This window comes from Alitabrizicola rongguiensis (assembly GCF_021491355.1).
Taxonomy (GTDB): Bacteria; Pseudomonadota; Alphaproteobacteria; order Rhodobacterales; family Rhodobacteraceae; genus Aliitabrizicola; species Aliitabrizicola rongguiensis.
In genome coordinates, this window is the sequence record NZ_JAKENF010000004.1 from 276095 (window position 1) to 331586 (window position 55492).

The window sequence follows — 55492 nt, forward strand, 5'->3', positions numbered from 1 at the left end:
CGGCCATGTCGGCCAGCCCGAGGATCGAGCAAAGGCGGCGATACTGGGCGTCGTTTCCAGTAGCGAGGATGATCCAGCCGTCGGCGCAGTCGAACACCGCATAGGGCGCGAGGTTCGGATGGGCGTTTCCCATCTTGCGCGGGGCCTTGCCGGTCGCGAGGTAGTTCAGCGCCTGGTTCGCCATCGTAGCCGTAGCCACATCCATCAGCGCCATGTCGATCTGCTGGCCTTCGCCCGTCCGTCCACGCTGGATCAGGGCGGCCAGGATCGCCGTTGCCGCATAGATCCCGGTGAACACGTCAGTCACGGCGACGCCCACCTTCTGCGGCTGGCCGTCCTTCTCTCCGGTCACGCTCATCAGCCCGGCCATGCCCTGGATGATGAAGTCGTAGCCTGCCCTGTGGGCGTAGGGCCCAGTCTGGCCGAATCCGGTGATCGAGCAATAGACCAGCCGGGGGTTCACCTTGCGCAGGCTGTCCCAGTCGAGCCCGTATTTCTTCAGGCCCCCAAGCTTGAAGTTCTCGATGACGACATCGGCATCGGCGATCAGCCGGCGAACCGTTTCCTGCCCTTCAGGCGTCCGGAAATCGACCGTGATCGAGCGCTTGCCCCGATTTGTCGCATGGAAATAGGCCGCGGACCGGTCGCCCTCGCGGTCAATGAAGGGCGGGCCCCAGCGGCGGGTATCGTCGCCTTCAGGGGCCTCAACCTTGATGACATCCGCTCCAAGATCGGCAAGCGTCTGTCCGGCCCATGGGCCAGCGAGAATCCGCGCCAGTTCGATGACGCGGATGCCCTCGAGAGGTGCCGTCATCTCAGCCGCCGAGCTTTTCGTCGAGGATGGCTTTCAGGTCTGCATAGCTCATGTTCGAGTATTGCTGGCCGTTGATCATGAAGGTGGGCGTGCCCTGGATATTGTCGGCCTTCATCTGTTCTTGCGACCAGGTGACGAGCGCCTCCGCCGTCGCGGCATCTTCCATGCAAGCCTGGATCGAGGCATCGTCCATGCCAGCGGTACGGCCGATCTTCTTGATGTTCTCAACGACCACCGTCGGGTCGTCCGACGCTGCCCATTCCCGCTGCTGGTCGTAGAGCATCGAGTTGATACCGAAGTAGCGCGTCTCGCCACCACAGCGTGCCATCATCGAGGCCCACAGCCCGTAGCGGTCGAAATAGACTTCGCGGAAGATGAACTTCACCTTGCCGGTGTCGATGTAATCGGCCTTGAGCGGCTTGAAGGATTCATCGTGGAAATCCTTGCAGTGCGGGCAGGTGAAGGAACCGTACTCCACGATGGTGACCGGCGCGTTGGCGTCACCAAGAACCATGTCCTTGATCGCAGGCGCATCCTCGGCATAGGCGGCAGAGGGCGCCAACAGGGCGGTGCCGCCCGATTGCAGAATGGCAGCGCCAGCGCCGGTCAGCGCGATCATCGTCAGGAAGGTTCTGCGGTCCATCTTGGGCCCCTTGTTCAGCTTTTCTGTCTTGAAAGGACGTTCTGCGCGAGCCTGTCAAGGGCGGCACGCAACCCATCGTCATGGATGTCGGCAGTCTCGGCCGCTGCCCGGGCGACCACGGCGGGATCGTGAGGGCGTTCGGGCTTGGGCGCCGGTGTGAACTGCGCCTGACCTTCGGCAAAGCCGGTGGCTGCGGTCTGGGTCAGGCTGATCCGGGCAATCGCGTTGTAGCCATAGCAGGCATTCACCCGCTCCTTCAGCCGCGGCAACTGCATCTGGACGATGGGCGCCTGCGCCGAGGTGGTCAGCAGGGTCAGTGTCGCGCCCATACCCTCACGTCCGTAGCCGATCTTTACGGGGCGGGTAACGGCGGCAAGTTCCGGGCCGGCGATCTCTGGCCATGCGGTCAGCAAGCGGGCGACAGCAAAGCCGCGTTTCTCGCCGGCCGCTCGGATGCGGTCAGCGACCAGCCCGGATGCCGGTTCGAACCCGCGCATCCGGCGGGTCGGCTGTTTCGGCTCGGCAGGCGGCTGGCTCATCTGGTCTTCGCGGCTCCTCAGGCTATTCTAGGCAGGCGGGCGGCACATGCCAGCGGAATGGACCGGACGGGGACATAAAGATTGCGTGACGTGGGTTTGGCCGGGCTGCTGCTCGACTGGTATGACAGCCACGCACGGGTAATGCCCTGGCGGGTGGGACCAGCCGAGCGCAAGTCAGGCGCGCTCCCCGATACCTATCATGTCTGGCTGTCCGAAGTCATGCTGCAGCAGACGACAGTCGCGGCAGTTCGCGACTATTTCCGCCGCTTCATCTCGCGCTGGCCAACGGTCACGGATCTGGCAGCCGCCGCTGACGCCGATGTAATGGCCGAGTGGGCGGGGCTCGGCTACTATGCCCGCGCCCGAAACCTTCTGGCTTGCGCGCGCGAGCTGGCACGGCAGGGTGGTAGGTTCCCCGAAACTCGCGAAGGCTTGCTCGCCCTGCCTGGCATCGGCCCCTACACGGCGGCAGCCATCGCCGCCATCGCCTTCGACCGAGCGGAGACGGTCGTCGACGGCAATGTCGAGCGGGTCATGGCACGTCTTTTCCGGGTCGAGACTCCGATGCCTGCTGCCAAGCCCGACCTGGTACGGCTTGCGGCGTCGCTCACTCCGGAAGCGCGCCCCGGGGACTATGCGCAGGCGGTCATGGACCTGGGAGCGACGATCTGCACGCCCCGCAGCCCGGCCTGTGGCATTTGTCCATGGATGCAGCATTGCGACGCTCGTGCCGCAGGAGTGCAGGCGGACCTGCCGCGCAAGGCACCCAAGGCGGCCAAACCGATCCGCAAAGGGGTTGTCTGGATCGCACGGCGCATCGACGGCGCCATGCTGCTTGAGACGCGGCCCGAGCGCGGCCTTCTGGGCGGGATGCTCGGCTGGCCCGGGAATGGATGGGATGGCGCCGGCGGCGATGCGCCGGTTCAGGCCGAATGGCGCGAGGCAGGCGCAGTGGTTCGCCACACCTTCACCCACTTTCATCTGGAACTGGACCTGATGGTCGCCGACGTCCCTCTTGGGCAGCGGACAGATCGCGGGGCCTTTATTCCGCGCGAACAGTTCCGGCCCGCCGACCTGCCAACGGTCATGAGGAAGGCTTATGACGCTGCGTCCGGTGCATTCGACCGCGTTGAGTGACGCGCGCCGCGCCCCTATCGTGGAGCCGGGAGGATCGTCGATGACCACTATCCCCAGTTCGGACGTGATGAAGCTCAAGCGGGCGCTGCCCTTCTGGCTCTCGCTCGGCCTTATGCCGATCGCGGTTGCCGCGACCCTTCTGGGCGGTTGGGTGATCGCACTTCTGCCGCTTTATTCCTGGGGGATGTTCTCGGTCCTGGATACTGTCGAAGGACGCACGGAGGACAATGCCGATCTCGATACGCCCGAGGCCGGGCTGTTCTGGTATCGGCTCATCACCATCGTCTGGGTTCCGTTACAGTTCGTCCTTCTGTTCTGGGTGATCTGGTATGTGACCCATACCGGACACCTGTCGCTAGGAGAAAAGATCGGTCTGTTCTTCGGGCTGGGAATCGTTTCCGGCACAATCGGCATCACCTACTCGCATGAGTTAATGCACCAGAAGCCCGCCTTCGAACGCTGGCTGGGCGATATCCTTCTGTCGATGGTGCTCTACAGCCATTTCCGCTCGGAACATCTGCGGGTCCATCATCCCTGGGTCGGCACCCCGCGCGATGCGGTGACGGCGCGCTACAATGAAGGCTTTCATCGCTTCTTTCCACGAGTTCTGTGGGAGTGTCCGCAAAGCGCCTGGCGCGCCGAGGTGGCGATGCTGGCGCGGCGAAACCTGCCCTGGTGGCACCGCTCGAATCCATTCTGGCGTTATGCGGCGCTCCAGTTTTTGATGCTGGCATTGGCGTTCGGGCTGGGCGGGTGGATCGGCCTCGCGCTGTTCATCTGGCAAGCCTATATCGCAGTTTGGCAGCTGGAACTGGTCGATTACATCGAACATTACGGCCTTACCCGGCGATACAAGGGCGAGGGCAGATACGAACATGTCCTGCCACGCCACAGCTGGAACTCCGATTACCGGGCATCGAACTGGCTGCTCATCAACCTGCAGCGCCATTCTGACCACCACTACAAGCCTGACCGTCGCTTCCCGCTTTTGCAGACCTATGACGAAGAGCAGGCACCGCAATTGCCTTATGGCTATCCCATCATGACGACGCTCGCGATGGTTCCACCAGCCTGGAAGCGGGTGATGAACCCACGCGTCAAGGCGTGGCGGAAGCAATTCTATCCCGACATCGCCGACTGGAAGCCATATAACAAGGCGTTGAATCCCATGCCCAAAGGCGCTGCCTGACCCCGAAATCGAGAGGTCCGCGACTCTCTGCGGCATTTTGCTTTGACAGGCCGGGCGTGCTTCATCCTAGATGCGGCGCATATTGCCACAGACCGGTGTTGTGATGACCAGAAGCTTACCCTCCTTCCGCTATCGTCTGGAACAGAAAGAGCCGCGCCTTGGGCCGGGAGGGATCACGCGGGGCGCTTCGGTCCATGACTTTCCGACCAGCATCGGGATCGCCGGCGTTTCGATGCGCCTTCAGCCCGGCGCGATGCGCGAGATGCACTGGCACGCGAACGCGGCGGAATGGGCCTTTGTCATTTCCGGCTCCTGTCGGACGACGGTGCTGCACCCCGACGGCGGATCGGCGACGAACGACTTCTACCCCGGCGACGTCTGGTATTTTCCCCGCGGCTGGGGGCACGCGATCCAGGCAACGGGCACGGGCGAGTGCCATTTTATCCTGATCTTCGACAACGGCGACTTTTCCGAGGATCACACCTTTTCCGTCACCGATTGGATGTCACGGACCCCGCCGGCAATCCTTGCCCAAAGTCTGGGCCTGTCGCTGGACGAAATCAGCCGCCTGCCGAAGGGCGAGGTCTATTTCGCCCAGGGCACCCCGGCGACCGACCGTTCGCTCCTCAGCACCTTACGAGGGGAACCGGCACTTGCCGCCATGCACCGCTATCCGCTTGCCGCGCAGGAGCCACGCCGGGTTCCGGGCGGTGGATTGCAGCGGACGGTTACTGCAAAGGAATTCCCGATCTCGCAGACCATGGCCGGATCACTGTTGGAGATCGAACCAGGCGGCTTGCGGGAACTGCATTGGCATCCGTCGGCTGACGAATGGCAGTACTATATCGAAGGCAGCGCCGAGATGTCAGTCTTCCTTGCCGAGGGCACCGTGGTGACCGAACAGTTCGAAGCGGGCGATGTCGGTTATGCGCCGATGGGTTCGGGGCATTACATCAAGAATACCGGCGCAGGCGTCCTGAAGGTGCTCATCGGTTTCAACCATCCGCACTACCAGTCGAACGAACTTTCGGCGTGGCTTGCCTCGAACCCCGATGACATCCTGCGCGCCAATCTCGGCCTGCCTGAAGAGACGGTCGCGAAGCTTCCCAAGGAATCGCATTTCTTCTTGCCTGGTTAGGCAGGGGCGCTAGTCCTTGCGAGGCGGATCGCCGGCGTCGGCCATGCTCCTGCGGATTTCGCGGATCACGATCTCGGCCAATGTCGATACGGTCAGGACAAACATGCCGATCCCGACCAGCAGGAAGCCGATGGTGAAGATCCGGCCGGCGGGGGTCTTGGGGGCGAGGTCGCCGTAGCCGACGGTCGCCATGGAGACGACGCTGAAATAGAAGGAGTCGATCAGCGACCAGCCTTCGAGCAGGCGGAAGGCAAATGCGCCGGCCGAGGCGATCAGCGTCGTGAAGAACAGCAGTGCAAGAAACCTCGGCGTGCGAAAGGCGACGCCGATCGCATGGGCAAGGTCAGCGTAGGCGGCAAAGATCTTCGTCATCGGTCTGCTCCTGCCGGAAGGGCTGCCACCATAAAAAAAGCCCGCCGTGATGTCACGGCGGGCAAGGTTGCAGTCCGGTCAAGGGGACCGAGCTGCAGGCGGTTCGGAATGTCGGATCAGGTCAATGCGCGGCGTCGCCCATTTCGGCGCGGATCTGTTGCCGCAGGATGTCGATCGGGATCATCTGGCCGTCACGCTTGAAGTGCCAGTAGGTCCAGCCGTTGCAGGACGGTGCACCTTCCAGCGCCGCGCCGACCTGATGGATCGACCCCTTGGTTTCGTCGGAAATCAGCGTGCCGTCGGCACGAACGCGGGCGGTCTTGCCGCGCGGGCTTACCAGAACCTCGCCGGGGCGCAGCATGCCGCGCTCCACCACGGTGCCAAAGGGCACACGCGGTTCGGCGCGCTTCGAGCCGGTGACATCCAGCGCCGACCGGTCGAAGGGGCGGATGCGGTCGAGGCGGGCGGTCGCTGCCTGACGGTAGGCTTCCTCGCGCTCGATGCCGATGTAGGAGCGGCCCAGCATCTTGGCGACCGCGCCAGTCGTGCCGGTGCCGAAGAACGGGTCAAGCACCACATCGCCGGGGTTTGTCGTGGCGAGCAATACCCGGTGGAGCAGCGCTTCGGGCTTTTGCGTCGGATGGGCCTTGTCGCCGTTGGCGTCCTTGAGCCGCTCGCCGCCGGTGCAGAGGGGGATCACCCAGTCAGACCGCATCTGCACGCCGTCGTTGAGTTCCTTCAGCGCCTCGTAGTTGAAGGTGTATTTGCTGGCCTCGTCGCGGCTGGCCCAGATCAGCGTCTCATGTGCATTGGTCAGGCGCTTGCCGCGGAAGTTGGGCATCGGGTTCGACTTGCGCCACACGACATCGTTCAGGAGCCAGTAGCCCGCATCCTGCATCGCCGCACCGACACGGAAGATGTTGTGGTAGCTGCCGATGACCCAGATCGCACCGTTCGGCTTCAAGAGCCGTCGGGCGGCCTTCAGCCAGTCATGGGTGAACCGGTCGTAGGCGGCGAAGCTCGAGAACTGGTCCCAGTGGTCGTCGACGGCATCGACGCGTGAATTGTCGGGGCGGTGAAGTTCGCCCTTGAGCTGCAGGTTATAGGGCGGATCGGCGAAGATCAGGTCAACAGAACCTGCCGGGAGGGAGTTCATCACCTCCACGCAATCGCCTGCAAGGATCTGGTTCAGCGGAAGCACCTGGGCTTCGGCCGGGGTCTTGGTCTTCGTCATCACTGCCTCTGTCTCGCGGCCTCTGGTGTGCCGCTTGTTGGATTGCAGGATGAGTCAGGGATGATTCGCCGTCAAATTCTTTTTTGAATCAAGTACTTACAGAAACATCTTGATACAAGATGTTGTGGACGGGCCTGAACGAACGCCTATGCGCTGCGGTGACCCCCAGTTTTTTCAGCGCGGCGCGATGATCAGCGGTTGGGTAGCCGGCATTGGATTCCCAGCCGTAGCCGGGGTGCTGTTGCGCCAAATCCACCATGATCCGGTCACGTTCGACCTTGGCGATGATCGAGGCAGCCGCAATCGACAGGCAGCGCGCATCGCCCCCAACAATCGCTTCTGCCGAGCAAGGCAGGTCGGGCGGCAGGCGGTTGCCGTCGATCAGCAGGTGTTGGGCGGCAAGCGGCAGGGCGGCGACGGCACGCTTCATGGCAAGGAGGCTGGCATTGAGGATATTCAGTGCGTCGATCTCTTCAACACTGGCCTGCCCCAAGGCGAAGATCGCCGTCTGGCGCAGGATAAGGTTCAGTTCCTCGCGCCGCTTCGCCGTAAGGCGCTTGGAATCGTTCAGTCCCGGCGGAATACCGTCGGGCGAAAGGATCACCGCGGCAGCCACCACAGGACCGGCAAGCGGGCCGCGACCGACCTCATCTACCCCGGCAATCCGGTTGGGGCCGCGGGCAAGAACACGGGCTTCGAAACTGAAATCGGGCAAAGACGGCATGACGGCACCCTGCCGCGCCGCGTTTGGAAAGAAAAGGGGGTGGAGGCTGCTCGACCCTCCACCCCAGATTGGCATCCTGGGGGCAGGACGCCGGATGCGCGCACAGCCTGGGGGCAGTTACATGCGCGCTTGTGGCTCAGCGCCAGGGCGTCCAGCCGGGCTGCGTGTAGTAGACCGGAGGTTCGGCGCGGCGATGATTGTGGCGATGGCGACGGTCGTGCTCGCGCCAGTCGTCGTCACGCCAATTGCCTTCCTCCCACCCGTCATCCTGCCAGGCAGGTTGGCCGTAGCCGGGACGTCCGGGATAGACGTAGACCGGGGTCGGCCCGGCGTATCGCGGCGGGTCGACATAGACAGGTGCCGGTGCATAGCGCGTGACCGGCGCCGCCAAAGATCCACGGGGAGCCAGCGCTCCGACGGCAAGGGCGCCAGCCGCGATACCAAGGATGACCTTCCAGCCATCGTCATTGTCGCGGGCGGAAACCGGTCCGCTGCTTGCGGTCACGGCAGCGCCGGCGACGGCGATCGCGGTAACGGAGTTCAGGATGATGAGGCGAATGCGGGACATGTGCCGATCCTTTCCGGGGGGCCCCGAGACTGCCGCGGGGCCGATGCGGATCAGGTGGGGCACCTCCCGGCGGACAGGCAATATCGACGGCTTGTTATCGGATAACAGCCGCGGGTCCCCCTTCTGCCATTGAATGACAGATCGCTTCACCCCACTCTGCCGGCAATCAGGGAGAAGGTGATGAACATGCGGACAACGCTTGCGGCAATATCGCTAGGCCTCGCGCTGGCCGGTGCGGCCAAGGCGGATTGCTACGCCGATTACAAGGCGAAGCGGGAACCGCCTCTTCAACTTGCTTATGGTGTGGCGCAGATTCCCGACGGAGCTTGCGGAAGCACGGCGGACGCCGCCTCGGCCCTGGCGCCGCGGCTGGCGGCAGCGGGCTGGACATTGCTCAAGGTCGTCAGCCTGTTCGGGCCGGACGGATTGGAAGAAAGGAAAGCGAGTGCCGGAGACCAGTTCCTCCGCTACTGATGCGGCGCGCCGGGGCAACCGGGTTGTTGCTGGCGGTATCGCGGCGATCGTGCTGATCCTGCTCGGCGCGGCCGTGTTCCTTTTCCTGAACCTTCCGGACGCCAATGCCTTCAACGCCCGGGTGGAGCGCATCTTCGTCGAGAACGACCTGCGCACTCCATCCGAGCTTCGGTTGCTGGAGATCCTCGCACAGTCGGGAACGTCGTTCCAGGAAGTGCTTCAAAGCTACCGGCAGGTCATCTTCGTGCTTCTGGTCTTTGCGACGGCACTTCTGATCGCGGCGCTGGTCTTTCTGGTCACGATTGTCGCGCTAAACCGGCGCATCTCGGCGATCCAGCGGTCTGGCATCCAGGTCTCGTCCCTGCTCATCGCGCGAGAAAGCCGGTCGGTCTACATCAACGACATGGAGTTTCAGCTGACCGAGGCCGCGATCGAGACACTGGCGGTGCTGGCTGAGGCGCGAATGGACGACGAGGTTCTGACCGGCGCGCAGATCGAGGCCGTGATTTCGGGGCGGTCCGAGACCGATTGCGAAGAGGCCGCAGGGGCGACCCGGATCAAGCGGCTGCGCGATGCGCTTGGCAACCAGATGGTCAGCGAGCTTCTGGTACGAACCATCGCCAAGCGTGGCTATGTGCTGGCGGTCGGAAAAGATGTCATCCGGGTGGTCTGAGGCGCTGACCTGAAAGACAGGTGGCGGCCCCGACAGGATTCGAACCTGTGACCTACCGCTTAGGAGGCGGTCGCTCTATCCCCTGAGCTACGGGGCCGTTCACCTGCGCCCTACATGCTGTCAAACGCGGATTTGCGCAACCTGTCTTGGCGTCTGATCGGAAAATGGAAAGGGGGAGTGCTTTTGGCCCACCACTCCCCCTTCAGGTCCCTTGCGTCGGAGTTGAGAGCTTGCAGGACGCGCAGGACATCGCCAGTCCCGGATTCGCCAGAACTGTTAGCGGTAACATAGCCATTTCCGACGGCTTGGACAAGCGGGAAGTTTGGCGCTAACAAGGGTTCACCCCGCAGGCTTGAGGAGAACCTATCCAAGTGGCTCGCATTCCCGATCCCAAGCGCACCCTTACCCTTCGCGATGTCTCGGAAGCCTCTGGCGTCAGCGAAATGACCGTAAGTCGGGTGTTGCGAAGCAGGGGGGATGTTTCAGATACGACGCGGGAGCGGGTTCTGGATGCCGCGCGCAAGCTTGGCTATGTGCCGAACAAGATCGCTGGTGCCCTGGCCAGCCAAAGGGTCAACCTTGTCGGGGTCATCATCCCGTCTCTGTCGAACATGGTCTTCCCCGAAGTGCTGACCGGCATATCCGAAACACTCGAGGATACTGGACTGCAACCTGTCGTGGGTGTGACGAACTACTCGCCCGAGCGCGAGGAGGCCGTGCTTTACGAGATGCTTTCCTGGCGACCGTCAGGTGTAATCATCGCCGGGCTCGAGCACAGCGATGCATCGCAAGCGATGCTGGCCAATGCCGGCATTCCGATTGTCGAGATTATGGACATCGACGGAACGCCAGTGGACAGCGCCGTCGGCATTTCCCACCGGCGGGCCGGTCTCGAAATGGCAGCGGCGATCATCGCCGCCGGCTATCGCCGCATCGGATTTCTGGGCACGATGATGCCGCATGACCATCGGGCACGGAAACGGCTTGACGGATTCGAGGAGGGGTTGGCCAAGGCCGGGCTGACCCTTGCGGATCGCGAGTTCTATTCGGGCGGGTCGGCCCTTCTTAAGGGGCGAGAAATGACGGCAGCCATCCTGTCGCGTACGCCGGATCTGGATTTCCTGTATTACTCAAACGACATGATTGGCGCGGGCGGACTGCTCTACTGCCTCGACAAGGGGATCGACATCCCCAACAAGCTGGGACTCGCCGGATTCAATGGGGTGGAGTTGCTCGATGGCCTGCCGCGGCGCCTGGCCACGATGGACGCGTGCCGCTACGAGATCGGGCGCATCGCCGCCGAGATCGTTGCGGGCAAGCACCGGGAGGGCGTGATTGGCGGCGAGGTCGTCGAACTCACACCGACGCTGGAGCCGGGCGATACAATCCGGCGGGCCTGAGCCCGCCGGATTGCGCCGCACTATTCAGTCTGCAGCGATTCCAGATACACGGCGAGCGAAAGCACACGGCCACGGGCCATGATCTCGCCGTTGTAGACAAGCGATGGGTCCGTCGTACCCAATGAGAACACATCCCCCCATAGCGGCATAGGTCCGCCGTGGGCACGCATTCCCGTCCTGCCGTCGATGATGTGGATCACCTTGAGCATCGGGAATTCACCGCCGTTCTGTTTTGCGATCAACGTCAGGTTAGGCGCGGGAACAGTCAGGACATCGGCCATGTCGCCATCGCCCATCCCTTTTGCCCCGTGACATGCAGCACAGTAACCTTCGTAAAGTGCCTTTCCCACGGCGTTGTCGTCTGCCGCAAAGGCTGGAAATCCAAGACACGTGACCGCAGTAGCACTGAGTAATAGACTACGCATCGGCTTACTCCTCCCTAAATCTGCGCGTTCCGTATCGGGAATACTGCGCGCAAATCTCCGGGAGCGCCTTGATGGGGATCAACTGCAAGCTTGATGGCGCCTCAGGCCGTGAGACGCCCGTTCTGGTAGCCGGTGATGCGCGTTTCGATGATCGTGCCTTCGGGCTGGTCGCTGTCGAACGCAACCTCGGCAAACTGTTCGGTCCTGCCAAGACGAGGGCCCTCGGTCAGGACATGCAGCTTTCGCCCGACCTGCGCGGACAGGTGGGACCGCAGTGCAGTGTCGCCCGCCGATCTCAGCCGGGCGGCGCGTGCCTTGATGGCCGGGCCGGGCACCTGCGGCATCCGCGCAGCCGGCGTTCCCTTGCGAGGGCTGAAGGGGAAGACGTGCAGGAAGGTCAGGCCACAATCGTCGACGAGCTTCAGCGTGTTTTCGAACATCTCGTCGGTTTCAGTCGGGAATCCTGCAATGACATCGGCGCCGAAGACGATATCGGGACGCAGCTTGCGGGCGTCCTCGCAAAAACGGATCGCATCATCGCGCAGGTGCCGCCGTTTCATCCGCTTGAGGATCATGTCGTCCCCCGCCTGAAGGCTCAGGTGAAGATGCGGCATCAAACGCGGCTCGGTTGCGATGGCGATCATCAGGTTCTCGTCGGCCTCGATCGAGTCGATCGAACTGATCCGCAGGCGAGGCAAGTCGGGCACAAGCCGCAGGATCCGCATGACAAGATCGCCAAGGCGCGGCTGACCAGGCAGGTCGGCGCCCCAGCTTGTCAGGTCCACACCAGTCAGCACGACCTCGTTGAAGCCCTTGCCCACCAGCCGCTTGATCTGCTCGACGACGACGCCGGCCGGAACCGAGCGCGAGTTACCGCGGCCATAAGGGATGATGCAGAAGGTGCAGCGATGGTCGCAGCCGTTCTGGACCTGCACATAGGCGCGATGGCGGCCGAAGCCGTCGATCAGATGGCCGGCTGTTTCCCTGACGGCCATGATGTCATCGACCTTGACCCGTTCAGTCTCGCCGATCAGATCAGGCGCCGACATCGCGGCCCATGTCGCCGCCTGCATCTTTTCGGTATTGCCGATGACCCGGTCGACTTCGGCCATGGCCGCGAAGGTCCCGGGTTCGGTCTGGGCCGCGCAGCCGGTGACGATCAGCATGGCGTCCGGGTTTTCGCGGCGCAGGCGGCGGATTTCCTGCTTGGCCTTCCGGACGGCTTCGGCGGTCACGGCGCAGGTGTTCACCACGACCGCACCATCAAGCCCGGCAGAGGCCGCCAGCTCTTTCATCGCTTCGGTTTCGTAGGCGTTCAGCCGGCACCCGAGCGTCGCAAAGACCGGAGGCGCGCTCATGCCGTGGCGGAGAGATAGGCTGGGGTCAGCACCGCATCGAAGACATGTGCTGTCGGCCCGGTCATCCAGACGCCGTCATCGCGCCAGTCGATTTCGAGCGTGCCCCCATCGAGATCAAGCAGCACATGCCGCCCAGTCAGCCCGCGCCGGTGCGCGGCAACCGCGGTTGCGCAGGCCCCCGATCCGCAAGCCAGCGTTATGCCGGTCCCGCGTTCCCAGACCCGCATCCGCAGCCGGTCCGGGGCAGTCATGCTGGCAAACTCCACGTTCGTGGACTGCGGGAAAAGCGGATCGTGTTCCACCCGGCTGCCCAGACCCGCGACATCGACCGCTTCGGCATCTGGAACGAAGAAGACACAGTGCGGGTTCCCCATGCCTACCGCGACCGGATCGCCTGAGATCGGCAGATGCAAGGTGTCCAACGCATCCGATAGGGGCACTTCGGCCCAGTCGAGCTGCGGCTGGCCCATGTTGACGCTGACCAGCCCATCCGCTCGGCGCAGCGCCACCAGCTCACCCCGGGCCGTCCGGATAGCGATCCGGTCCTGCCCCGTATCCCGCATCACGAAATCCGCAACGCAGCGCGTGGCGTTTCCGCACGCCCCGGCACGGCTGCCGTCGCTGTTCCAGAAGTCGAGCGATATTCCGCCCTCGTCGCCAGCGCGAATCTCGGCCAGCTGATCAAATCCGACCCCGCGATTGCGATCGCCAAGCGCCCGCGCCAAGGCAGGCGTCGTCACCGCCGCCCCACGACCCCGCGAGTCGATGACGACGAAGTCGTTGCCCAGCCCATGCATCTTCATGAAGGGCAGGCCCGTATCTGGAATGCGCGCGTTCATGGGCAGGCATATACGCCTCTGCCCCTGCATTTGCCAGTATGTGCCCGGAAAGTTGTGGAAAGGGTATTGACCCTCCGGGCTGAACTCCATAGGAAACCCGCGTTGTGGGCCCATAGCTCAGTTGGTAGAGCAACTGACTTTTAATCAGTGGGTCACAGGTTCGAATCCTGTTGGGCTCACCACTTCTCCCCCGAGTTGACAGAATCGCGCAAGCGGTCGCATCCGGCTATCGGGGGCGCTCGGTGCCGGTATGATTTCGCATAGGCGAATCAGACAGATCGGCGAAATGCGAGTTTCCCTTGAAAGCCTTGCTGCCGATCTGGAGATCCACGAGATGCGCTCGCCGCTCGCGCCTGGTCTTCATGTTGCCTTCGGCCGCTGGAAGGGAGCGCTCGATCCGATATCGCGCCTTGCAACCGGCAAGGGCACGGACGCCGCCGCAGCCAGGCTGGGATGCCTTGGCGAAGCGGTCGAGAACCTTTCGATTGGCACCGTGGCGCATCCACTTCCTGTCTGGGCCGCGACAGCGGCCGGGCCCGTTGACGCGCGGGCCCGCAACCTGACCGATCCGGCGGATCTGGGGAGTGAAGGCTGCGCGGCGCATTCGGACGATACCCTCGCGCGCAAGAGTGCCGTGCTTGAACGGGTCGAGAGGGCCGCTTTAGCCCTATGGTGGCTTGGCAAGGCAGAAGCCTTTGAAATCGATATCGATCTCGAGACCATGACCCGCTATCGACAGGGCGAAACGCTTCGCTGGAGCCGATGCTGGCTGATCGAGGCGATACCAGGCATCGCCACTTGCCTCGTCATAACCGGCGATGCGGGAGGTGGGCCGATGGTTCTTGGGAGCGCTGCCGCCGACGGTGCCGTCGAGGCCAGCCAGGCCGCACTTGCCGAAGCGCTTCTGTCCGAGGTGGCCCTGCTCGCGCCGCCCGGCCATCCGGATCACCAGCGAGCGCTGGCAATGGACAGGGCGCTGGCCCGGCGCGTCGCAAGACCTGTCACGCTGACTGAGACGCACCCTGGCCAATCCCTTTCGGCGGATGACCTGATCCTGCTTTGCCACGAGGCCGGGCAGGATATGAGCCTTGTCGAGCTGACTCATCCCGCACTTGGCCTCCCGGTCTGGCGTGCGGTTTCCTCCACCCTGCCCCGCTGGCGCCCGATCCTTCAAAGTCCTTTGACGTTTGAATGACGGACGCCAATTTACGACCATCTAAAGGCAACAGGAACGGATTGCATGGCCCGCGACGATCAATCCACTGACCCGCTTGAGCCACGCGGCCACGCGCGGGCGGTCCTTGAAGCGCGGGCCATTCGGGCAGCCACCCTGCCCCCGGACCGGCGCAACTATCTGTGCGACGCGGCGCAACCTGATCCATCACGGCTCTATGCCGGTGCAGGCTCGGTCGCCGAGACGTTGCGGCATTTGGAACCGGTGGCCGAGCACCTTGTCGACGATGCCTGGAAAGTCGATGCCCTGCCGGGCAGCATGCCCGCCGGCTACACCTTCCTGGCCCAGCTGGTCGCTCATGATGTGGCCGCACATACGTTCGGACCCGACGAGACCTACCGGCCGGACGATGCGCGCGGTCATGGGCTGACGCTTGATTCGATCTTCGGCCCGCTGTCAAGCGCGCGCGCCATGCCGAAGCTCTATCGCTTCCGACTTTCGGCCTCGGATCCTGGAAGGCCCGTCGCGGTCGACCTGACCTGGACCGGCAACACCGTAGACGCACATGATGCGCGAAACGGCGATACGCCGTTCCTGTCGCAGTTGTCTGCGCTGTTTGTCCGCTATTTCGATCTGGCGGCTTCCGCGCTGTCCGAGGAGTTTCCGGAGCAGCGGGCGCGGCTTCTCGCGCGCTGCCTGACAGCCGAGGTCTATCTCGACATCATCGAGCACGATCTTCTGGCGCGTCTGCTTCATCCGGCAGTGCTGGCGATGGTTCGGGCGAACGGCTGGCGCCTGGTCGATCTGGCAGCTGAACGCGAAGGATTCGCAATCCCCGTCGAGTTCACCAATGCCGCATTCCGCTTCGGCCATGCGATGGTACGATCGACCTACTGGCTGAACGACCGCAGCCCGGTGATGCCGCTTGGTGACCTGATCGGCCCGGTTCCCCCCGGCCTGGAAGGTATCCGGGCCGGAAACTCGAACTTCTGGCGGGTGGATTGGCGACTGTTCTTCGGTGACGGGCCACAGTTGCAGATGGCCCGCCGCATCGGTCCGGACCTGCCGCCGGATCTGGAAAGGGTCGGCAAGAACCGCGCCATCCCAGGCGGGCGCAAGAGCGATCTCGCGCTACGCGACCTGGCCAGCAGCGCGACAGGCCGGTTGCAGAGCGTCGCGGCCCTGGCCGAGCTGCTGGCGCCGCATCTTGCAAACCGGGCCGGATGCGCAGGATGGGTTCTGTGGTCTCAGGCAGGACGCCGAGCGGTGATGGCAGATTGGCTGTCGGCCCAGCCGGGCCAGGCGCCCGATCACCTGAAGCTCGATCCGCCGCTTAGTCTTTATCTGATGGTCGAGTCTGGCGCGAATGGTGTCGATCAGGGTCTTGGCGGCGGCCGTACGCTTGGCGCGCTTGGCTCGACTCTGGTGGCCGAAGTGCTGATGCCTCGCCTGCGCATGGCTCGCAACTTCATTGCGGCGCAGCCAGAGCTGAACAGGGCGCGGTCGATCTTCCCGCCTCCCGCGGGCAGGGCGCCAGAGATGTGGACGTTGATCGAATTCCTGACGGGTTTGGAGTGAGGAGATAGCGAAGAATGACAGAAGTTATCATGACCGTCGCGCATCAGCGCCCAGTCGGCGCCTTCCTGACGGCGGTTGCGCATTTGCCGGAGGCGGATCGGCCCAAGACGGTCGAGGGCCTGATGACTGCCTTTGCCGGATATCTGAACGCCTATTTCCTTGATCCGAACAAGCGGATCGACCCGAAGATGCCGGCGCCCATGCTGACACCGAAGGTCGCAGCGACCAAGGGTGAGGCGGCAGCTGCGTTCGTGCCGGCGACGCAAGGGGATACCAGTGCAGCGGCGATCGGAACCTGGATGGTCCATCCCTATATCGAGGTCGGCAACATCCGGCGCGATGCGGCGATCGATCTTGTCCAGCACAAGCCCGAACGCGTCGCCATCCGCCTGCCTACAGCTGGATTGCTGGAGCAGGCCGAAAAGGACGCCCGTCTGCTGTCCATCGCCGGCGATACCGACAAGTTCGTGGGCCCGAACTACTACTACGACTACTTCCGAAACTCGCCGGGGATGTCCACGATGGAGTACCTCTGGTCAAGGATCGCGGACTACACCACGTCGTCTTGCCGCTAGGCGACGGCAGGATTGCTGGCACTTGGCTCTGCCGCCCGGATTCAGGCAATCCGGGCGATTGCGTCGATCACCCGGTTCAGGCCAGCCTCAGGACTAAGCGGCGTGGCAGAGGCAAACCATTGAAGTGCGTCCGGCTCGCTTTTTCCATGCCATCGTCGGCGGAGATCGGACTTGAAACGGTCCCAGCAGCCTTTGGCGATATCAGGCTTTCCGGCAAGTTCCGCAGCAGCGGCCGCATAGCCATATCCGAAGACGATGATGTTGTCTGACTTCTGCGCATAGCTGACGCAGCCATCGTAATCGCCGCTCAGCAGGGCGATGGAGACCCGATACCCCAAGGTCGCCCGGTTGATGCCCGGATCGAGGACATTGACCGCCGCGGAAAGCCGGGCTGCACGCTCGGTCTGGCCCGAAAGCGCCAGAACTTCGGCTGTCGATGCAATCCGGCGCGGGCTGCTCTGACTGCCAAGTGCCGCTTCATCCGCCGCCTCGATCGCGCGCCCAAAGCGACCACTCTGCACGGACGACCAGGCCAGCGCCAGCCAGGCATCGGATCTCAAGATGTCGTCGCGTACGCATCCCTCGGCAATCTCGTAGGCCTCGGCGACGCCTTCTCGTGGGGCATAGAGGCCCGGAAACACGACGCTGCGACTGTTCAGCAATTCGGCGAGCATGACACGCGCGCGCAGGCCAACCTCGCCCTTCGTGGTGACGCTGCGCATCAAAGCTTCGGCGCGGCGGTCGGAATCCGGAGACCAGTCGTTCATCAGCCAGCGGGCCCGAACCAGCTTGTCATAGTCCGGCAGATCGCCATCCCCGAGCGAATCCAGATTGGTGACGTAATGAGATTCGACCTTGCCGATCAGATGCGAGGCAAGGCGCTGCACGGCAAGCTCGCTGTTGCGGATCCAGTCTCCGCGGTTCAGCGGCAGGGCAGTCGTCCAGATGATCCGGCCCGAACTCGTGTCTTTCAGCGTGAGGATCACCCGCATCTCTCCGATACCGGGCGAAAAGACCCCGCGTAGTTCAAAGTTACCGCGCATCGTGGGAAGCGGCGTGTCGTTGTCGGCCTCGATGACGATCCAGTCTCCCACCGTCAGCAGGGACGAGACGATTTCGGCCTGCATACCGTTCACGACGATCCGGTTGTCATCGGACATCATGTCGCCGGCAATCGGGCGAAGATAGACGGTGATCCGATCCTGCGCCGGTGCAAGCGAAAGGAGAGGCTGGGGCGGGGGCGCCTGGACCGTCCCCTGCGACTTGATGCGAACCGCCAGCGCCTGCGTCGCCTCCGAAGGTTCGACGTCGAATTCCTCATCCAGAAGCGCCCAAAGCCGGTTGTAGTGTTCCAGGGCGGCCGCGCTGTTGCCGGCGGCAATATCGAGAAGCATCAAATGCCGGGTTGCCGTTTCATCATGCGGCACAAGCTCGCGAAGCTTTTCGGCGACAACCCGGCTCGACTCGCTCTGGTTGGTTGGCTGAAGACGCGCACGAAGCGCATCGGCCATCGCAGCGATGAATGGGTCGCGCTGGCTCCGCAGGAAAGTCTCGAATTCTGGATCCAGCCCGAACAGGTCTGTAGCGAAACGCAGGTCCGCTTCGGCCAACGAAAGACTACGCAGCGGCCGCTCGTCCCCCTGATCCAGCGCGGACAGGGCGACTGCCACCTCGTTTGGCAAGCGGTCGAGAGTCCAGATCACGGTTTCCCGGTCCGAGACGATCGGGTCCATTCCGGGAACGGGGGGATTGTCGCGCAGGACATAAAGGATGTTGCGCAGTGAGCCGCGGCTGTTTTCCTCGTTCGCTCCAGACCAGAGAAGACTCGCCAGGCGCGACCGCGAAATGCGCGACTGTCCGCTGAGGCAGAACCACGCGACGATCGCCTTCGCCTTCGTCGGTCGCAGCGGAACCACCTCGCCGTTCAGCAACAGCTCAAACGAGTCGAAGACGCGAAAGCTAAGCGAGCTTCGCGGCGGCGAGGCATCAGGAGTGTTGGACCGATCGGTCATGTTCCAAGGATTAGGTCTTGATTGCCGCAACGTCTACCGCGACGCGGGGTGCGGCAAGAGGTTTCCAAGGAAAAGAGCAACTTGCGCTGCAACTTCCGAAAAGATTCGAGGTGAAATCCTAGTCATTTCGCGTGAGGGGCCTTTGCCTCAAGCGAGGCAGGACAAGGCCCGCAACCCCAGATTGTTCGCTTTCGAATCCTCATGGAACGGCCAAGCGGGAACGACCCTGTCGCCGGTATTGGCTGGAGAGGTTCGGGACGAACCGCTAAAGAGGGCGAAGATGCAAGCTCGCGAAGGCCGGACTATGACGGGCACGCAGACAAAGACCCTGGCGACCCGGCCAGGTCATGCCTTCTGGCGATCGTTTCCGATGTTCGAGAACCTCGGAGACGAAACGCTTGCCGCCCTGTCGGAAGTGGCGGTCGCCCGCGAGTGGCCTGCCGGGGCGGTCCTGTTCCTGCGTGGCGAGCCGGGCGACTACCTGCTGGCGATCGCCGAAGGGCGAGTGAAGCTTTCCCTCGTGACGCCGGGCGGGCGAGAACTCGCCCTCGCCATTGCCGAACCGGGCACCATCATCGGCGAGATGGTTCTGTTCGACGAAGACCCGCGATCGGCCGACGGAACCGCCCTGACCGCCACCTGCGGTTATGTGGTAGACCGTGCGGCCTTCCGTTCGGTCGCGGAACGCCATTCGGACCTGATGGAAGGTGTTGCGCGTTTCCTCTGCCGACGTTTGCGCGACACCAACGACAAGCTGGAGTCGATTGCGCTCTACGGCCTGGACGCTCGCCTTGCCCGTTTCCTGCTGTTCACCCTGCGCCAGATTCACGGCGACGACCTGCCAGACAAGGCGCGGCTGCGGCTTGCGATCACCCAATCAGACCTGGCCGCGGTTCTTGGGGCAAGCCGACCGAAGGTGAACCGTGCACTCCAGGCGCTGATCGAAGATCAGGCGATCCAGCGCGAGGGCGAGGTATTGATCTGCGATCCGGCACGGCTGCGTGAGTTGGCCGACCCGGACATCGAGTGACGTCGGTCAGGGATGCCAGGTCCGGTCGAGCACGGCAAACCAGTTTTCGTAGCAGAGCTTGCGCATCAGCGGCTCGTCATAACCGTGGGCGCGCAAGGCGTCCTGCAATGCAGGTAGCCCAGTCACGTCACCGATCCCCTGCGGCACCGTCGCACCATCGAAATCGGACCCGAAGCCGACATGATCCTCGCCGAGATGGGCAATGAGGTGATCGAGATGGCGAAGCACCGGGTCCCAATCCATTTCGGGGGACTGGCGACCATCAGGGCGCAGGAAGACCGTGGCAAAGTTCAGTCCGACCATCCCCTCGCTATCGCGGATCATGCCAAGCTGGCGGTCGGTCAGGTTGCGGGTGGTGGGCGTGATCGCATGGGCATTGGAGTGGGTCGCGACCAGGGGCGCGGTGCTGAGACGCGCGACGTCGTTGAAGCCAGCCTCGTTGAGATGCGACAGGTCGACCATGATGCCCAACTGGTTGCATGCACGAACCAGCGCCTTTCCGGCGTCGGTCAGACCCGGCCCGGTATCGGGTGTTCCGGGATACCGGAACGGCACGCCGTGACCAAAGGCGGTCGGGCGGCTCCAGACCGGTCCGAGCGACCGCAGACCCATCGAATGATAAAGAGGCAGCGTATCCAGCGCCGGATCGATCGCCTCGGCGCCTTCCATATGCATGATCCCCGAGATCACACCATCGCTGAGTGCCGCGCGCAGCTCGGATGTCGTACGGCAAACCTTGAACCGCCCGCCCGAGGCCCGCTCCATCCAGAGTAGATGCCCGGCCTTCGACAGCGCAATGACCTGCGCGCGGTCAAGCGGGATAGGATCGGGCAGCGGGAGATCGTAGGGCGGGTTTTCCATCAGCGCGTCGCTGATGTCATAGTCCGCGCCCGATGGAGACGGGACGTAGATGGCGAAGAAGCCGCCCGCGAAATGGCCCTTGCGCATCCGGGGCAAGTCGAGATGACCCGTCCCATCGCCCTCCAGCCACAAGATCTCGCGCCGTGACGGGTCCGACTGAAGACGTAGCAGGAAGTCGTTGTGACCATCGAAAATGGGCAAGGCCTTGTTCATTTTGGAAACCTGCAGGCTGTGACCGGGCCACTAGCGCCTGCGCCAAGGGCGAAGTCAAGGTGCTCCCCGCGCGCGGCCAACGCCCCAGTGACCGGGTGCACAGTGGCTGTCGCAGACTGTCCGCGCGGCACGATCCGGGGGCTGACGCTCGACCCGTTCCCCGTGCTTTTCCGAGTGGCTTCCCGGAAAGGCCAGACGCAGCAACCTGCCTCCTGGGAGAGGCCCACTCCCAGCTCCTACTGGACAACGAATTCGGCATGCAGCGCGCCGGCGGCGTTGATGCTTTTCAGGATGTCGATCATGTCGTGAGGCGTCACGCCAAGGGCATTCAGCCCCTCGACAACCTGGGCAAGGCTCGTTCCTTCCGACAGCCGGGCTAGCCCGGTTCCCGGGGCCTCGCTGATCGAGGCATCCGTCCGCGGGACGACCACCGTCTCACCGCGCGCAAAGGGGTTGGGCTGAACGGCGAGTGGTTCCTCCTCAACTCGTAACGTCATGCCGCCCTGGGCAACCGCTACCTCGCTGATCCGGACATCCTGGCCCATCACGATCGTGCCGGACCTCTGATCGACGACGACCCGCGCCCTTTGGGACGGCTCGACATCGATGTTCTCGATCCGGCCGAGCAAATGCGCAGGTGATCGCATACCGGCTTCCGCCACGCTGAGCGACACTGTCCCTGAATCGAGCATGGTTGCGACACGTCGGCCAAACTCGCGATTGATCGCGACCTCGATCTTCTCGGCAGTGGTAAAGTCGGGGGTGCGCAGGGCCAGCCGCACATCTGCCAGGCTCGCCAAGTTGAACTCCACCTCGCGCTCGACATGGGCGCCCTCTGGAATCGAGCCAGAGGTCGGAACACCCTGCGTCACACTTGACGCATCGCCTTGCGCCACCACCCCTCCCGAGATGACAGTTCCCTGAGCGACGGCATAGATCTGGCCGTCTGCTCCATTCAAGGGTGTCATGACCAATGTCCCGCCCATCAGGCTCTGGGCATCACCGATGGCAGACACCGTGACATCAATCTGCGAACCTGCCCGCGAAAACGGCGGCAGGCTGGCAGTCACGAAAACGGCAGCGACGTTCTTGGCCCGGAACTGCTCACCGGCGACATTCACGCCAAGTCGCTCCAGCAGGTTCGACATGATCTCTTCGGTAAAGGGTGAATTGCGCAACGTGTCACCGGTGCCGTTCAGACCAACCACGAGGCCATACCCGACGAGATCGTTGCTTCTCACGCCATCGAATTCGACCAAGTCCTTGATGCGGATTTCCCCGGCGTAAAGGGGCATCGGACTGCACAAGAGCAGCAGAAGAAGGACAAAGAACCATCGCATCAGAGATAGTCCGAGAGCTTCAGTCCCAGAACCTTCGCCGTAACCGAATACAGTGTCTCCAGTTGCGACTGGGTTTCCGTCAGCGCCGTCGCGGCCTCGTAGGCATCGGCTGAGACAAGCGACAGGCGACGGGTCGAAAGGGCTGTTTTTTCGGCTTCCGCCGCAGTCTGGGCATCCTCAATCCTGTCCTGTGCGATGCCGATGCGGGCCGAAAGGTCGGCCCGCGACATCGCGGACTGATAAAGTGACTCTCCCGCCGCCTTTACGAGCGCGGCCTGCTGCTTCGTGTCACCAGCCAGAACTCCGCGATCCAGCAGTGCGGCGAGCGCCAGCCCCTTGAGCGTGTCGACAATTGCAGGATCAAGCGCCGTCACGTCAGGCGCGACCGCTTCTCCCTCGGCGACTTCGATCGGTTCAAGGGCATCGCCTCCCAGATATCCGGTGCTGGCATAGCCGACCGAACCATCGAACCAGCTGTTTACGGCCGCCTCGACCGCACCGGCCGAAGTCAGCCCGGCAACCGCTGTTTTCAGTTCGCCAAGGATCGTGTCGGCAGAGGCGATCGCGGCGCCACGCGTTTCGAGACCCGCGAAGATCGAACGATCGCCGATCCGGGCAGACAGGGTGGACAGAGCCGCATCGAACGCGACCCGCCCCTGCTCGGCGACCGTTGCGATTGCTGTCTGGCTCGTTCCGCTACCCACCGAGATCAACGAACCCGCCAGGTCTTCCGTCAGGCTTGCGAGCGAATTGAGGGCCATCTGCGTCGCGGTTGCCCGGATTTCGGCGGTGGATGCGCTGGACAGATATGCCTCGGCCCTGGCGAGCGATGAGTCGATTGCGGCCAGAGGCCCCAGATCGCCACGAAGATGTCGACCGATATCAGCCTGTCGACCGGTCGTCACCTCTAGGCTGCGCCGGTCGAACTCGGCCTTGAGCGCGACAGTCTGCTGCCGCAGTACGAAACCTCTGGCGCTGTCACCTATTGCGGAAGCCGACATTTCACATCTCCAGAAGCGTCTTGAGCAATTCGTCGATGGTCGAGATGACCTTGGCGTTTGCCGCATAAGCCTGTTCGATCACCATCAGGGCCTGGACCTCGGCGTCGGAATCGACACCTTGTTCCAGCTCGTCCTGGCGCAGGGCCGAGTATCGTGCCGAGGCATAGCTTTCGGCATCTTCGGCACGAACGCGCTGCAGCGAGACGTTCGAAACCAGATCGGACAGCAAGCCGTCAAAACTGCGCGATGCCGTTCCCGCGGCCGGATCACTGGGCGCCACGGTCTGTTTCAGGGCTGCATTCAGCCTGGACAGAAGGCTGGACATCCCCGCCGAGCTTTCAGAGGCGGCGCCGCTTCCTTCCCGCAACCGCCAGAGCGCCCCGCCGGCTTCGGGATCAACCGACCTGTTGACTGCCAGCCGGCCAGCGAGGCCGGTTGTGGAACTCACCAAACCGCCGGCATCGGTGAATAGCCTCGCCCCGCCACCAAGGGTCGGGTCGACACCTGGGTCGGACAGTCGTTCGACCAGATCGAGGGCGACCGCATCGAGCCGTACCAAATACGCAGGGGCAAGGGTGTCCCTTATGGCAAAATCGGCGGCGAGCGTCCCGCCGTCCAGGCGGTTGGAGCCGATGCCCGGTGTGATTGCCTTGCCATTGAGCGTCAGTCCCGACAGCGCCCCCGTTGAATGGCTCATGTCAGCGGTAATTGTCCCAGCCGGGACAAAGCCGAAGACAGCTGGGCGACCGTCGAGCAGAACGGCGCCGCCGGTCGAGACAAGAGCAATCTCGCCGTTGTCGCGCTGAATTTCGCGCAGAGGCACGATTTCGGCGACGGAATCGACGAGCCTCTGCCGTTGGTCCATCAGGCCGGATGCGTCCCGGTCCGCCGAAGTCAGGCGGACGATCTGCGCGTTCAGATCATCGATCTGCGAAAGTGTGGTGTTCAACTGGTCGACGGATGCCGCGATGCGGTCATCGGCGCGTTCGCGCTGACCTTGCAACTCCCCGCTGACTGCCCGGAACTTTGCAGCAAGATCCTGCGAAGCACGCAGAACAGAGTCGAGCATTGCAGTCGAATCCGGGCTGGCTGCGGCCTCCATCAAAGCGACCGAAAGCGAACTGGACGCCGCGCCTATCGAACCTTCATCCTCGGGTGTTCCGAGCGCATCCTCGATTGCCTGCTGGAACCCTCCTATTTCGGTTGCCCCGGCGGCGTTTGCTTCGGCGGCGCGACGGTCCGAAATCAGGACGCTGTCGGACACGCGCAAGACACCGGCGACAGTCACGCCCTGCCCGCTGGCAGAGATGCCGCGGGCCGAAAGCTGGATTTCGCGTCGCGCGTAGCCTTCGGTAAGGGCGTTGGCGATGTTTGAAGATACGAGCTCCGTCGCACGGCTGTTGGCGGTCAACCCCGAGAGCGCGTTGGACAGACCCAGAGACAGACTCATTCACTATCCCCCTTAGCGTTTCAGGCTCGAGGCTTCCTGCAGCATCTCGTCGGCCGTCTGGATGACCTTCGCATTCGAGGAATAGGCCCTTTGCGTGCGGATCAGCTGGGTCAGCTCGTTGGCGACGTCAGTGGTGGATTCCTCACGCGAATAGCCCTGGATAGTACCCGTCGGACCATCACCCGCATCCCAGAGGAAGATCGCGCCGCTGTCTGGCGTAACCTCATAGGTCTGGTTGCTGCCCGCCTTCAGACCGTTGACATTCGCGACGTCGACCAGAGGGATCTGGTAGATGCGCCGTGTGAAGCCCTGATCGCAGATCGCGTTGACATATCCCTTCTCATCGATCTCGACAGAAGTGACGCTCGCCACGGTGGAGCCGTTGTGCGTCAGCGTGACCGGCGCGAAGGTGCCGGACAGTTGCGTCATGCCATCGATTGCACCGTAGGTGCCGATATCGAGAGCGATATTGCCGCCAGCCACGGCGACGGAAGCCTTCCCAGTCGTCGGGTTGTAGGTGCCTCCGCTTACCGTGGCGACCGATTGCAGCGTGCCACCAGATCCGGCGGCATCCGAGAAGGTCAACCTGTACTGACCGACGATCGAATCCGAAGAGGCTGAATCGCGGATGGTCATCGTCCACTCGTTTGACGACCCAGAAGCCGGCACTGACGGCTCGAAAGAAATGTCGAGCGTCTGCGATGTGCCGAGCGTGTCAAAATATTCCAGAGCAAGGCTCTCACCCGAACCGGTGGCCCCTGCCTTCGTCGAGGTTGCCGGAAGGTTGACCTTTACCGCCGCTTCTGTAGTGGGATTGGCGACGAACTGGTTCCAGTTGACCCTGACGGGTTGCAGACCCGAGGCGCTGACCCGTGAATAGGTGTCAATCGTTCCATCGGCATTCGCCGGCCAGCCAAGAAGGACCATGCCCGAACTGGTGGTGAGGATGCCCTGTTCGTCGGCCTTGAACGAAGCCGTCGTCATTAGGCGCAAGGGATAGCTCCCGTCTGCCGCAGACGCGGCAGCCGCGGTTGTGACCGGAATCATCCCACGTCCATCGACCGCAAGATCGGTGGCATTGCTGGTGTTGATGAGCGGGCCGTTCTCATCGATCGCGCGAGAGGTCGACGTGCGGACACCACCCGCGGAGTAACGTGACGAATCGGACCCCTGCAGCACCAACGCGGTAAAATCCGTCTCGGCGCGCCTGTATCCGTAGGTCGCGGAGTTCGCGATATTGTCCGAGATCGTGGCCAGCCGGGTCGCGTTGGCATTCAGCCCCGCAACGCCGGCATTCATCGAGGAAGAGATCGTCATCCTGAAGGCGCCCCCTGGCAGATTTGAATTCAGCTCGGGGCAAAACTGCGGGCTTGGCCTTAAGATCGAACTAATGCCCATGGGCACTTCGCGCTAGCGATCGTGGCGCAGCAGGATGATTTCGATACGATTGTTCCTGATTGCCATGGGATTCGCGGTGACCGGCTGGCTGTCGGCCATGCCAGCCACGCGCCGCATGCGTTGCGGTGACAGTCCCTCACCCACCAGACTGCGGCGAACGGCATCCGCCCGATCGATGGAAAGGCGCCAAGCCGGATTGCTTCGCAGCGTGATCGGATAGGCCCTGACATGGCCCTGCACCGCTACCTTGTTTGCGGCCAGATCGAAGACCTCGACCACCACCGAAAGAATCTGCTTCAGCACCGGCTCGGGGGTGACGCTATCCGGCGCGAAAAGGGGTGAACCTTCGACATCAAACAGATCGACAATCAGGCCCTCATCAGAAACCCGGGTCACCACATGGCGCATCGCGCGCTCCATGGTCATGCTTTCACCGCTGCGGGCCAAGAGCACTTTCTCGAGTTCCTTCAGCTGGGCGTCGGTGGTCTCGTTGCTTTGCTCGGGATTTATGGGGGTGTTCTGCCCCCGCGCTCGCCGATCGCGCGTCGCCCGGTCCTGCGACGCCCCGGTTCCGCTTTGCGTGTAGGTTTGTTCGGAAAAAACGCTGTCGCCTCCGAAGGCACCGTCACCACCACCCGAGATCCGGTTGATCGGAATCGTGGGATTGAAGTAATCCGCCAGACCCTTGCGCTGCTTTTCCGTCGTTGCGTTGAGCAGCCACATCAGCATGAAGAAGGCCATCATCGCGGTGACGAAGTCGGCATATGCCACCTTCCAGGCACCGCCATGGTGCCCGTCACCCTTCACGACCTTCCGACGCTTGATGATGACGGCCGCGGCGTTCGATTGCCCGGACATGCCTTCACCCGCTATCACCCCGGCTCAGCATTAGACGCCGGGAATGAAGCGACGCTTAACGGCGATCCCTTTTTCGATCCGGGGAAAGGATGCGCCCCTCGTGGGCTGGACGAGGGGCGCCAGGGGTCAAGCCTTGGGAGCCTTTAGCGTGTTTGACCCCGAATGCGGCAATTGACCGTCAGGCCGATGGCCGCATAGTCCTTGGCGAACTGCCATGCACTCGCAAAACTCAGATCGGATTCGATCCGCAGCATCCCGTCCGCCGCCTTCCTGCTGCGGCTGGCTGGACGGGTTTGAAGGAAATCCATCAGGTCCGATCCTACGAATTCCCGTTCGACATCGGCAAAAAGATCCAGCCGCAGGAAGTCACGGTTGAAGATCCTGTCGCCAGCCTCGGCAAACCGTGCCAGATGGCGGGCCGTGGCCAGATTGAACTCGGTTGCGGATGCTCCCGTGAACGTGCAGGAGGCCAGCCCAAGCCGGCGCGCTTCGGCCCAGGCAGCCGATCGAGGCGAACGGCAGAACAACATGTGCATCGCCTGCGCCGGGTCCGACAGCATTACCCGCAGCGACTTGTGATGGCGCAACCGAAGGCGGATCGCCTGGGCCCGGGCAGGACTGACATCGTGCAACACGACGCCCTCGGCCCCTGCAATTGCCCGTTCGACCTCGCTCGGCGAAAGCTGCAAAAGATCAGCAGTCAGATCAATTTCAGCATCGATCTTTGCATCGCCGACCGGACGCACCGAGAGGTCCGTACCGCCGGCCACGGCCAGAGAAAGAGCGGGATCGAGCCGGACCGTCAGACCAAGGATGGTCAGAAGGCCTGAAAGTCGACGGGCCTCCGGGTCCGGCAAACGAGCCGCAAGCGTCGAGGGGAGCGACGCAAGGCGGGCCACTGCCTGAGACGGCTCGATCCCGAGAAGGCTGGCGATGGACGGGATCACCAGCGACGCGGCCGGGGAAGCCGCGATGAGGTGGATGCAAAAGCTCCGCTCTGACGTCTGTACGGTCATCTGGTCGCTCCGACATTCCGGTTCTGCTGGTTTCACCATGCCACCGGTGTCGTGACGCTGCCGTAACGGCAACGTCAAAGGACCGTCAATGCGGCGGCGCAGCACTGGTCCCAGGCGGAAGGATCGTGGAATTGACCAGTTCGGTCGGGCGTTTGCCCGGAAGTCGGGCAGCTGGAGACGGTTCTTCGCTTCTAGCGGAGCCTCTGGCCACCAGCGTCGAAATGGAAGGCGCGCTGCGAATCGGGGGTCAGGTGAACGCTTTCCTCAACGCTGAAATCGTGCTCGCCGAAAAGCCGGACGGTCAGCAGACCATGGTCGGCGGTGTTCACGTAAACCAGCGTTTCGCCGCCAAGCTTTTCGACATGGCTAACCGTTCCAACGATCTGTCCGGATTCGCGCGATATCGCCATATGTTCCGGCCGGATACCCATCGTGTCCGAGCGCAGTCCAAGCAGCTCAGACTTCAGGAAGTTCATCTGCGGCGAGCCGATGAAGCCGGCGACGAAGGTGTTGGCGGGGTTGTTGTAAAGCTCCATCGGCGCACCGACCTGTTCGATCTGTCCGGCGCGCAGCACGACAATCCTGTCGGCCAGCGTCATCGCCTCGACCTGGTCATGGGTCACATAGATCATCGTGGCACTCAGTTCGCGGTGGAGGCGAGCGATCTCGATCCGGGTGGCCACACGCAAGGCAGCGTCGAGGTTTGACAGCGGTTCGTCGAACAGGAACAGCTTCGGCGTCCGCACGATGGCCCGTCCGATCGCAACACGCTGGCGCTGGCCGCCAGAGAGTTCGGATGGCCGGCGATCGAGCAGTTGTTCGAGCGACAGCATCGCGGCAGCACGATCTACCGCCTGGGCGATATCTCCTTTGCTGTCACCGGCCTGCTTGAGCGCCAGGCCCATGTTGTCACGCACCGTGAGGTGGGGGTAGAGCGCGTAGCTCTGGAACACCATCGCGATTTCGCGGCGGGCCGGCGGCAGCAGGGTCACATCCTTGCCATCGATGGAAATGGTGCCACTGGTAGCGTCCTCCAAACCCGCGATGATCCGCAGGAGAGTGGACTTGCCGCAGCCCGACGGGCCAACGAAGACGCAGAACTCTCCGTCGTTCACGGTCAGGTCCACGCCCTTGATGACTTGGGTTGACCCGAAGCTCTTGGTGACGGCGGAAAGGGTAAGGTCGCCCATGCGCGGCTCCTTCAGAGTTTGACTGGCTGGCCCGAGCGCACGCTTTCATCCGCGGCAAGGCAGATGGCGAGCGACTGGACCGCATCATTCATGTGACGGGCAAGGTCTAGGTCCTCGGTGATCGCGCGTGCGACATAGGCCGCCTCGCGGTCACAAAGCTCCTGATGGCCAGGTTCGTCGGACATGCTCAAGTCTTCGTCTCCAAGTCCGACGCGATGCACGCGCAAGAGCGAAGTCTTGGTGTGGGTGTCGATGTCGTCCGACTTGGCACTCTCTGGCATCCGGATCGACACCGCGCCGTTCGGGCTGACCACGTCCTTCACGAAAAACGCTGTGTCCGACATCATCGGACCCCAGCCGGCCTCGTACCAGCCAAGCGAGCCGTCCTGAAACAGCACCTGGAAATGGCCGTAGTTATACATGTCAGGCGCGATCTCGTGCGACAGGCGCAGGCCCATTCCCCGCACCTCGACCGGCTGCGCATCGGTGATCTGGCACATCACGTCCACATAATGCACGCCGCAATCGACGATCGGCGGGGTGGTCTGCATCAGTGCCTTGTGCACCTCCCACGTCGGACCCGAACTCTGCTGATTCAGGTTCAGCCGGAAGACGTAGGGGCCACCGAGAGAGCGCGCTTCCTCGATCAGGCGAATCCAACTCGGATGGTGGCGCAGGATGTAACCCACGACCACCTTGCGTCCAGTTTCCTTGGCCTTCGCAACAACGCGCTTGGCGTCCGCCACCGAAGTCGCCAGCGGCTTTTCCACGAACACGTGCGCGCCTGCCTCCATCGCCGCCACGGCATAGTCGGCATGGCTGTCGGAATAGGTGGCGATACAGGCGAGGTCAGGCTTCAGACGCGCCAGCGCCTCATGGAAATTGGCGGTGATAGTGTAGCCCTTCAGCTCCTCCGGCAAGTTTGAAGGAACGGAACGATTGACCAGCCCGACGATCTCGAATTCCGGGTTGTGGTGGTAGGCGAGCGCATGGCTGCGCCCCATGTTGCCGAGACCGGCGACAAGCACTCGGATCATTTCACGGCTCCCGCTGTGATGCCGCGGATCAACTGCCGCGAGAAGACAAGGTAAAGGACGAGGACCGGCAGGATGGCGAGCGACAGCGCCGCCAGCACCGCGTTCCAGTTGGTCACGAACTGCCCGATGAAGACCTGGCTGCCGAGCGTGATCGTCTTGGTCGCCTCCGACGGCGCAAGGATCAGCGGGAACCACAGGTCGTTCCAGATCGGGATCATCGAGAACACGGCGACCGTCGCCATGGCTGGTCGAACCAGAGGCAAAACGAGGGTAAAGAAGATGCGGTATTCGCTCAGCCCGTCGATCCGCCCGGCATTCTTCAGGTCATCCGAGACCTGCTTCATGAACTCCGACAGGATGAACACCGCCAGCGGCAGCCCCTGCGCGGTATAGACGAGGATCAGTGCCGTGAGCGTGTTCACCAGACCGGCCGCCACCATCATCTGCAGGATCGCCACAGTGCCAAGCCGGATCGGGATCATGATCCCGAGCGCCAGGTAAAGACCCATCAACGTGTTGCCCTTGAACCGGTATTCCGACAGGGCAAAGGCCGCCATCGCGCCGAAGAGCAGCACGAAGAACAGCGAAGCGACGGTCACGATCAACGAGTTCAGGAAGTACAGAAAGAAGTCGCCTTGCTGCAGCACAGTGGTGAAGCCGATCAGGTCGAACGTATCTGACCTTGGCAGGGCCAGCGGCTCGGCGAAGATCGCCTTGCGGGACTTCATCGAGTTTATGACGATCACGAAAACCGGGAACAGCGCGATCAGCGTGTAGGTGATCAGCACCGCATGTGCTGCGATCGTCCGACCGAGATGGGAACGGGCCTGTGCCATCCTGACCTCCTCAGAACTGGTAGCGGCGCAGCCGCGTCTGGATGGTGAATAGGTAGAAGCACACGCCGACGAGGATGATGAAGAACATCGCCGTCGCGATCGTCGCCCCCATATGCGGGTCGCCCAGCTGCAACTGGAAGCCGAAGAAGGTCCGGTACAGGAACGTGCCCAGGATGTCGGTCGAGAAGTTGGGACCGGCCAGCGCCCCCTGCGCCACGTAGATCAGGTCGAAAGCGTTGAAGTTGCCGACGAAGGTCAGGATCGAGATGATGCCGATCGACGGCAGGATCAGGGGCAGCTTGATCTTCCAGAACTGGCTAGCGCCGGTAATGCCGTCCATCTCGGCGGCTTCCAGCACCTCGTCGGGGATCGACAGGAGGGCGGCATAGATCAGCATCATCGGAATGCCGATGAACTGCCACACCGAAACGAGCGCCAGGGTGGTCAGCGCGTATTGTTCCTTGCCGAGCCAAGGGGCGAACAACGACTTAAGCCCGATGGCATCCAGCATGCCCGGCGCGATGCCCCAGATGGGCGACAGGATCAGCTTCCAGACAAAGCCGACGATCACGAAGGACAGGATCGTCGGGATGAAGATCGCCGTGCGATAGAAGGCGGCCATCCGAAGCCGCGGGCTTGACAGCAGTGCGGCAAGAAGGATGCCGATCGGGTTCTGGACCAGCATGTGAATGATGAAGAACCAGGTGTTGTTCTTCAGCGCATTCCAGAACGAAGCCGACCAGCGCGGATCGGTAAAGAGCGTGCGGAAATTGTCCAGCCCGGCAAAGACCGTCTCCCGGGCGTCGTTCACGCTGAACAGCGACAGGTTCAGCGTGCCGAACAGCGGCACGATCATGATCGCTGTGTAGACCAGCACCGCCGGTGCAAGGAACACCGGGATATGCCAGCGGATCGGCTTGCGTGCGGCCATCGCCCGCGCCCTCCTGTTCATTTTCCGTTGAAAAACATCCTCAGGGGGTGCGGGGGGCAGACAGCCCCCCCCGCTTCCGTCGCATCAGCCGTTCACGGCATCCGTCACTTCTGCTGCGGCGCATACCAGGAGGCGAGGCCCTCCTGCAGCTTGGCGGCAGCGGCCTCGGGCGTCTCGGTGCCCTTGATCACGTTTGCCGAAGCGGTCCAGGTCTCGTTCTCGAGGTTCGGTGTCCCGCGCGACAGGATCTGGTAGGTCGAGCGGATCGTCGACTTGCACTTCTCGCGCCAGCTCACGAACTCTTGCGCCAGCGGGTCTTCCATCTTCACCGGCGTGCTGTTCAGCGAGAAGAAGCCAGGCAGCGCGTTGGCATAGAGCGTTGCGAATTCCGGCGAGCCCACCCACTCCAGGAATGCCTTGGCCTGATCTGAATGCGGTGAGGCCGCATTCATCCCGATCGCGATGTCGGTGTGGTCCGAGATGTAGCAGTCGTCGCCTGCATTCTGCACCGGCGGCGGGAAGGCGCCCATCTTGAACTGGGCCTGGGTATTGAAGCCCGAGATTTCCCAGGACCCGGCCGGATAGATTGCGGCACGGCCGAGCGTGAACAGGTTCTGGCTGTCGGGATAGGTCTGTGCCTCGAAGCCGTCGCCGAGATAGTCCTTCCACTTCGCCAACTCGGTGAACGGTGCAACCCATTGCGGATCGGTCAGCTTTTGCTCACCCTTGATCAGCGCCAGGCGCCCCTCTTCGCCCTTCCAGTAGTTCGGGCCGATGTTCTGATAGCCCATCGTGGCCGCTTCCCACTGGTCGTTGGTGCCCATGGCCATCGGAATGTAGGTGCCGTCGGCCTTGATCTTGTCGAGAGCGGCGTAGAATTCGGCCTGGGTCGTCGGCACGGCGATGCCGAGCGCGTCGAAGGCGTCCTTGTTGTAGATGAAGCCATGGATGACCGAAGCCATCGGCACGCAGAAGGTGGCCTTGCCGTCATCGGTCGACCAGGCCGACTTGGCCACATCCGAGAAGTTGGCCATCGCGGCCAGGCCCGACAGATCGGTCAGCTTGCCCTTGTTGTATAGCTCGAGCGAGGCGTCAAACGGCCGGCAGGTAATGAGGTCACCGGCAGAGCCCGCGTCCAGCTTGGAGTTGAGCGCAGCGTTGTATTCCGTGGGCGCACTCGGAGCGAAGACGACCTTGACCCCCGGATGCGAGGCCTCGAATGCCGGAATCAGCTTGTCCTGCCAGATCGAAAGGTCGTCGTTACGCCAGCTTTCGATGGTCAGCGTCACATCCTCGGCATGGGCGGCAAAGGCGCTGGCCAGCAACGTGCTGGTCAGAAGCGCGATGCGAAGCGGTCTTGATTGCATTGGTCGTTTCTCCCTGTTGCGGGGCGATGTGCCCCTGGTTTTGAATTCTCAGCGTCCAATTTCGCGCAGTGCGGGCCCAAGATGCCCGCCATGGCGGTCGAGAAGTCCGGCAGCCGTCGCCGGATCTGCGCCGGCTGCGATCAGGATTGCGGGCTTAACCGCGCCCAACGTCCGATCCAGCGCCGCGCGCGCCTTGTCCGGGGCGACACCTGACACCGCCGCAACGATGCGGGTCGCCCGATCCACGAGCTTGGCATTGTCGGCCACGACATTGACCATGTAACCCTCGTGAACATGGCCCAGTCCGATCCCGAGCAGGACCGACAGCATGTTCAGCGCCACCTTTTGTGCCGTCGCAGCGCCAAGCCGCGTCGAACCCGCCACGACCTCGGCGCCGGTTTCAATCAGAATGGCGACATCGGCGCCATCCAGCAGTGGGCTCCCCGCCACATTCGCGATTGCGATGACCGTCACCCCCTGCGCCTTCGCCTGGCGGGCGATCTCGACGGTGTAGGGCGTCCTGCCCGAAGCCGAGAGGCAGATGACCGCGTCTCCGGCGTCAAGTCCGGACGCCAGCAGATCGCGGAGGGCAAGCCCGGTATCATCCTCGACCCCGCCCACCATATGGGACAGGGCCTCGGCCCCGCCGGCAAAGAGCATCGGCGTGCGCTCGGGCGCGATTCCGAAGGTTCCCGCGAGTTCCAGCCTGTCTGACAACGCCATGAGACCGGAACTGCCGGCCCCCGCATAGCCTAGCCGCCGCCCGTCGCGCAGCACGTCTGTGGCGATTTGCGCCGCCCTCGCGAGCGCCGGCATAGCAGGTCGGATTGCGCCGATCGCAGCCTGCTGTGCGTCAAGCAAACGCGACAAGGCCACTTCAGCCGACACCGCCTGCAAGCCGTGCGACGAAGGATGCCTTTCTTCCGTGCTGTATCCGGCCATTCGAATCCCCCTGCCAGAGATAATGCCAAATTAATACCAATTGTAAAGTACCTGATGAAATCGGAGGTAAATCCGCCCGAATTCACCCAACAGCGCCTTTTTCCTTTCCTTCTGGTATTGTTTTGGTATTGTTTCGCTCGGGAGGTACTGATGGGGCTGTTTCTGGGAATCGATGGTGGCGGCACTGGCTGTCGTGCGCGGATCGTCGACGGGGTCGGTCGCGTCCTGGGCGAGGGCGCGGCTGGTCCTGCCAATGTGACGACGGATACGCACGGAACCTGCGCAAACATTCTGGCCGCCACTCGCCAAGCCCTCCCTCCGGGAGTGGAAATGTCAGATTTGCACGCCGTTCTGGGCCTGGCCGGGGCAAATGTACGCGACAGTGTCGCGCGACTTTTGCCTGGCCTGCCCTTCGCTCGGATTCGCGTGGTATCCGATGCCCTGACAGCGACGCGCGGCGCGGTTGGGACGGGGGATGGGATCGTCGCCGCCATCGGCACCGGCTCGGTTTTTTCGCGCCAGTGGCGGGGAGAGTACCGGCAGGTCGGCGGCTGGGGGTTGGTTCTGGGCGACGAGGGATCGGGGGCATGGATCGGCCGGTCGATCTTGGCCCACGCCCTTCGAGCGCGCGATGGCCTTTTCCCCGAAACGGACCTGAGCCGCGACCTGATCCGGGAACATGGCGGGCCCGATGGCATCGTGGCCTTCGCCCGCGACGCACGCCCGATCGATTTCGCCCAGCTTGCCCCGCGCGTCGCCGCGAGTGGCGACGATGCGGCGCGACACGTGATGTCAGCGGCGGCGGACGAGGTTGGAGCCTGGATTTCGGTCCTGCAGCCTGATCCACATCTGCCGGTCGTGGTGCTGGGGGGATTGGGGGAGCAATTCGCGCGTCTGCTTGCGCCGCGCTGGACGATCCAGTCGCCTCTGGGAACGGCGCTTGACGGGGCGGTCGCGCTCGCGCGCGAGGAGGGGGCATGAACCAGATCTTCAGTCCTGACGGGTTTGACGAGTCTGGGTCTGGACCACTCTACATCCAGCTCCAGAAGCGTATCTCTGAAGCGATCGCCTCGGGCAGACTGTCCCCCGGCGACAGCCTGCCGCCCGAGCGGGACATGGCGGCCTTGACCGGGTTGAGCCGGGTGACCGTGCGCAAGGCGGTGCAAGCTCTCGTCTCCGGAGGCCAACTCCTGCAGAAGCGCGGATCGGGAACTTTCGTTGCTCCGCGTGTCGAGAAACTGGAGCAGGCGTTGTCGCTTCTGACCTCGTTCACCGAGGACATGGCGCGGCGCGGCCGGACTGTGGAATCTGTCTGGATCACGCGCAGTCTGGCAGCCCCCGCGCCCGAGGAGGTGATGGCGCTTGGTCTTGGTGCCGGGGATCGCGTCGTGCGGCTGGAGCGGGTCCGGTCCAGCGATGGGGTTCCGCTCGCGATCGAGCGGGCGTCGCTCCCGGAATCCGTCCTGCCTGACCCCGCGGGAGTCGAGGGCTCGCTGTACAAGGCGCTCGAGGTACGGGGGATGCGCCCGGTCCGAGCAGTCCAACGCATCTCTGCCGCCAATCTCGGCGCCAAGGATGCGGAACTCTTGAATGTCGCCCCCGGCGTTGCGGGTCTTCGGATCGAGCGGATCAGCTACCTCCCATCGGGACGCGTCGTGGAATTCACCCGCTCACTCTATCGCGGCGATGCCTATGACTTCGCCGTCGAGCTGAAGCTTGCCCCCGACGGGGAAAGGACCATCAAATGACCCAAAGCTACATGGCGGCTGAGGTCGCCGAGATTCCACAGGCCGCAGCGCGGTTTCTGGACCTTTCGAAGCAGGCAGTCGCCGAGACCGCTGCGGAGTTGCGCCGGATCGATCCCGGCCTGATCGTGACTGTCGCGCGCGGATCGTCCGACCATGCGGCGACCTATCTCAAATACGCCGTCGAACTGCTCGCGGGCGTTCCAGTGGCCTCCGTCGGACCTTCGATCGCGTCGATCTACAACCGGCCTCTGCGGCTGCAGGGGGCAGCCTGCATCGGCATCTCGCAGTCCGGTCGAAGCCCGGACATCGTCGAAATGATGCGGGCGGCCGGCGTGGGCGGGGCGCTGAGCATCGCCATTACCAACTTCGCGGATTCCCCGATGGCGCTTGCCTCGGACCATTGCCTGCCGCTGCAGGCAGGGACCGAAAAGAGTGTCGCCGCCACCAAGACCTTCGTCAGCTCAGTTCTTGCCGCGCTGGCATTGCTGGCGGAGTGGCAGCAGGATGACGCGCTGCGCGCGGCCGTGGCCGATCTGCCTGAAGCCTTTGCCAAGGCGCTGAAGTTGGACTGGTCGGCCCTGTCGGCACGGCTTGTTCGGGCACAGTCGCTCTTCGTGCTTGGCCGGGGGCCGGGCTTCGCGATCGCGAACGAGGCGGCGCTGAAGTTCAAGGAAACCTGCGGCCTCCATGCCGAGGCCTATTCCGCCGCCGAGGTGCTCCACGGGCCGGCCGCCCTCGTGCAGGCGCGCTTTCCGGTATTTGCTCTGGCGGTAGAGGATGCAGCGCAGCCGCAAGTCGTTGCGACAGCAGAACGGCTGGCTGCTCAGGATGCCGATGTCTTCGTCACCGGCGCGACCGCGAACGGGGCAATGACGCTACCGCTCGTTTCGGGCTTGCACCCGCTGGTATCTCCGCTCATCGCAGCGGTCGCCTTCTACAAGTTCATCGAGGAACTCGCGCGGCGCCGCGGATTCGACCCCGACACGCCACCGCATCTGCGCAAGGTGACGGAGACGATCTGATGCGCCAGATCCTCATCGGTGCCCGCCTGTTCGATGGACAGCGCCTTCACGGGACCCAAGCGGTCGTAGTGGATGGCGGGCGGGTCGTGGCAACTCTGCCCGAAGCGGACGCGCCTCCGGGAAAGCGTCTGCGACTAGAGGGCGGAGTGCTGGCGCCCGGCCTGATCGACCTGCAGGTCAATGGGGGTGGGGGACGCATGGTTGATGGCAGCGCCACGGCCGATGTCCTGGCAGAGATCTGTGCAGCCCATGCACGGCTTGGCGCGACAGGCATCCTGCCGACCCTCATCACGGACACGCCCGAGGCGACCGCTGCCGTCATCCGGGCGGGGATCGAGGCCGCCCGCCGCAACGTGCCCGGATTTCTGGGCCTTCATCTCGAAGGTCCACATCTGGACCCGCGCCGCAAGGGTGCACATGATCCGCGCCTGATCCGACCTATGGACCAGACCGATCTCGAACGGCTCTGCGATGCCGCGCGGCAACTGCCCGCACTGATGGTCACCCTTGCCCCCGTCGCGGCAAGTGCGGAACAGATCAAGGCGCTGCGGGCGGCGGGGGCCATCGTCAGCCTAGGCCATGCTGAGGCCACGTCCGACGAAGCACGGCAGGCAATCGCTGCCGGCGCGAACTGCGCCACCCATCTGTTCAACGCCATGAGCCAGCTTGGCAACCGCGAGCCGGGAATGGTCGGTACGATCCTGACCGAGAGCATCCCCGCCGGCCTGATCGCGGACAGTATCCACGTTCATCCGGCCGCGATGCGGATCGCGATGGCCGCGAGTCCCCAGAGCTTGTTCCTCGTCAGCGATGCGATGTGCGTCGCCGGTTCGGATCTGACGGAGTTTACCCTGGGCGGTCGCCGAATCCTGCGCCGTCAGGGCAGGTTGACGCTCGAGGATGGGACGTTGGCCGGGGCCGACCTGACCCTGCCAGACGCGATCCATTGTCTGATCACTGAGGTCGGCGTCGCTCCGGAGATCGCGCTTGCAATGGCGACCAGCCGCCCTGCCCGGATCATCGCCGCGCAGGCCCGGGCTGGCTCGATCGGGCCCGGCCGACTCGCCGATCTTGTCCATCTGACCGATGACTGGCGCCTAGGGCAGGTCTGGCAAGGTGGCCAGACGCTGCTGTGATCAGTCCAAGCGAATGCCGGCCCGCGGTCAGTCGTTCAGCCAGCGGCGCATCGCCACAATGTCGTCCTGCATCACCGAATGACCGGCGCCGGGATAGATCAGGCTCTGCACCTCGGCGCCGAGCCCCTTGAGCACCGTCACGCTTTCCTCGACCCGCTTCACCGGAATGTGCGGATCGCGCGAATGGACGCTGATCCAGACCTTGGACCCAGAGCGCGATCCTTCGTAGTCGAACCGCTTGGGGCCATGACCATATAGGGCCGCATCCGGCCCCCCCGTCGCATCACCGGTTCCGGCAAGCGCGCCCGACAACCCGAAGGCGCCAGCGAGACCCTGGCCCTGCCTTGCAAAAGCTTCGAGCGCGAGGACGGCCCCCTGGCTGAAGCCGGCCAGCCATATCCGGCTTCTCGGCAAACCCTCATCTTCCAGCGCCTGCACGGCCCTGCCGGCTTCGGCTACGGCGCGGACCAGATGCGGCTCCATCTGTGACGAGGGAGCAAGAAAGCTGACCGGCCACCAGCTTCCGCCGGGGGCGTCCGGTGCGATGGCGGCAACCTGGGGCAGGGCCAGATGTGGCACCAGACCCAGGATGTCGGCCGAGTTCGACCCGCGCCCGTGCATCAGGACAAGCCCGGAGCGGGCCTGTCCCGCCACTGCACCGGTGCGTCTCACGATGCCACCTTCAGGGGCGGCAGAACGCGCTCGATGCGGTCGCGGATCGGCTCGTATTGAGGCGGCAGTTTCAGGGCCTGCCCGAGTGTCCGCACCGGTTCGTCAACGGCAAATCCGGGCGGATCGGTCGCAATCTCGAACAGGACGCCACCTGGTTCGCGGAAATAGATCGCGTTGAAATACTGCCGGTCGATCACCGGTGTGGTTCGGTGACCGAAGGACAGCAGGCGATCCTGCCAGTCGCGCTGTTCCTCGTTCGTGCGAGCACGGAACGCGACGTGGTGGATGGTTCCGGCACCCGAGCGCCCGATCGAGGGCTTTTCCGAGCGGATCAGGTCGATGACGTTGCCCCGCTCGTCTCCCGGGGCGACCAGGCGAAGCCGCTCGACCCCGCGCAGGGTCTCGTGCCCCCGCTCCTCGTAGCCGAAAGCGTCGGTCAGCAGACGGGCGGTCGGGGCGATGTCCCGTTCCCACAGGGTAACGGAATGGAATCCGTCCAGCAGATCTTCCGTGGTGCGATCAGTCTCTATCAACTCGACCGGTGCGCCGTCGGCATCGCGCAGCGTGATGTATTGCTGACCGAAGCGTTCATCGATGCCGGCAAAGTCCACGGCCGCGTCGCCCAGACGTTCCATCCATTCGGTGAATTTCCCTTTTGGCACGGCGTATGCATAGGCACTGGCCATGCCCGGCCCAGCCCGGCCCGGACCGGCATCGGCAAAAGGAAAGAAGGTCAGGATCGTGCCGGGCGAGCCCTTTCTGTCCCCGTAGTAGAGGTGATAGGTATCGGGCGCGTCGAAGTTGACGGTCTTCTTGACAAGGCGCTGCTTCAGGGTGCCGGTATAGAAGTCGACATTCGCCTGAGCCGGACCGGAAATTGCCGTGACATGGTGAATGCCGGGGATGCTGTTCTTCGTCATGTTGACCTCGAATGAGTTGGTCCGCGGAATGCGGTTTGCTTGCGGTCTAAGATGGGGCTTTGACTCGGCATGTCACCCTGCGACTTCGCACCGAATTTGTGCGAAATGGGTCAATTAAGAATACACTCATCTGGCATGATGGAACGGCGAAGGCAGCGCATGGCTGCAAGGCCCGACTTCCCAAGGTCGGCGCGAGAGCCCGAATGGGGGGAAAGCAGATGCGACACGATCATTTTGCGGCGGTGCTGGCCGTACTACTTGCGGCTTGGCAGCCGGGCGGGGCCGTTGCGGAAACAGCTGGTTCAACGACGGAGACCTCCACCGATGCGAGCCTCAATGAGGCAGCCGCGGGCGAGGATCTGCTGAGTGCGGAGGAACTCGATACCCTGACCGCTCCCGTTGCGCTGTTTCCGGACAGCCTTCTGACACAGATCATGATGGCATCGACCTATCCCATCGACATCGTGAAGGCCGACAGGTTCCTGAACGACAACCCGGACATTGCCGACAAGGAGCGCGCGGCTGACGCCGAAAAGCAAAGCTGGGATCCAAGCGTTCGGGCCCTGACGGCAGGCTTCCCCGATATAGTTTCGCGCATGGCGGACAATATCGACTGGACCGAACAGATGGGCGAGGCGGTACTGATCCAGACCGATGACGTTCTCGACAGCGTGCAGCGGCTGCGTGAACAGGCAAAGGCAAATGGCTATCTCGAATCGAACGACGCGCAGACGGTCGAGGTCACCAACGACAACACCATTGTCGTGCAGCCGGCCGATCCCGAAGTCGTCTATGTGCCGACCTATGACAGCAACGTTGTCTATACGCAGACGGCCCCGGCCAACCCTGTATACATTTCCGATGGCAATGACTGGGGCGATGCTCTGGCCACCGGCGCAATCGTTTTCGGCACGGCCATGATCCTGGACGAGATCTTCGATGACGACGATCCCTGGGACGACTACTGGCGGGGTCCGCCTGTGATCGACTGGAACGACGGCGATTTCTATCCGCGGCCGGGCGGGATCAACGTCAACGGCGACATCAACATCGACAATGACCGCTTCACCAACATCAGCCGCGACAAGGTCCAGATCGACCGCGAGACGATCAATGGCGGCAACAGGATCGGTGATCTCGACCGCAACCAACTCGACAGACAGTTCGACGGCAGTTTCCAGCCTGGCGATGACCAGCGGGCAAATGCGCGGGCCAAGATCGAGAACCGCAAGGCAACCGGCGAGGGCGTTGCAAGGGTACGAAACCCCGAGGGCGGCGGTCTGGCGGCCGGTGCGGGAGCGGGCGCAGTGGCCGGTGCCGCGGCTGGCAAGATCAAGAAACCGGACAACGCCCTGCCAAAAGTCAACCGGCCTGCTGCCACGAAGCAGCCCGCGAAGGTGAACAAGCCGGCCAATGTCAGCCGTCCGGCCAATGTCTCGAAACCCACCAAGGCGGTTCGCCCCGCCACGGTCAACAAGCCATCCCGATCGTCGGCGATGGAACGGACGGGCGGCAGCAGGGCCAAGGCCGCATCAAGCCGTGGACGTGCCAGCGCGGGCCGGAGGGGTTAAGACCATGAAGCACATCATCACCGTTTCCGCCGCCTTGATTCTGGCTGCAACTCCCATGCGGGCAGAGCCAGCGAAATATGCCACGCCTGATGCGGCAGTCGATGCTGTCATGGCTGCCCTCAAGGCACGCGACCGGGACGCCCTGCTGACCGTCTTCGGCCCCGAGAACGAGGATGTCGCGTTCACCGGCGACTCCGAACGGGATCTCGAGATCTGGACCGGGTTCATCCGCGAGTACCGCCGGCGCCACAGCATCGAAATGGAAGGGCCTGACCGTGCGATTCTGCACATCGGTCGCGAGGACTGGCCCTTTCCGGCACCGATCGTGAAGACGTCAGGCACCTGGTCCTTTGATGGCGCTGCGGCGCGCGAGGAGGTTCAGATGCGCCGCATCGGGATCAACGAGCTTGACGTGATCGACCTCATGCATCGTGCCGTCACGGTGCAGTCGGTCTATCGGCAGACCGATCATGACGGGGACGGCGTCATGGAATTCGCCTCGTCGATCCTCAGTACACCTGGTCGCCGCGACGGTCTTTACTGGCCATCCGAAGCCGGAACAGAGGAAAGCCCGATCGGTGCGTTCCTGGCGCGAGCCTCAGATAGCGGCTTCAGTATCGACGGCACGGATCAGGAGCCGGACCCCTATCTCGGCTACTACTTCCGTATCCTGCAAAAACAGGGCGGTGGCGCGCCCGGCGGGGCCCTCGATTACATCGTGAACGGCAACATGATTGCCGGCCATGCCCTGCTTGCCTACCCGGCCGCCTATGGTGAAACCGGGATCATGACTTTCATCGTCGGCGAAAACGGCATCGTCTACGAAAAGGATTTGGGCGCTGATACCCTGCCTGCCGCCGAAGCGATCGACAGCTACGATCCGGGTGAAGGTTGGGTGCCGGCCGAGTGAGATGCAGATCGTACATGCACAGGAGACCGCTCTGAGGTGCCTGTGCATGTTTTGCCTTTAGCCGAACAGCCTCAGTCAGAGTTCAGCCATAACCGCGGACAAGCGCCGAGGAAACAAGCGACCAACCGTCGGCGATGACGAAGAAGGCCAGCTTGAACGGCATGGACACGGCTGCCGGCGGAACCATCATCATGCCCATCGACATCAGGACTGCCGCCACGACGAGGTCGATGATCAGAAACGGCAGGTAGATCAGGAAGCCGATTTCAAAGGCGCCTTGGATCTCGCTCAGCATGAAGCTGGGCACCAAAAGCGACAAGGGGGCGTCAGCCATGGCGGCCGTCCCCTGTGCGGGGCGAAGGTCGCGCAAGGTTTCAAAGGTCTGTAGATCTACACGAAGGGCCATGAAACCGCGAAACGGCGACACCACGGCAGGTACTGCCGTTTCGATCGGAATGCTGCCGGCCATCAGCGGTTCGATCCCGTCATGCCAGGCCCGGGTAAAGACCGGGTCCATGACAAACCATGTAATAAACAGCGACAGGCTGACGATGACCATGTTCGGAGGGGACTGCTGTAACCCGATCGCTTGGCGCAGGATCGACAGCACGGTCACAACAAAAGGAAAGCAGGTGACCATGATCGCCAAGCCTGGAGCGAGGCTCAGCAGCGTCACGAGCGTGATGAGCTGGATGCTCCGCGCTGCAAGAGAACTGTCGCTGCCCAGATCGAAGGTAACCTGTTGGGCAAGCACGGGGCTGGCCACGGCCAAGGCAACAACCAGCGCCGCGACTGCCAGCATACATCTCCAAGGCATCAAAGACCGCCCCGCAGGTTGGCGACTTCGGTCAGTCGGACAGCCAGCTGGCCAGCATGGTCACCATCCAGCTCCGTAAGTTCGCCCCGGGCGATCAGGCGATCTCCGACATAGAGCTCGACCGGATCGTCGACCCTTCGATCGAGTATGAGCACAGCGTCACGCTGCAAGCGTAGCAGATCGCGGATCTGCGGTCGGGCCCGTCCCACTGAAATCACGACTTCGATCGGCACCTGGGCGAAGGGAGTCTGGTCGCCATTTTCATCCATGTTTCCGCTCTCCTTCGACAACCTGATAGAAACGTTGAAGGCAGGTGGTGATCTCTTCAGCGGCGTGCTGCAGGTCGATCTGAACCTCGCTTTTCTCGAAGATCAGGAAGACCTGCCCCTCGCCCAGCGAGGGCTCTTCACGAATGCGCACGGGCAATCCCGTGCTCGCCTCCAGCAGCGGCTCGACTGCCGGCCGCGCGGTGGGATTCAGTACAAGCGTCACCGGGACTTCGGAGGCGCGCTCGGCCAGTGGCATGAGAGCCTCCAGAACGGTTGGCGCCAGAGCGTCGCGCGCAAGCTGCGGCACAACATGGCAGGCCATCTCCTGCAGAAGCGGGCCGAGCGCGCGGATGATGTGGCTCCGCGCCTCATGATAGGTGAAGGACAGAGATTGAAGGTTGCGTGCAATATCTACCCGGAGTTTCGTCTGCTCCTGTGCTTCAGTAGCGGCTGCATCTTCCCAACCGGCAGCATAGCCCGATTCATAGGCCGCTAGGCGCAGTTCCTCCAGATCGGCATCAGCTGGAGCGGCCCCTTCAACGGAAGGCCGCTCGTCGCTGTCGAATACCTCGAGCTTCAGTGGCGGCATCAGCCGATGCGACCAGATGCTTGACGGCACGCGCCTGCGCAACCGTCAGGCTGCTGCCGGCCGTCGTCACAGTCACGCTTGCCGTTGGTGGAACGTCGGGGCGAAACGGCTGGCAGCCAAAGTTACCTCGACCACGTCCGTCGAGGCCTATGCCGCGATTCAGGAGGCCCGCGGTGGAAGTGCCGATACGATCCTCGTCTTCAAGGGCGGAGTCGAAGTTCCGGCCAGCAAGATTGTGGCGCTCCGCGGCGGCTGACCAGCGCTTGCGGCGCAGGTTCTGGCGGACTAGCTTCCCGGCCGCATGAAACTCTCGCCATCCCTTCGCAGAACGATCGAAGCAGCGCTGCCGCGCTTGGCAGGCTTCGACTGGGTGCCGCTTACTGGCGGGCGCACCAACCATCTGTGGCGGGTCGGCGATCAGGTGGTAAAGGTCTTTGACAGCTCGCAGGCGAGCCCCCTTTTTCCGAACGATGGCGCAGCAGAGGTTGCGGCACTCCGATGCTTCGGGCCGCTCGGGCTTGCCCCGCAACTGACCGCCTCCGGGGCTGGCTGGATCGCCTATGGATTCCTAAGCGGATCGACGTGGCAGGCTGACCCGCGCCCGGTTGCAGAGATGCTGCATCGGCTGCACACGAGCCGGCCCGATCCACGCCCGACCTTTCGAAATCTGCCTTCAGGGGGCGCGGCGATCATCGCTCAGACAGAGGCCATCCTTTCGGAGTGCAAGGATCGTCTTCCGCTCGGAGAGGTCAGCACGGTGCAGCCTGGCCCCCGCCTCGTCGCCGTTCCGATCCATTCCGACATCGTTCCGGGAAACCTGATCGTCGATGCAGGTTCAGTCACTGCGATCGACTGGCAATGTCCGGCCCTTGGCGATCCCACCGAAGACCTTGCAACGTTTCTGTCGCCAGCCATGCAATGGCTTTACCGCGGACGCGTCCTGACCGTCGAGGAGCGGGCGGCGTTCCTTGGTGCCTATCCCGATCAGGCAGTCATCGAACGCCTCACCTCTCTCCTGCCAGCCTATCGCCTTCGCATGGCGGCGCATTGCCTATGGCGCGCCGAACGTGGTGCAACCGACTACGGAACTGCCCTCAAACTGGAGATGTCGCCCTAAAGCAGCGAATGCAGCAGCATTCCAAGCCCGGCCAAGGCTGCCCCTGTGGCCATCCAGATGACCGGATGCGTTCTTGGAGGAGCCGAGGCAGGCGCGGGGCGCTCGGCCTGCCGGATCAGCATCCCTTCGACCAAGTTTGGAAGCCTGGGTCCGAACCGCGCCAGAACCCGGGCCGTCTTCGACAGATCGCGAGCCAGCGCGCTCGGGCCTACATTGCTGCGAATATACCCTTCGACGATCGGGCGAGCGACCTGCCAGATATTGATATGCGCGTCCAGGCTGCGCGCCACGCCCTCGACCACCACCATCGTGCGTTGAAGCAGGATGAGTTCGGTCCGCGTCTCCATTCCGAAGCGTTCCGTCACCTCGAACAGGTAGGCCAGAAGCCGCGCCATCGAGATCCGGTTCGCTTCCATGCCGAAGATCGGCTCTCCGACGGCGCGCAGGGCGCGGGCGAATTCGTCGATGTCGCGATCGGCAGGAACATAGCCTGCTTCAAAATGCACCTCGGCCACGCGGCGATAGTCTCGACGGATGAAGCCATAAAGGATCTCGGCATAGACACGCCGTGTATACTCGTCGATCCGGCCCATGATCCCGAAGTCAAATGCGATAATGTCGCCATTCGCGGCAACTTTCAGGTTTCCCTGATGCATGTCGGCATGGAAGTAGCCGTCGCGCAGCGCGTGGCTGAGGAAAAGCTGCAGCACCCGCGAGGCAAGGCGCGCGCGGTCGTGTCCGGCAGCATCGAGCGCCGCATTGTCCGACAGCCCAATACCCTCGGCCCAGCCGATCGTCATGACCGTGCGGCCGGACAGGTTCCAGACGGGCTTTGGCACCTGGAACCCTTCGTCCTTTTCTGTGTTCGCGGCGAATTCCGACGCCGCTGCACTTTCCAGCCGTAGATCGAGTTCGCCCATCACGACGCCTTCGAAATGCGTGATGACGTCCATCGGACGCAGGCGGCGCGACGCGGGCGAGAGCATCTCGATCATGTGCGCAGCCAGATAGAAGGCGTCGATATCGGTGCGGAAGGCACGCTCGATATGGGGGCGCAAGACCTTGACCGCGACCTCCTGGCCATTGTCACAAAGGCGCGCGCGATGAACCTGGGCAATCGAAGCAGCCGCGACCGGCTCGGAAAACTCCGAGAAGGCCTGGGCGACCGGAATGCCCAGCTCTGCCTCGACCATCTGTTTGGCGATCTCGGTCGGAAAGGGCGGCAGCTTGTCCTGGAGGTACTTGAGCTGCTCGGCCAGTTCGTCGCCGACAATGTCCGGGCGCGTCGAAAGGATCTGGCCGAACTTGATGTATGCGGGTCCCAGGGCAGTCAGGGCCCGGGTGGCCGGCGGAAGCTCGGGATCGCCTTTCAGTCCAAGCCATTTGAATGGCCAGCCAAGCGCCCAGGCGACGAAGCGCAGCCGGGGCGGGGCGCTCATCGCCTCGAGCACCACGCCCATCGCGCCGGTTCGTTCCAGCGTGGCGCCAGTGCGGACAAGCCGCCAGATATTGTGGGGACCACGCACCTAGATCTTCCAGCCAGAATGCAGAGCCGCAATACCCATCGAAAGGTTCCGGTACTTGACCTGGGAGAACCCGGCCTCGCGGATCATGGCGGCGAAGGTTTCCTGATCGGGGAACTTGCGGATCGACTCGACCAGATACTGATAGCTGTCACGATCATTGGCGATGATCTGGCCCATCACAGGAATCACATTGAAGGAATAGCGGTCGTACAGCCACTGCAGGCCCTCATTCGGGATCTGGCTGAACTCAAGCACCATAAGCCGCCCGCCGGGCTTGAGCACACGATAGGCCTCTTTCAGCGCATCCGGGATTCGCGTGACGTTCCGGATGCCGAAGCTGATCGTATAGACGTCGAATGTCCGATCGGCGAAGGGCAAAGCCATCGCATCGCCGACGATCCAGTCGAGCCGGCCGGCCATGTCCTCGGCCTCGGCGCGCTTGCGCCCCTCGATCAGCATCGACTCCGTCATGTCGAGCACTGTCGCAGTTGCGCCCGGCGCACGCTTGAGGAACCGAAACGCGACATCGCCCGTGCCTCCGGCTACGTCCAGGAGGTGCTGACCGGGGCGGGGAGCCAGCCAGTCCATCATCGCATCCTTCCAGAGGCGATGAATCCCGACTGACATGACATCGTTCATCACGTCATAGCGCGAAGCCACTCGGGTGAAGACGCCATGCACCATGCCGGCCTTTTCGCCCTCCGCGACGGTCTGAAAGCCGAAATGGGTGGTCTTGGTCTGATCGCTCATCTGCGCTTCGCCCCGGAATGGTTGGGCCATGGGATACCGTCTCGCGACGGGAAGGACAAATCCTCAATCTGCCGCAGCGCGGTCTCTTGTTCCCCGAGGACTGGGTCGCCAAGTTCGGGGCAACGAAACGCGGGCAGATTCGGACGCATGACGCGCGCACCGCGAGGAGAACCGAAACGATGCCCGAACTGCCAGAGGTCGAGACTGTCCGACGGGGATTGGAGCCGGTCATGACCGGGCACACCATCGCCCGGGCCGATGTCCGCCGCCCGGATCTGCGTTTTCCCCTGCCCGCGCAGATGGCGGAGCGGCTGACAGGCAAGCGCATAGACGGGCTTCGCCGGCGGTCAAAATACATACTGGCCGATCTGTCCTCGGGTGAGACGCTTTTGATCCATTTGGGAATGTCGGGCCGGATGCTGGTTTCGGGAACCATGATCGGCGACTTTCACCACGACCATCCCGCCCCTGAAAAGCATGACCATGTGGTTCTCGACCTGGACGATGGCGCGCGGATCACCTTCAACGATGCACGTCGTTTCGGGGCGATGGACCTCTTGGCGACAGCGCAAGCCGAGTCGCATCCGCTTCTGGCCTCTCTTGGGCCCGAGCCATTCGGCAATGGCTTTTCCGAAGAGTACCTGGCCGGCCGTCTTCAAGGGCGGACCATGCCGATCAAGGCGGCGCTTCTTGATCAAAGGCTCGTAGCCGGTCTTGGCAACATCTATGTCTGCGAGGTGCTGTTTCGCGCAGGCCTGAATCCGGCCCGTGCAGCGGGCGCCTTGGCACCCGACGAGGTTTCGCGGCTTGTGCCGCTGATCCGCGAGGTGCTGGGAGAGGCGATCGACGCGGGTGGCTCATCGCTGCGCGACTACAGACAGGCAGGTGGAGAGCTTGGCTATTTCCAGCACAGTTTCCGCGTCTACGACCGCGAGGGACAGACCTGTGCCACGCCTGACTGTGGCGCGACCGTAGCGCGTATCGTGCAATCGGGCCGCTCGTCATTCTACTGTCCGCATTGCCAGTCCTGACTTGAACACCCGGCCCGCCCTGATAGGACAAGACGCGATCGCAGCACCGGAGGATGCCATGGCTTACGAAACGATCATCGTCACCGTCGAGGACGGGGTCGCGCTGATCCGCCTGAACAGACCCGAGGCGCTGAATGCCCTGAATGCAGCCCTGATGCGGGAACTGACCGCGGCGTTGACCGCTGCCGATGCCGACGACACCGTGCGCTGCATCGTCCTCACCGGATCGGACAAGGCCTTTGCCGCTGGCGCGGATATTCGCGAGATGGCCGGCAAGACCTTCGTTGATACCTTCTTTGACGACATGTTCGCCCCCGAGGTTGGCGCGATAGAGCGTGTGCGCAAGCCCATCATTGCGGCAGTGGCGGGCTATGCCCTGGGTGGCGGCTGTGAACTCGCCATGATGTGCGACTTCATCATCGCGGCCGATACGGCCAAGTTCGGGCAGCCCGAGATCAATCTGGGCGTCATGGCCGGCATGGGCGGAACGCAGCGGATGACCCGGGCGATCGGCAAGTCGAAGAGCATGGATATGCATCTTACCGGGCGCTTCATGGATGCGGCCGAGGCCGAGCGCTCGGGTCTCGTAAGCCGGGTGGTTCCGGCTGCCGAGCTTGCCGCAGAGGCACGGAAAGCGGCGGAAGCGATTGCCGCCAAGTCTCTCCTGGCCTCGATGGCGGCAAAGGAGGCCATCAACCGGTCCCAGGAGACCAGCCTCGCCGAGGGCCTTCTCTTCGAGCGGCGTGTGTTCCACGCGCTCTTCGCGACCAAAGACCAGAAGGAGGGGATGGCTGCCTTCATCGAAAAGCGGAAGCCGCAGTTCCGCGACGAATAAGGCCCGGAAACCTTGCGTTTCGCGGGTTGACTTGGGTTCGAGTCGCCCGTAAAGACGCGGCTTCAGAATTCCCTATACCGTAGAACCGGAAGTCGAACGAATGGCTAATACGCCCCAGTCCAAGAAGCGCGCCCGCCAGAGCGAGGCCCGCTACGCCGTGAACAAGTCGCGCCGGTCCCGGATCCGCACCTTCCTGCGCAAGGTCGAAGAGGCGATCGCCTCGGGCGACCAGACCGCAGCAGCCGAAGCGCTCCGCGTGGCCCAGCCCGAGCTGGCACGTGGCGTGACCAAAGGTGTGGTGCACAAGAACACGCTCGCCCGCAAGATGTCGCGCCTTTCCTCGCGCGTCAAAGCTCTGGGCGTTGCGACCGCCTGATCCGCGGACTGCTGATTGATAGATCGAAGGGCGTGCCGTTGCGGTGCGCCCTTTTTGTTTTTCGCTGCCGCCGGTGTCGCCCTGAAACCGGGCAGTGTTGCATAACAATCGCAGCCCTTTCCGGATTCGGTCCCCACCCCCCTGAGTCAACAGAGAAGTTCGGTTGCAGTCGCTTCTGGCGACTTGCTAGCGTCACCTTGCGATTCACATCGTCCTGGGGGGACATGGGAAGATCGTGAACGGTAAACTGCCCTAGCAGCGTCTCTGCCGACGCTGTGGAATTCTGGGAAAATCGTTTGCGATCAACCGATTGGAGCGCATGGCAAAGTGGGGCTTTGCCTGCGTCCGATAGAGGGTGACTGCGTCGGCGACTCGTTGGCCGACGGGGAACCTGACATGTCCAAGAAGAAATGAGGCTGTGCCGTCTGGCGCTCCGGTTCCTTTTGGAATCGGGATGTCTTGTGCGGAAACACCGGGTGCCGGCAGGTCCACTGTCGGCGATTGGTGCATGGGCCAAAGCAGGGCGCTGAGGGTGGCGAGGGACGCGAAAGACAACAGACGCGTGACGATACACGGGCAACTGCTTTGGACGGGCCAAGAATAATGACCGACGACACATGGGGACTGGTGCGCAATGACCTGCTCAAGAGGATCGGCAAGAACAACTTTGTAACCTGGATCGAACCACTTCGCCTGGCCGCGATCGAGGATGGCGTTGCCCGATTCGAAGTTCCGACGGTTTTTTTCGGTGACTGGGTTTCCCGCAACTATGCTGACCAGATCCAGTCTGACTTGAAACGTCACGGCCAGACTGTCGAGCGGATCGAGTTCAGTCTTGGCGCCGGAGCCAAGCCGCGAACAGCCACCCGCGTTCCTGCCGCCTCCGCCGCCCAGAAAGCCCGCACCACCTCCGACGAAGAGTTTCGTGGAGCTGCCCTGGATGCCCGCTTTACCTTCGAATCCTTTGTCGTGGGCAAGCCTAATGAACTGGCGCATGCGGCGGCCCGCCGCGTTGCGGAAGGTGGCCCCGTCTCGTTCAACCCGCTGTTCCTTTATGGCGGTGTTGGCCTTGGCAAGACCCATCTGATGCATGCGATTGCGCATGAACTTCAGGTCCGCAATCCCGAACTGAAGGTGCTTTATCTTTCCGCCGAGCAGTTCATGTACCGCTTCGTGCAAGCCCTGCGCGAACGCCAGATCATGGATTTCAAGGAGCTGTTCCGGTCTGTCGATGTGCTGATGGTGGATGACGTGCAGTTCATCGCCGGCAAAGACAGCACTCAGGAAGAGTTCTTTCACACCTTCAACGCGCTGGTCGACCAGAACAAGCAGATCGTCATCTCGGCCGATCGCGCACCGGGCGAAATCAAGGATCTGGAAGAACGCATCAAGAGCCGCCTGCAATGCGGCCTCGTCGTTGATCTGCACCCCACGGACTATGAACTACGGCTCGGCATCCTTCAGCAGAAGGCCGACTATTATCGTCAGCAGTATCGCGGTCTGGTCATCTCCGACGGCGTGCTGGAATTCCTGGCACATCGGATCACCACCAACGTCCGCGTTCTCGAAGGCGCACTGACACGCCTTTTCGCTTTTGCTTCGCTGGTCGGGCGCGAGATCACGCTGGAACTGGCACAGGACTGCCTCGCCGACATCCTTCGGGCAAGCGACCGCAAGATCACGGTCGAGGAAATCCAGCGGCGCGTGGCGGAACATTACAATGTCCGCCTGTCTGACCTGATCGGCCCCAAGCGAGTGCGCAACATCGCGCGCCCCCGGCAGATCGCGATGTATCTGGCGAAGCATCTTACCCCCCGTAGCCTGCCCGAGATCGGCCGCCGCTTCGGTGGCAGGGACCACACCACGATCATGCATGGCGTGCGCCGGATCGAAGAGTTGATGACCACGGATTCCCAGTTGGCCGATGATTTGCAGCTTCTGCGGCGCCTTCTGGAAAGCTGAGGTAGCCGGGGCTCTTGACGGGCTCCGGAAAGCGACGGACATTCCCGAAAACGCTTGAGAACCGGCGGGAAACAGGTAGTTTTCTCGCCCCGGGTCTTTGATCCGGTGTCCAGAGGGAACGAAGGTATGAAGATCAGCATCGAACGCGGCACTTTGCTCAAGGCCGTCGGGCAGGCGCAGTCGGTGGTGGAACGGCGTAACACCATCCCGATCCTCGCCAATGTGCTGATCGAGGCCGAGGGCAATCAGGTCAGCCTGCGTGCGACCGACCTCGACATCGAGGTGGTCGACAAGGCCCCTGCCATGGTTGAGCGTCCCGGCGCCACAACCGTGTCGGCGGTGATGCTGCACGAGATCGTTCGCAAGCTGCCTGACGGTGCGCTCGTGAGCCTGACCGAGGAAGCGGCGACCGGCCGCCTGACCGTCGCTGCTGGCCGGTCGACCTTCAGCCTTGCAACTCTGCCCAAGGAAGATTTTCCGGTGATGGCCTCGTCGGAATACGCCACGAATTTCTCGGCCCCTGCGCCGGTTCTGCGGCGCCTTTTCGACAAGGCAAAGTTCGCGATCTCGACAGAAGAGACCCGGTACTACCTGAATGGCGTCTATATGCATGTCGCTCAGGGCGAAAACGGGCCGGTTCTGCGCTGCGTTGCGACCGATGGCCATCGCCTTGCACGCATCGATGCGCCTTTGCCGTCCGGTGCGGAAGGGATGCCGGGAGTCATAGTCCCGCGCAAGACCGTGGGCGAGTTGCGCAAGCTGCTGGATGACGATGAAACCCAGATCGCCGTCTCTGTTTCAGAAACGAAAGTTCGCTTTGCGACGCCAAATATCGTGCTGACCTCGAAGGTCATCGACGGAACCTTCCCGGATTACAGCCGGGTCATTCCGACAGGAAACACTCGCCGGCTCGAGGTTGACGCAACCGAATTCGCCAAGGCTGTCGATCGGGTGGCAACGGTTTCATCTGAACGGTCGCGCGCTGTGAAACTGAGTCTCGACGAAGACCGTCTGGTGCTTTCGGTCAACTCTCCCGACAGCGGTGCTGCGGAAGAGGAGTTGGCCGTCGCCTATTCGGACGACCGGCTCGATATCGGGTTCAACGCGAAATACCTGCTTGAGATCGCAAGTCAGGTCGATCGCGAGAATGCGGTGTTCCTGTTCAATTCGGCCGGTGATCCGACCTTGATGCGCGAGGGCAACGACACCAGCGCCGTCTATGTCGTGATGCCGATGCGCGTCTGAGGTAGCGGCGCCGCCGCCAGATCCGGCGCGCCGACCTCTCCAAACCGATGAAAGGCAACCTGTGCCGGGGCTTGCGGTCACTTCGCTGACCCTGTCGCATTTCCGCAGCCACAAGGCGGCGCGGATGGAACTCGATGGCCGCCCGGTGGCCATCCACGGCCGCAACGGGGCGGGCAAGACCAACATTCTTGAAGCGGTGTCGCTGCTGTCGCCCGGGCGCGGGATCCGCCGTGGTGCGACATCGGAGATCTCCCGCCTGCCAGAACGGCTCGGCTGGAAAGTCGCAGCAACTCTGCTTCGCCACGGAGACATACATCAGATCGAGACCTGGGCCCAAGCCGGAGAGGCACGCCAGGTGCGAATCGATGAAAAGTCGGCTCCGCAAACGGCGCTTGGCCGGCTGATCCCGATCCTCTGGCTGGTGCCGGCGATGGATCGCCTGTGGATCGAGGGGGCAGACGGGCGCCGACGCTTTCTGGATCGCATGACACTGAGTTTTCGGCCCGACCATGCGGACGCGGTTCTGGACTACGAGAAGGCGATGCGCGACCGGAACCGTCTGCTGAAGGAAGGCGCTACGGATTCGACGTGGTTCGCGGCGCTGGAAGCGCAGATGGCTGAAGCCGGGGCGCGAATGATGTCAAATCGGATTGCCGCGCTTGCCGAAATCGAAGCGTCGCAACTCGGTGCCAGAACCAGCTTCCCTCGAGCGGATTTGCAGATCGTCTGGCCTGATGACCCCGCACCACCAGACGCAGAGGCCATGCGCGAGACCCTTCGCGACAACCGCAGGCGCGACATGGCGGCAGGGCGGACCCTGATCGGACCGCACCGCATGGATCTTTCCGGAACCTATTCGGCAAAAGGAATGGCTGCCGATCAATGTTCGACCGGCGAGCAGAAGGCGCTGCTGATCTCGTTGGTTCTCGCCAATGCCCGCGCTCTGGCAGAACGCGGCGCTGCGCCCCCGATCCTGCTTCTCGACGAGGTTGCTGCACATCTCGACGAAGGCAGGCGCGCTGCGCTCTATGACGAGGTCGTCGATCTTGGGGCACAGGCCTTTCTCACCGGGACTGGGCCGGAACTCTTCGACAGCCTCGGAACACGCGCGCAACGTTTTGCCGTAAACGAGACAGACGGACAGTCCCGCGTCACAGAGGAAGAGGCATGACACCTCAGCGCATTACTCTGATCACGCTTGGCGTCGCCGATCTGGCGGCCTCCCGCGCATTCTATGCGAGGTTGGGCTGGGTCGAGTCGCGGCAAAGCCAGGAGGCGGTGGCATTCTTTCAGATGCATGGCGCGGTACTGGGGCTGTTCGGGCAAACGGATCTTGCCGCCGATCAGGGCCGGCCAGATGCCCGGCTCGGCACAGGCGCTATCACCCTGGCCCAGAACTTCGCAACTGAGGCCGAGGTCGACGCGGCCTTTCAGGCGGCGCTCGACGCCGGCGCGATCGCGCTGAAGCGGCCCGAGAAGGTGTTTTGGGGCGGCTATTCCGGCTATTGGGCCGATCCCGACGGCCATGTCTGGGAGGTGGCGATGAACCCCTTCTGGCCGCTTGGCGCCGATGGATCGCTGACGTTGCCATCGTGACCATTTCGCTCTGGCAACTCCTGCTCTATGCGGGCGGAATGGCGGCGCTCTGGGCCGTACCCGGGCCGGTTTGGGTCGCGCTGACGGCACGGTCGCTGTCGGGCGGCTTCGCCTCAGCCTGGCCGCTGGCAGTCGGTGTCGCGCTTGGGGATCTTGTCTGGCCGCTGGCCGCCGTCTTCGGACTGAGTTGGATCCTCTCGGTCTACGGCGACTTCCTGCACGCCCTGCGCTGGATTGCTGCCGGGGTTTTCCTGTTGATGGGCATCCTGCTGATCCGCAAGCCGGCAGTCGCCCTCGCGGCGGACAGCCGGCTGACGCGCCCCGGGCGATGGGCCGGAATGGCCGTCGGGCTGGCGGCGGTGATCGGCAACCCCAAGGCGATCCTGTTCTACATGGGGGTGCTGCCGGGGTTCTTCGATCTGACGCGCCTGACCGGCGCCGACATCGCGGCAATCATCCTTGTTTCCGCAATCGTTCCGCTGCTCGGAAACCTTGGCCTCGCGCTGTTCCTCGACCGGGCACGGCGGCTCCTGTCCGACCCGAAAAGCCTGCATCGGTTGAACACTACTTCGGGACTGCTTCTGATCGTGGTCGGTCTTGTCATCCCCTTCGTATGACCACCAAATCTTGTGCCCGTGACGTGACATTCCCGGTGGGAGCGACTATAAATCGCGCACGCGAGAAAGGACCCTGCCCGCATGGCCGAGCCAGCCCAGAAGATCGAAGAATATGGTGCCGATTCCATCAAGGTTCTCAAGGGCCTGGAAGCCGTGCGCAAACGGCCGGGCATGTATATCGGCGATACCGATGACGGCTCGGGTCTGCACCACATGGTCTATGAGGTCGTCGACAATGGTATTGACGAGGCCCTTGCCGGCCACGCCACAGAGGTGACCGTCAAGATCCACGCCGACAATTCGGTTTCCGTCCGGGACAACGGCCGCGGTATTCCCGTCGACATTCACGCGGAAGAGGGCGTGTCTGCCGCCGAAGTCATCATGACCCAGCTTCATGCCGGCGGGAAATTCGACCAGAACAGCTACAAGGTGTCGGGCGGCCTGCAT

At 63.1% G+C, this 55492-nt stretch carries 58 protein-coding genes and 2 tRNA genes (2 of these 60 cut by a window edge); 28 read left to right on the forward strand and 32 right to left on the reverse strand.

What is annotated here, in order from left to right; all coding sequences use genetic code 11:
- The 3 genes in view from L0V05_RS17460 to L0V05_RS17470 are tightly spaced (at most 14 nt apart) and all read right to left on the reverse strand, a layout consistent with a single transcriptional unit that may run on beyond the window.
- Nucleotides 1-814, reverse strand: the 5' portion of a protein-coding gene (locus L0V05_RS17460) for a CaiB/BaiF CoA transferase family protein (protein WP_234872770.1). Its footprint begins 314 nt before the window's first position; 814 of the gene's 1128 nt are visible here — the first part of the coding sequence; its start codon is at nt 812-814; the stop codon falls past the left edge of the window.
- 1 nt (nt 815) lies between these two features.
- Nucleotides 816-1457, reverse strand: coding sequence for a DsbA family protein (locus L0V05_RS17465; protein ID WP_234872771.1), 642 nt, complete (start codon nt 1455-1457; stop codon nt 816-818).
- Nucleotides 1458-1471: 14 nt separating this feature from the next.
- On the reverse strand, nt 1472-1996 hold the full coding sequence (locus tag L0V05_RS17470; RefSeq protein ID WP_234872772.1) for a DUF721 domain-containing protein: 525 nt from the start codon (nt 1994-1996) through the stop codon (nt 1472-1474).
- A gap of 141 nt (nt 1997-2137) precedes the next feature.
- Here L0V05_RS17470 and L0V05_RS17475 point away from each other — a divergent pair, with 141 nt between their 5' ends.
- The 3 genes from L0V05_RS17475 (at nt 2138) to L0V05_RS17485 (ending at nt 5460) form a co-directional block, all read left to right on the forward strand.
- The gene (locus L0V05_RS17475) at nt 2138-3133 is read left to right on the forward strand and encodes an A/G-specific adenine glycosylase (RefSeq protein WP_234872930.1); all 996 of its coding nucleotides are present in this window, start codon (nt 2138-2140) and stop codon (nt 3131-3133) included.
- 40 nt (nt 3134-3173) lie between these two features.
- Nucleotides 3174-4322 (forward strand): alkane 1-monooxygenase, encoded by a 1149-nt coding sequence (locus tag L0V05_RS17480; RefSeq protein ID WP_234872773.1) that lies wholly within the window; start codon nt 3174-3176, stop codon nt 4320-4322.
- Between the two features lie 103 nt (nt 4323-4425).
- Entirely contained in the window at nt 4426-5460 is a 1035-nt protein-coding gene (locus L0V05_RS17485) for a cupin domain-containing protein (RefSeq protein ID WP_234872774.1), read from the forward strand.
- 9 nt (nt 5461-5469) lie between these two features.
- Here L0V05_RS17485 and L0V05_RS17490 read toward each other — a convergent pair whose 3' ends face one another.
- From L0V05_RS17490 to L0V05_RS17505, 4 genes are all read right to left on the reverse strand, one after another.
- Nucleotides 5470-5832 (reverse strand): potassium channel family protein, encoded by a 363-nt coding sequence (locus L0V05_RS17490; RefSeq protein WP_234872775.1) that lies wholly within the window; start codon nt 5830-5832, stop codon nt 5470-5472.
- Nucleotides 5833-5953: 121 nt separating this feature from the next.
- Nucleotides 5954-7069, reverse strand: a complete 1116-nt coding sequence (locus tag L0V05_RS17495) for a site-specific DNA-methyltransferase (protein ID WP_319937960.1) — start codon at nt 7067-7069, stop codon at nt 5954-5956.
- 85 nt (nt 7070-7154) lie between these two features.
- On the reverse strand, nt 7155-7790 hold the full coding sequence (gene rnhB / locus L0V05_RS17500; RefSeq protein ID WP_234872777.1) for a ribonuclease HII: 636 nt from the start codon (nt 7788-7790) through the stop codon (nt 7155-7157).
- A 136-nt stretch (nt 7791-7926) separates the two neighbouring features.
- Complete coding sequence (locus L0V05_RS17505; RefSeq protein WP_234872778.1) at nt 7927-8358, reverse strand: hypothetical protein; 432 nt, start codon at nt 8356-8358, stop codon at nt 7927-7929.
- A gap of 180 nt (nt 8359-8538) precedes the next feature.
- On the opposite strand from L0V05_RS17505, the gene L0V05_RS17510 reads away from it, so the two are divergent.
- Both L0V05_RS17510 and L0V05_RS17515 read left to right on the forward strand, forming a co-directional pair.
- Nucleotides 8539-8832 (forward strand): hypothetical protein, encoded by a 294-nt coding sequence (locus tag L0V05_RS17510; RefSeq protein WP_406565983.1) that lies wholly within the window; start codon nt 8539-8541, stop codon nt 8830-8832.
- Nucleotides 8804-9505, forward strand: coding sequence for a hypothetical protein (locus tag L0V05_RS17515; RefSeq protein WP_234872779.1), 702 nt, complete (start codon nt 8804-8806; stop codon nt 9503-9505). Before L0V05_RS17510 ends, L0V05_RS17515 begins: the two co-directional genes overlap by 29 nt.
- A gap of 21 nt (nt 9506-9526) precedes the next feature.
- On the opposite strand, the gene L0V05_RS17520 is transcribed toward L0V05_RS17515, so the two are convergent.
- A tRNA-Arg gene (locus tag L0V05_RS17520) sits at nt 9527-9602 on the reverse strand.
- Nucleotides 9603-9876: 274 nt separating this feature from the next.
- Here L0V05_RS17520 and L0V05_RS17525 point away from each other — a divergent pair.
- Nucleotides 9877-10905 (forward strand): LacI family DNA-binding transcriptional regulator, encoded by a 1029-nt coding sequence (locus tag L0V05_RS17525; protein ID WP_319937961.1) that lies wholly within the window; start codon nt 9877-9879, stop codon nt 10903-10905.
- Nucleotides 10906-10925: 20 nt separating this feature from the next.
- Here L0V05_RS17525 and L0V05_RS17530 read toward each other — a convergent pair whose 3' ends face one another.
- The 3 genes from L0V05_RS17530 to dapF form a co-directional block, all read right to left on the reverse strand.
- Nucleotides 10926-11330 carry a c-type cytochrome gene (locus L0V05_RS17530; RefSeq protein WP_234872780.1) on the reverse strand — a complete coding sequence of 135 codons (405 nt, stop codon included), beginning with the start codon at nt 11328-11330 and terminating at the stop codon, nt 10926-10928.
- A 101-nt stretch (nt 11331-11431) separates the two neighbouring features.
- Nucleotides 11432-12688: a tRNA (N(6)-L-threonylcarbamoyladenosine(37)-C(2))-methylthiotransferase MtaB gene (gene mtaB / locus L0V05_RS17535; RefSeq protein ID WP_234872781.1), complete on the reverse strand. Its 1257-nt coding sequence runs from the start codon at nt 12686-12688 to the stop codon at nt 11432-11434.
- Complete coding sequence (gene dapF, locus L0V05_RS17540) at nt 12685-13527, reverse strand: diaminopimelate epimerase (protein ID WP_234872782.1); 843 nt, start codon at nt 13525-13527, stop codon at nt 12685-12687. The genes mtaB and dapF overlap by 4 nt, the downstream gene beginning before the upstream one ends.
- 106 nt (nt 13528-13633) lie before the next feature.
- Here dapF and L0V05_RS17545 point away from each other — a divergent pair.
- The 4 genes from L0V05_RS17545 (at nt 13634) to L0V05_RS17560 (ending at nt 16854) form a co-directional block, all read left to right on the forward strand.
- Nucleotides 13634-13709: transfer RNA gene (locus tag L0V05_RS17545), tRNA-Lys, on the forward strand.
- A 104-nt stretch (nt 13710-13813) separates the two neighbouring features.
- Nucleotides 13814-14722 carry a YcaO-like family protein gene (locus L0V05_RS17550; protein ID WP_234872783.1) on the forward strand — a complete coding sequence of 303 codons (909 nt, stop codon included), beginning with the start codon at nt 13814-13816 and terminating at the stop codon, nt 14720-14722.
- Nucleotides 14723-14767: 45 nt separating this feature from the next.
- Nucleotides 14768-16279, forward strand: coding sequence for a peroxidase family protein (locus tag L0V05_RS17555; RefSeq protein ID WP_234872784.1), 1512 nt, complete (start codon nt 14768-14770; stop codon nt 16277-16279).
- 14 nt (nt 16280-16293) lie between these two features.
- Nucleotides 16294-16854, forward strand: a complete 561-nt coding sequence (locus L0V05_RS17560) for a hypothetical protein (protein WP_234872785.1) — start codon at nt 16294-16296, stop codon at nt 16852-16854.
- 41 nt (nt 16855-16895) lie between these two features.
- Here the strand turns inward: L0V05_RS17560 and L0V05_RS17565 are convergent, their stop codons facing one another.
- Nucleotides 16896-18866: an AfsR/SARP family transcriptional regulator gene (locus tag L0V05_RS17565; RefSeq protein ID WP_234872786.1), complete on the reverse strand. Its 1971-nt coding sequence runs from the start codon at nt 18864-18866 to the stop codon at nt 16896-16898.
- Between the two features lie 304 nt (nt 18867-19170).
- Here L0V05_RS17565 and L0V05_RS17570 point away from each other — a divergent pair, with 304 nt between their 5' ends.
- Nucleotides 19171-19896, forward strand: a complete 726-nt coding sequence (locus L0V05_RS17570) for a Crp/Fnr family transcriptional regulator (protein WP_234872787.1) — start codon at nt 19171-19173, stop codon at nt 19894-19896.
- A 6-nt stretch (nt 19897-19902) separates the two neighbouring features.
- Here L0V05_RS17570 and L0V05_RS17575 read toward each other — a convergent pair whose 3' ends face one another.
- The 13 genes from L0V05_RS17575 to L0V05_RS17635 form a co-directional block, all read right to left on the reverse strand.
- Complete coding sequence (locus L0V05_RS17575; protein WP_234872788.1) at nt 19903-20970, reverse strand: dipeptidase; 1068 nt, start codon at nt 20968-20970, stop codon at nt 19903-19905.
- 236 nt (nt 20971-21206) lie between these two features.
- Complete coding sequence (locus tag L0V05_RS17580) at nt 21207-22310, reverse strand: flagellar basal body P-ring protein FlgI (protein ID WP_234872789.1); 1104 nt, start codon at nt 22308-22310, stop codon at nt 21207-21209.
- The gene (locus L0V05_RS17585) at nt 22310-23311 is read right to left on the reverse strand and encodes a flagellin (protein ID WP_234872790.1); all 1002 of its coding nucleotides are present in this window, start codon (nt 23309-23311) and stop codon (nt 22310-22312) included. The genes L0V05_RS17580 and L0V05_RS17585 overlap by 1 nt, the downstream gene beginning before the upstream one ends.
- A gap of 1 nt (nt 23312) precedes the next feature.
- Entirely contained in the window at nt 23313-24761 is a 1449-nt protein-coding gene (gene flgK, locus L0V05_RS17590; RefSeq protein ID WP_234872791.1) for a flagellar hook-associated protein FlgK, read from the reverse strand.
- Nucleotides 24762-24773: 12 nt separating this feature from the next.
- Nucleotides 24774-26078, reverse strand: a complete 1305-nt coding sequence (locus L0V05_RS17595; RefSeq protein ID WP_234872792.1) for a flagellar hook protein FlgE — start codon at nt 26076-26078, stop codon at nt 24774-24776.
- Nucleotides 26079-26171: 93 nt separating this feature from the next.
- Complete coding sequence (locus tag L0V05_RS17600) at nt 26172-27017, reverse strand: flagellar motor protein MotB (RefSeq protein ID WP_234872793.1); 846 nt, start codon at nt 27015-27017, stop codon at nt 26172-26174.
- 143 nt (nt 27018-27160) lie between these two features.
- Nucleotides 27161-28033: a hypothetical protein gene (locus L0V05_RS17605; protein ID WP_234872794.1), complete on the reverse strand. Its 873-nt coding sequence runs from the start codon at nt 28031-28033 to the stop codon at nt 27161-27163.
- Nucleotides 28034-28224: 191 nt separating this feature from the next.
- A complete protein-coding gene (locus tag L0V05_RS17610) occupies nt 28225-29223 on the reverse strand; it encodes an ABC transporter ATP-binding protein (protein ID WP_234872795.1) in 999 nt (332 codons plus the stop codon).
- A gap of 11 nt (nt 29224-29234) precedes the next feature.
- Entirely contained in the window at nt 29235-30260 is a 1026-nt protein-coding gene (locus L0V05_RS17615) for a Gfo/Idh/MocA family protein (RefSeq protein WP_234872796.1), read from the reverse strand.
- The gene (locus L0V05_RS17620) at nt 30257-31096 is read right to left on the reverse strand and encodes a carbohydrate ABC transporter permease (RefSeq protein WP_234872797.1); all 840 of its coding nucleotides are present in this window, start codon (nt 31094-31096) and stop codon (nt 30257-30259) included. Before L0V05_RS17620 ends, L0V05_RS17615 begins: the two co-directional genes overlap by 4 nt.
- A gap of 10 nt (nt 31097-31106) precedes the next feature.
- Nucleotides 31107-32027, reverse strand: coding sequence for a carbohydrate ABC transporter permease (locus L0V05_RS17625; RefSeq protein WP_234872798.1), 921 nt, complete (start codon nt 32025-32027; stop codon nt 31107-31109).
- 104 nt (nt 32028-32131) lie between these two features.
- A complete protein-coding gene (locus tag L0V05_RS17630) occupies nt 32132-33394 on the reverse strand; it encodes an ABC transporter substrate-binding protein (protein WP_234872799.1) in 1263 nt (420 codons plus the stop codon).
- Nucleotides 33395-33442: 48 nt separating this feature from the next.
- Nucleotides 33443-34336 carry an N-acetylmuramic acid 6-phosphate etherase gene (locus L0V05_RS17635; RefSeq protein ID WP_234872800.1) on the reverse strand — a complete coding sequence of 298 codons (894 nt, stop codon included), beginning with the start codon at nt 34334-34336 and terminating at the stop codon, nt 33443-33445.
- Between the two features lie 150 nt (nt 34337-34486).
- Between L0V05_RS17635 and L0V05_RS17640 the strand changes: the two genes are divergently transcribed.
- From L0V05_RS17640 to nagA, 4 genes are read left to right on the forward strand one after another with little or no spacing between them, the layout of a single operon-like run.
- Entirely contained in the window at nt 34487-35317 is an 831-nt protein-coding gene (locus L0V05_RS17640; protein WP_234872801.1) for a glucosamine kinase nucleotide-binding domain-containing protein, read from the forward strand.
- Entirely contained in the window at nt 35314-36084 is a 771-nt protein-coding gene (locus L0V05_RS17645) for a GntR family transcriptional regulator (RefSeq protein ID WP_234872802.1), read from the forward strand. The genes L0V05_RS17640 and L0V05_RS17645 overlap by 4 nt, the downstream gene beginning before the upstream one ends.
- Nucleotides 36081-37106 carry an SIS domain-containing protein gene (locus L0V05_RS17650; RefSeq protein WP_234872803.1) on the forward strand — a complete coding sequence of 342 codons (1026 nt, stop codon included), beginning with the start codon at nt 36081-36083 and terminating at the stop codon, nt 37104-37106. Before L0V05_RS17645 ends, L0V05_RS17650 begins: the two co-directional genes overlap by 4 nt.
- Complete coding sequence (nagA, locus tag L0V05_RS17655; protein WP_234872804.1) at nt 37106-38242, forward strand: N-acetylglucosamine-6-phosphate deacetylase; 1137 nt, start codon at nt 37106-37108, stop codon at nt 38240-38242. The genes L0V05_RS17650 and nagA overlap by 1 nt, the downstream gene beginning before the upstream one ends.
- A 27-nt stretch (nt 38243-38269) precedes the next feature.
- On the opposite strand, the gene L0V05_RS17660 is transcribed toward nagA, so the two are convergent.
- Together L0V05_RS17660 and L0V05_RS17665 are read right to left on the reverse strand one after the other, a co-directional pair.
- Nucleotides 38270-38914: an alpha/beta hydrolase gene (locus tag L0V05_RS17660; protein WP_234872805.1), complete on the reverse strand. Its 645-nt coding sequence runs from the start codon at nt 38912-38914 to the stop codon at nt 38270-38272.
- A complete protein-coding gene (locus L0V05_RS17665; protein ID WP_234872806.1) occupies nt 38911-39834 on the reverse strand; it encodes a ring-cleaving dioxygenase in 924 nt (307 codons plus the stop codon). The genes L0V05_RS17660 and L0V05_RS17665 overlap by 4 nt, the downstream gene beginning before the upstream one ends.
- A gap of 218 nt (nt 39835-40052) precedes the next feature.
- Between L0V05_RS17665 and L0V05_RS17670 the strand changes: the two genes are divergently transcribed.
- Both L0V05_RS17670 and L0V05_RS17675 read left to right on the forward strand, forming a co-directional pair.
- Entirely contained in the window at nt 40053-41405 is a 1353-nt protein-coding gene (locus L0V05_RS17670; RefSeq protein ID WP_234872807.1) for a DUF3300 domain-containing protein, read from the forward strand.
- A 4-nt stretch (nt 41406-41409) separates the two neighbouring features.
- Complete coding sequence (locus L0V05_RS17675) at nt 41410-42315, forward strand: DUF2950 domain-containing protein (RefSeq protein ID WP_234872808.1); 906 nt, start codon at nt 41410-41412, stop codon at nt 42313-42315.
- Nucleotides 42316-42397: 82 nt separating this feature from the next.
- On the opposite strand, the gene fliP is transcribed toward L0V05_RS17675, so the two are convergent.
- From fliP to L0V05_RS17690, 3 genes are read right to left on the reverse strand one after another with little or no spacing between them, the layout of a single operon-like run.
- The gene (gene fliP, locus L0V05_RS17680; RefSeq protein WP_234872809.1) at nt 42398-43117 is read right to left on the reverse strand and encodes a flagellar type III secretion system pore protein FliP; all 720 of its coding nucleotides are present in this window, start codon (nt 43115-43117) and stop codon (nt 42398-42400) included.
- Between the two features lie 14 nt (nt 43118-43131).
- A complete protein-coding gene (locus tag L0V05_RS17685) occupies nt 43132-43401 on the reverse strand; it encodes a FliM/FliN family flagellar motor switch protein (RefSeq protein ID WP_234872810.1) in 270 nt (89 codons plus the stop codon).
- Nucleotides 43394-43990: a FliH/SctL family protein gene (locus L0V05_RS17690; RefSeq protein WP_234872811.1), complete on the reverse strand. Its 597-nt coding sequence runs from the start codon at nt 43988-43990 to the stop codon at nt 43394-43396. Before L0V05_RS17690 ends, L0V05_RS17685 begins: the two co-directional genes overlap by 8 nt.
- A 16-nt stretch (nt 43991-44006) precedes the next feature.
- Between L0V05_RS17690 and L0V05_RS17695 the strand changes: the two genes are divergently transcribed.
- Nucleotides 44007-44246, forward strand: a complete 240-nt coding sequence (locus L0V05_RS17695) for a hypothetical protein (protein ID WP_234872945.1) — start codon at nt 44007-44009, stop codon at nt 44244-44246.
- 45 nt (nt 44247-44291) lie between these two features.
- On the forward strand, nt 44292-45107 hold the full coding sequence (locus L0V05_RS17700; protein ID WP_234872812.1) for a phosphotransferase: 816 nt from the start codon (nt 44292-44294) through the stop codon (nt 45105-45107).
- Here the strand turns inward: L0V05_RS17700 and ubiB are convergent.
- A complete protein-coding gene (ubiB, locus tag L0V05_RS17705; RefSeq protein WP_234872813.1) occupies nt 45104-46633 on the reverse strand; it encodes a 2-polyprenylphenol 6-hydroxylase in 1530 nt (509 codons plus the stop codon). The two genes, L0V05_RS17700 and ubiB, sit on opposite strands and share 4 nt — an antisense overlap.
- Nucleotides 46634-47383, reverse strand: a complete 750-nt coding sequence (gene ubiE / locus L0V05_RS17710; protein ID WP_234872933.1) for a bifunctional demethylmenaquinone methyltransferase/2-methoxy-6-polyprenyl-1,4-benzoquinol methylase UbiE — start codon at nt 47381-47383, stop codon at nt 46634-46636. It abuts the gene before it with no gap.
- 179 nt (nt 47384-47562) lie between these two features.
- On the opposite strand from ubiE, the gene mutM reads away from it, so the two are divergent.
- From mutM to gyrB, 9 genes are all read left to right on the forward strand, one after another.
- Nucleotides 47563-48414: a bifunctional DNA-formamidopyrimidine glycosylase/DNA-(apurinic or apyrimidinic site) lyase gene (gene mutM, locus L0V05_RS17715; RefSeq protein ID WP_234872814.1), complete on the forward strand. Its 852-nt coding sequence runs from the start codon at nt 47563-47565 to the stop codon at nt 48412-48414.
- Nucleotides 48415-48472: 58 nt separating this feature from the next.
- Complete coding sequence (locus L0V05_RS17720) at nt 48473-49249, forward strand: enoyl-CoA hydratase (RefSeq protein ID WP_234872815.1); 777 nt, start codon at nt 48473-48475, stop codon at nt 49247-49249.
- 100 nt (nt 49250-49349) lie between these two features.
- Nucleotides 49350-49625 (forward strand): 30S ribosomal protein S20, encoded by a 276-nt coding sequence (gene rpsT / locus L0V05_RS17725; RefSeq protein WP_234872816.1) that lies wholly within the window; start codon nt 49350-49352, stop codon nt 49623-49625.
- Nucleotides 49626-50228: 603 nt separating this feature from the next.
- Nucleotides 50229-51587: a chromosomal replication initiator protein DnaA gene (gene dnaA / locus L0V05_RS17730; RefSeq protein ID WP_234872817.1), complete on the forward strand. Its 1359-nt coding sequence runs from the start codon at nt 50229-50231 to the stop codon at nt 51585-51587.
- Nucleotides 51588-51713: 126 nt separating this feature from the next.
- The gene (gene dnaN, locus L0V05_RS17735) at nt 51714-52832 is read left to right on the forward strand and encodes a DNA polymerase III subunit beta (RefSeq protein ID WP_234872818.1); all 1119 of its coding nucleotides are present in this window, start codon (nt 51714-51716) and stop codon (nt 52830-52832) included.
- Between the two features lie 61 nt (nt 52833-52893).
- Complete coding sequence (recF, locus tag L0V05_RS17740) at nt 52894-54003, forward strand: DNA replication/repair protein RecF (RefSeq protein ID WP_234872819.1); 1110 nt, start codon at nt 52894-52896, stop codon at nt 54001-54003.
- The gene (locus L0V05_RS17745) at nt 54000-54428 is read left to right on the forward strand and encodes a VOC family protein (RefSeq protein ID WP_234872820.1); all 429 of its coding nucleotides are present in this window, start codon (nt 54000-54002) and stop codon (nt 54426-54428) included. The genes recF and L0V05_RS17745 overlap by 4 nt, the downstream gene beginning before the upstream one ends.
- A complete protein-coding gene (locus L0V05_RS17750; protein WP_234872821.1) occupies nt 54425-55045 on the forward strand; it encodes a LysE family translocator in 621 nt (206 codons plus the stop codon). The genes L0V05_RS17745 and L0V05_RS17750 overlap by 4 nt, the downstream gene beginning before the upstream one ends.
- A gap of 81 nt (nt 55046-55126) precedes the next feature.
- A protein-coding gene (gene gyrB, locus L0V05_RS17755; protein ID WP_234872822.1) for a DNA topoisomerase (ATP-hydrolyzing) subunit B crosses the window boundary here: on the forward strand, nt 55127-55492 show its start. 2052 nt of this gene lie beyond the right edge of the window; the window shows 366 of its 2418 coding nt (coding positions 1-366); the start codon lies at nt 55127-55129; its stop codon lies beyond the right edge, outside the window.

Excerpts from the sequence above, each read along its gene's own strand:
- mutM (WP_234872814.1), top strand. The coding sequence starts at position 47,563 with ATGCCCGAACTGCCAGAGGTCGAGACTGTCCGACGGGGATTGGAGCCG.
- L0V05_RS17600 (WP_234872793.1), bottom strand. The coding sequence starts at position 27,017 with ATGTCCGGGCAATCGAACGCCGCGGCCGTCATCATCAAGCGTCGGAAG.
- L0V05_RS17690 (WP_234872811.1), bottom strand. The coding sequence starts at position 43,990 with ATGCCGCCACTGAAGCTCGAGGTATTCGACAGCGACGAGCGGCCTTCC.
- L0V05_RS17610 (WP_234872795.1), bottom strand. The coding sequence starts at position 29,223 with ATGGGCGACCTTACCCTTTCCGCCGTCACCAAGAGCTTCGGGTCAACC.
- L0V05_RS17640 (WP_234872801.1), top strand. The coding sequence starts at position 34,487 with ATGGGGCTGTTTCTGGGAATCGATGGTGGCGGCACTGGCTGTCGTGCG.
- L0V05_RS17550 (WP_234872783.1), top strand. The coding sequence starts at position 13,814 with ATGCGAGTTTCCCTTGAAAGCCTTGCTGCCGATCTGGAGATCCACGAG.
- L0V05_RS17485 (WP_234872774.1), top strand. The coding sequence starts at position 4,426 with ATGACCAGAAGCTTACCCTCCTTCCGCTATCGTCTGGAACAGAAAGAG.
- L0V05_RS17560 (WP_234872785.1), top strand. The coding sequence starts at position 16,294 with ATGACAGAAGTTATCATGACCGTCGCGCATCAGCGCCCAGTCGGCGCC.
- L0V05_RS17505 (WP_234872778.1), bottom strand. The coding sequence starts at position 8,358 with ATGTCCCGCATTCGCCTCATCATCCTGAACTCCGTTACCGCGATCGCC.
- L0V05_RS17675 (WP_234872808.1), top strand. The coding sequence starts at position 41,410 with ATGAAGCACATCATCACCGTTTCCGCCGCCTTGATTCTGGCTGCAACT.
- L0V05_RS17530 (WP_234872780.1), bottom strand. The coding sequence starts at position 11,330 with ATGCGTAGTCTATTACTCAGTGCTACTGCGGTCACGTGTCTTGGATTT.
- rpsT (WP_234872816.1), top strand. The coding sequence starts at position 49,350 with ATGGCTAATACGCCCCAGTCCAAGAAGCGCGCCCGCCAGAGCGAGGCC.
- L0V05_RS17630 (WP_234872799.1), bottom strand. The coding sequence starts at position 33,394 with ATGCAATCAAGACCGCTTCGCATCGCGCTTCTGACCAGCACGTTGCTG.
- ubiE (WP_234872933.1), bottom strand. The coding sequence starts at position 47,383 with ATGAGCGATCAGACCAAGACCACCCATTTCGGCTTTCAGACCGTCGCG.
- L0V05_RS17575 (WP_234872788.1), bottom strand. The coding sequence starts at position 20,970 with ATGAACAAGGCCTTGCCCATTTTCGATGGTCACAACGACTTCCTGCTA.
- dnaA (WP_234872817.1), top strand. The coding sequence starts at position 50,229 with ATGACCGACGACACATGGGGACTGGTGCGCAATGACCTGCTCAAGAGG.
- rnhB (WP_234872777.1), bottom strand. The coding sequence starts at position 7,790 with ATGCCGTCTTTGCCCGATTTCAGTTTCGAAGCCCGTGTTCTTGCCCGC.
- L0V05_RS17595 (WP_234872792.1), bottom strand. The coding sequence starts at position 26,078 with ATGACGATCTCTTCCTCGATGAATGCCGGCGTTGCGGGGCTGAATGCC.
- L0V05_RS17605 (WP_234872794.1), bottom strand. The coding sequence starts at position 28,033 with ATGACCGTACAGACGTCAGAGCGGAGCTTTTGCATCCACCTCATCGCG.
- L0V05_RS17620 (WP_234872797.1), bottom strand. The coding sequence starts at position 31,096 with ATGGCACAGGCCCGTTCCCATCTCGGTCGGACGATCGCAGCACATGCG.
- L0V05_RS17670 (WP_234872807.1), top strand. The coding sequence starts at position 40,053 with ATGCGACACGATCATTTTGCGGCGGTGCTGGCCGTACTACTTGCGGCT.
- L0V05_RS17470 (WP_234872772.1), bottom strand. The coding sequence starts at position 1,996 with ATGAGCCAGCCGCCTGCCGAGCCGAAACAGCCGACCCGCCGGATGCGC.
- dnaN (WP_234872818.1), top strand. The coding sequence starts at position 51,714 with ATGAAGATCAGCATCGAACGCGGCACTTTGCTCAAGGCCGTCGGGCAG.
- L0V05_RS17700 (WP_234872812.1), top strand. The coding sequence starts at position 44,292 with ATGAAACTCTCGCCATCCCTTCGCAGAACGATCGAAGCAGCGCTGCCG.
- L0V05_RS17645 (WP_234872802.1), top strand. The coding sequence starts at position 35,314 with ATGAACCAGATCTTCAGTCCTGACGGGTTTGACGAGTCTGGGTCTGGA.
- flgK (WP_234872791.1), bottom strand. The coding sequence starts at position 24,761 with ATGAGTCTGTCTCTGGGTCTGTCCAACGCGCTCTCGGGGTTGACCGCC.
- L0V05_RS17685 (WP_234872810.1), bottom strand. The coding sequence starts at position 43,401 with ATGGATGAAAATGGCGACCAGACTCCCTTCGCCCAGGTGCCGATCGAA.
- L0V05_RS17555 (WP_234872784.1), top strand. The coding sequence starts at position 14,768 with ATGGCCCGCGACGATCAATCCACTGACCCGCTTGAGCCACGCGGCCAC.
- L0V05_RS17480 (WP_234872773.1), top strand. The coding sequence starts at position 3,174 with ATGACCACTATCCCCAGTTCGGACGTGATGAAGCTCAAGCGGGCGCTG.
- L0V05_RS17745 (WP_234872820.1), top strand. The coding sequence starts at position 54,000 with ATGACACCTCAGCGCATTACTCTGATCACGCTTGGCGTCGCCGATCTG.
- L0V05_RS17665 (WP_234872806.1), bottom strand. The coding sequence starts at position 39,834 with ATGACGAAGAACAGCATCCCCGGCATTCACCATGTCACGGCAATTTCC.
- L0V05_RS17650 (WP_234872803.1), top strand. The coding sequence starts at position 36,081 with ATGACCCAAAGCTACATGGCGGCTGAGGTCGCCGAGATTCCACAGGCC.
- nagA (WP_234872804.1), top strand. The coding sequence starts at position 37,106 with ATGCGCCAGATCCTCATCGGTGCCCGCCTGTTCGATGGACAGCGCCTT.
- L0V05_RS17570 (WP_234872787.1), top strand. The coding sequence starts at position 19,171 with ATGACGGGCACGCAGACAAAGACCCTGGCGACCCGGCCAGGTCATGCC.
- L0V05_RS17625 (WP_234872798.1), bottom strand. The coding sequence starts at position 32,027 with ATGGCCGCACGCAAGCCGATCCGCTGGCATATCCCGGTGTTCCTTGCA.
- L0V05_RS17465 (WP_234872771.1), bottom strand. The coding sequence starts at position 1,457 with ATGGACCGCAGAACCTTCCTGACGATGATCGCGCTGACCGGCGCTGGC.
- L0V05_RS17695 (WP_234872945.1), top strand. The coding sequence starts at position 44,007 with ATGCTTGACGGCACGCGCCTGCGCAACCGTCAGGCTGCTGCCGGCCGT.
- L0V05_RS17580 (WP_234872789.1), bottom strand. The coding sequence starts at position 22,310 with ATGCGATGGTTCTTTGTCCTTCTTCTGCTGCTCTTGTGCAGTCCGATG.
- L0V05_RS17490 (WP_234872775.1), bottom strand. The coding sequence starts at position 5,832 with ATGACGAAGATCTTTGCCGCCTACGCTGACCTTGCCCATGCGATCGGC.
- L0V05_RS17565 (WP_234872786.1), bottom strand. The coding sequence starts at position 18,866 with ATGACCGATCGGTCCAACACTCCTGATGCCTCGCCGCCGCGAAGCTCG.
- mtaB (WP_234872781.1), bottom strand. The coding sequence starts at position 12,688 with ATGAGCGCGCCTCCGGTCTTTGCGACGCTCGGGTGCCGGCTGAACGCC.
- L0V05_RS17475 (WP_234872930.1), top strand. The coding sequence starts at position 2,138 with ATGCCCTGGCGGGTGGGACCAGCCGAGCGCAAGTCAGGCGCGCTCCCC.
- L0V05_RS17510 (WP_406565983.1), top strand. The coding sequence starts at position 8,539 with ATGAACATGCGGACAACGCTTGCGGCAATATCGCTAGGCCTCGCGCTG.
- fliP (WP_234872809.1), bottom strand. The coding sequence starts at position 43,117 with ATGCTGGCAGTCGCGGCGCTGGTTGTTGCCTTGGCCGTGGCCAGCCCC.
- L0V05_RS17635 (WP_234872800.1), bottom strand. The coding sequence starts at position 34,336 with ATGGCCGGATACAGCACGGAAGAAAGGCATCCTTCGTCGCACGGCTTG.
- dapF (WP_234872782.1), bottom strand. The coding sequence starts at position 13,527 with ATGAACGCGCGCATTCCAGATACGGGCCTGCCCTTCATGAAGATGCAT.
- L0V05_RS17615 (WP_234872796.1), bottom strand. The coding sequence starts at position 30,260 with ATGATCCGAGTGCTTGTCGCCGGTCTCGGCAACATGGGGCGCAGCCAT.
- L0V05_RS17720 (WP_234872815.1), top strand. The coding sequence starts at position 48,473 with ATGGCTTACGAAACGATCATCGTCACCGTCGAGGACGGGGTCGCGCTG.
- L0V05_RS17585 (WP_234872790.1), bottom strand. The coding sequence starts at position 23,311 with ATGTCGGCTTCCGCAATAGGTGACAGCGCCAGAGGTTTCGTACTGCGG.